General features: G+C 71.3%; 54 protein-coding genes and 1 pseudogene (2 of these 55 running past the window's edge). 22 read left to right on the top strand and 33 right to left on the bottom strand.

Annotated elements, in window-relative coordinates; all coding sequences use genetic code 11:
* Positions 1-1080: the 5' portion of an MFS transporter gene (locus tag AC6CKD_RS04445; protein ID WP_498325225.1), read on the bottom strand. Its footprint begins 288 nt before the window's first position; 1080 of the gene's 1368 nt are visible here — the first part of the coding sequence; it begins with the start codon at positions 1078-1080; the stop codon falls past the left edge of the window.
* A gap of 117 nt (positions 1081-1197) precedes the next feature.
* Here AC6CKD_RS04445 and AC6CKD_RS04440 point away from each other — a divergent pair, with 117 nt between their 5' ends.
* Positions 1198-2187, top strand: coding sequence for an ArsR/SmtB family transcription factor (locus AC6CKD_RS04440; protein ID WP_498325223.1), 990 nt, complete (start codon positions 1198-1200; stop codon positions 2185-2187).
* A gap of 225 nt (positions 2188-2412) precedes the next feature.
* Complete coding sequence (locus AC6CKD_RS04435) at positions 2413-3453, top strand: glycoside hydrolase family 6 protein (RefSeq protein WP_498325222.1); 1041 nt, start codon at positions 2413-2415, stop codon at positions 3451-3453.
* A gap of 16 nt (positions 3454-3469) precedes the next feature.
* Here the strand turns inward: AC6CKD_RS04435 and glxA are convergent, their stop codons facing one another.
* The 3 genes from glxA to AC6CKD_RS04420 all read right to left on the bottom strand — a co-directional run bounded on the left by glxA (position 3470) and on the right by AC6CKD_RS04420 (position 8051).
* Positions 3470-5488 carry a radical copper oxidase GlxA gene (glxA, locus tag AC6CKD_RS04430; protein WP_498325220.1) on the bottom strand — a complete coding sequence of 673 codons (2019 nt, stop codon included), beginning with the start codon at positions 5486-5488 and terminating at the stop codon, positions 3470-3472.
* A 3-nt stretch (positions 5489-5491) separates the two neighbouring features.
* The gene (locus AC6CKD_RS04425) at positions 5492-7255 is read right to left on the bottom strand and encodes a glycosyltransferase family 2 protein (RefSeq protein WP_498325219.1); all 1764 of its coding nucleotides are present in this window, start codon (positions 7253-7255) and stop codon (positions 5492-5494) included.
* A gap of 169 nt (positions 7256-7424) precedes the next feature.
* Positions 7425-8051, bottom strand: a complete 627-nt coding sequence (locus AC6CKD_RS04420) for a cysteine peptidase family C39 domain-containing protein (protein ID WP_498325218.1) — start codon at positions 8049-8051, stop codon at positions 7425-7427.
* Positions 8052-8107: 56 nt separating this feature from the next.
* On the opposite strand from AC6CKD_RS04420, the gene AC6CKD_RS04415 reads away from it, so the two are divergent.
* Positions 8108-8431 carry a hypothetical protein gene (locus AC6CKD_RS04415; RefSeq protein ID WP_498325217.1) on the top strand — a complete coding sequence of 108 codons (324 nt, stop codon included), beginning with the start codon at positions 8108-8110 and terminating at the stop codon, positions 8429-8431.
* A 32-nt stretch (positions 8432-8463) separates the two neighbouring features.
* Positions 8464-8916, top strand: a complete 453-nt coding sequence (locus tag AC6CKD_RS04410; protein WP_498325215.1) for a hypothetical protein — start codon at positions 8464-8466, stop codon at positions 8914-8916.
* Positions 8917-8955: 39 nt separating this feature from the next.
* Here the strand turns inward: AC6CKD_RS04410 and AC6CKD_RS04405 are convergent, their stop codons facing one another.
* Together AC6CKD_RS04405 and AC6CKD_RS04400 are read right to left on the bottom strand one after the other, a co-directional pair.
* Entirely contained in the window at positions 8956-9252 is a 297-nt protein-coding gene (locus AC6CKD_RS04405) for an MTH1187 family thiamine-binding protein (protein WP_498325214.1), read from the bottom strand.
* Entirely contained in the window at positions 9249-9593 is a 345-nt protein-coding gene (locus tag AC6CKD_RS04400; RefSeq protein WP_498325213.1) for a DUF3817 domain-containing protein, read from the bottom strand. The genes AC6CKD_RS04405 and AC6CKD_RS04400 overlap by 4 nt, the downstream gene beginning before the upstream one ends.
* A gap of 138 nt (positions 9594-9731) precedes the next feature.
* Here AC6CKD_RS04400 and AC6CKD_RS04395 point away from each other — a divergent pair, with 138 nt between their 5' ends.
* The 5 genes from AC6CKD_RS04395 (at position 9732) to AC6CKD_RS04375 (ending at position 13078) form a co-directional block, all read left to right on the top strand.
* On the top strand, positions 9732-10370 hold the full coding sequence (locus AC6CKD_RS04395) for an AIM24 family protein (protein ID WP_478688064.1): 639 nt from the start codon (positions 9732-9734) through the stop codon (positions 10368-10370).
* On the top strand, positions 10370-11020 hold the full coding sequence (locus tag AC6CKD_RS04390; RefSeq protein WP_498325211.1) for an AIM24 family protein: 651 nt from the start codon (positions 10370-10372) through the stop codon (positions 11018-11020). Before AC6CKD_RS04395 ends, AC6CKD_RS04390 begins: the two co-directional genes overlap by 1 nt.
* Positions 11017-11829, top strand: a complete 813-nt coding sequence (locus AC6CKD_RS04385) for an AIM24 family protein (RefSeq protein ID WP_498325210.1) — start codon at positions 11017-11019, stop codon at positions 11827-11829. The genes AC6CKD_RS04390 and AC6CKD_RS04385 overlap by 4 nt, the downstream gene beginning before the upstream one ends.
* Before the next feature lie 65 nt (positions 11830-11894).
* A complete protein-coding gene (locus AC6CKD_RS04380) occupies positions 11895-12371 on the top strand; it encodes a MarR family winged helix-turn-helix transcriptional regulator (protein ID WP_498325442.1) in 477 nt (158 codons plus the stop codon).
* Between the two features lie 119 nt (positions 12372-12490).
* Positions 12491-13078: a PepSY domain-containing protein gene (locus AC6CKD_RS04375; protein WP_498325208.1), complete on the top strand. Its 588-nt coding sequence runs from the start codon at positions 12491-12493 to the stop codon at positions 13076-13078.
* A gap of 88 nt (positions 13079-13166) precedes the next feature.
* Here the strand turns inward: AC6CKD_RS04375 and AC6CKD_RS04370 are convergent, their stop codons facing one another.
* From AC6CKD_RS04370 to AC6CKD_RS04360, 3 genes are all read right to left on the bottom strand, one after another.
* Positions 13167-13241, bottom strand: coding sequence for a 50S ribosomal protein bL37 (locus tag AC6CKD_RS04370; protein WP_383947182.1), 75 nt, complete (start codon positions 13239-13241; stop codon positions 13167-13169).
* Positions 13242-13281: 40 nt separating this feature from the next.
* Positions 13282-14277 carry a methylmalonyl Co-A mutase-associated GTPase MeaB gene (meaB, locus tag AC6CKD_RS04365; RefSeq protein ID WP_498325207.1) on the bottom strand — a complete coding sequence of 332 codons (996 nt, stop codon included), beginning with the start codon at positions 14275-14277 and terminating at the stop codon, positions 13282-13284.
* Between the two features lie 90 nt (positions 14278-14367).
* Entirely contained in the window at positions 14368-15564 is a 1197-nt protein-coding gene (locus tag AC6CKD_RS04360; RefSeq protein WP_478688067.1) for an acetyl-CoA C-acetyltransferase, read from the bottom strand.
* A gap of 136 nt (positions 15565-15700) precedes the next feature.
* On the opposite strand from AC6CKD_RS04360, the gene mce reads away from it, so the two are divergent.
* From mce to AC6CKD_RS04325, 7 genes are all read left to right on the top strand, one after another.
* Positions 15701-16144 (top strand): methylmalonyl-CoA epimerase, encoded by a 444-nt coding sequence (gene mce / locus AC6CKD_RS04355; RefSeq protein WP_498325205.1) that lies wholly within the window; start codon positions 15701-15703, stop codon positions 16142-16144.
* A gap of 421 nt (positions 16145-16565) precedes the next feature.
* Positions 16566-21155: a polarized growth protein Scy gene (gene scy / locus AC6CKD_RS04350; protein WP_498325204.1), complete on the top strand. Its 4590-nt coding sequence runs from the start codon at positions 16566-16568 to the stop codon at positions 21153-21155.
* Positions 21156-21357: 202 nt separating this feature from the next.
* Complete coding sequence (locus tag AC6CKD_RS04345; RefSeq protein WP_243336252.1) at positions 21358-22296, top strand: coiled-coil domain-containing protein; 939 nt, start codon at positions 21358-21360, stop codon at positions 22294-22296.
* A gap of 130 nt (positions 22297-22426) precedes the next feature.
* Positions 22427-23449 carry an ABC transporter ATP-binding protein gene (locus tag AC6CKD_RS04340; RefSeq protein WP_498325203.1) on the top strand — a complete coding sequence of 341 codons (1023 nt, stop codon included), beginning with the start codon at positions 22427-22429 and terminating at the stop codon, positions 23447-23449.
* A gap of 2 nt (positions 23450-23451) precedes the next feature.
* Complete coding sequence (locus AC6CKD_RS04335) at positions 23452-24225, top strand: ABC transporter permease (protein WP_498325202.1); 774 nt, start codon at positions 23452-23454, stop codon at positions 24223-24225.
* A 136-nt stretch (positions 24226-24361) separates the two neighbouring features.
* Complete coding sequence (locus AC6CKD_RS04330) at positions 24362-25552, top strand: ABC transporter ATP-binding protein (RefSeq protein ID WP_498325201.1); 1191 nt, start codon at positions 24362-24364, stop codon at positions 25550-25552.
* Positions 25549-26409: an ABC transporter permease gene (locus AC6CKD_RS04325; protein ID WP_498325200.1), complete on the top strand. Its 861-nt coding sequence runs from the start codon at positions 25549-25551 to the stop codon at positions 26407-26409. Before AC6CKD_RS04330 ends, AC6CKD_RS04325 begins: the two co-directional genes overlap by 4 nt.
* Positions 26410-26432: 23 nt before the next feature.
* On the opposite strand, the gene AC6CKD_RS04320 is transcribed toward AC6CKD_RS04325, so the two are convergent.
* Positions 26433-26774 (bottom strand): Rv1322 family protein, encoded by a 342-nt coding sequence (locus tag AC6CKD_RS04320; RefSeq protein WP_498325199.1) that lies wholly within the window; start codon positions 26772-26774, stop codon positions 26433-26435.
* Positions 26775-27015: 241 nt separating this feature from the next.
* Here AC6CKD_RS04320 and AC6CKD_RS04315 point away from each other — a divergent pair, with 241 nt between their 5' ends.
* Positions 27016-28056: an LLM class flavin-dependent oxidoreductase gene (locus AC6CKD_RS04315; protein ID WP_498325198.1), complete on the top strand. Its 1041-nt coding sequence runs from the start codon at positions 27016-27018 to the stop codon at positions 28054-28056.
* Between the two features lie 122 nt (positions 28057-28178).
* Here AC6CKD_RS04315 and AC6CKD_RS04310 read toward each other — a convergent pair whose 3' ends face one another.
* Positions 28179-28571 (bottom strand): SCO5389 family protein, encoded by a 393-nt coding sequence (locus AC6CKD_RS04310; RefSeq protein ID WP_243336246.1) that lies wholly within the window; start codon positions 28569-28571, stop codon positions 28179-28181.
* Positions 28572-28791: 220 nt separating this feature from the next.
* Here AC6CKD_RS04310 and nucS point away from each other — a divergent pair, with 220 nt between their 5' ends.
* The gene (gene nucS, locus AC6CKD_RS04305) at positions 28792-29463 is read left to right on the top strand and encodes an endonuclease NucS (protein WP_498325196.1); all 672 of its coding nucleotides are present in this window, start codon (positions 28792-28794) and stop codon (positions 29461-29463) included.
* Between the two features lie 1304 nt (positions 29464-30767).
* Here nucS and AC6CKD_RS04300 read toward each other — a convergent pair.
* The 3 genes and pseudogenes from AC6CKD_RS04300 to AC6CKD_RS04290 all read right to left on the bottom strand — a co-directional run.
* Positions 30768-32849 (bottom strand): annotated as a pseudogene (locus tag AC6CKD_RS04300) (P-loop NTPase family protein); the annotation flags it as partial.
* Between the two features lie 203 nt (positions 32850-33052).
* On the bottom strand, positions 33053-33376 hold the full coding sequence (locus AC6CKD_RS04295) for an STAS domain-containing protein (RefSeq protein WP_243336243.1): 324 nt from the start codon (positions 33374-33376) through the stop codon (positions 33053-33055).
* A gap of 159 nt (positions 33377-33535) precedes the next feature.
* Complete coding sequence (locus AC6CKD_RS04290; RefSeq protein ID WP_498325195.1) at positions 33536-34384, bottom strand: 3-hydroxyacyl-CoA dehydrogenase family protein; 849 nt, start codon at positions 34382-34384, stop codon at positions 33536-33538.
* A 241-nt stretch (positions 34385-34625) separates the two neighbouring features.
* On the opposite strand from AC6CKD_RS04290, the gene AC6CKD_RS04285 reads away from it, so the two are divergent.
* Positions 34626-35198 carry a cob(I)yrinic acid a,c-diamide adenosyltransferase gene (locus tag AC6CKD_RS04285; RefSeq protein WP_389691944.1) on the top strand — a complete coding sequence of 191 codons (573 nt, stop codon included), beginning with the start codon at positions 34626-34628 and terminating at the stop codon, positions 35196-35198.
* Between the two features lie 234 nt (positions 35199-35432).
* On the opposite strand, the gene AC6CKD_RS04280 is transcribed toward AC6CKD_RS04285, so the two are convergent.
* Positions 35433-36005, bottom strand: a complete 573-nt coding sequence (locus tag AC6CKD_RS04280; protein WP_498325194.1) for a hypothetical protein — start codon at positions 36003-36005, stop codon at positions 35433-35435.
* A gap of 166 nt (positions 36006-36171) precedes the next feature.
* On the opposite strand from AC6CKD_RS04280, the gene AC6CKD_RS04275 reads away from it, so the two are divergent.
* The 3 genes from AC6CKD_RS04275 to AC6CKD_RS04265 all read left to right on the top strand — a co-directional run bounded on the left by AC6CKD_RS04275 (position 36172) and on the right by AC6CKD_RS04265 (position 40112).
* A complete protein-coding gene (locus AC6CKD_RS04275) occupies positions 36172-37419 on the top strand; it encodes a sensor histidine kinase (protein ID WP_498325192.1) in 1248 nt (415 codons plus the stop codon).
* Complete coding sequence (locus AC6CKD_RS04270; protein ID WP_498325191.1) at positions 37416-38057, top strand: response regulator; 642 nt, start codon at positions 37416-37418, stop codon at positions 38055-38057. The genes AC6CKD_RS04275 and AC6CKD_RS04270 overlap by 4 nt, the downstream gene beginning before the upstream one ends.
* A gap of 159 nt (positions 38058-38216) precedes the next feature.
* Positions 38217-40112, top strand: coding sequence for a glycoside hydrolase family 18 chitinase (locus AC6CKD_RS04265; protein ID WP_498325190.1), 1896 nt, complete (start codon positions 38217-38219; stop codon positions 40110-40112).
* Between the two features lie 90 nt (positions 40113-40202).
* Here AC6CKD_RS04265 and AC6CKD_RS04260 read toward each other — a convergent pair whose 3' ends face one another.
* From AC6CKD_RS04260 to AC6CKD_RS04175, 18 genes are all read right to left on the bottom strand, one after another.
* Positions 40203-40652, bottom strand: coding sequence for a DUF2550 domain-containing protein (locus tag AC6CKD_RS04260; RefSeq protein ID WP_243336234.1), 450 nt, complete (start codon positions 40650-40652; stop codon positions 40203-40205).
* 155 nt (positions 40653-40807) lie between these two features.
* The gene (locus tag AC6CKD_RS04255; protein WP_478688083.1) at positions 40808-41182 is read right to left on the bottom strand and encodes a F0F1 ATP synthase subunit epsilon; all 375 of its coding nucleotides are present in this window, start codon (positions 41180-41182) and stop codon (positions 40808-40810) included.
* 129 nt (positions 41183-41311) lie between these two features.
* On the bottom strand, positions 41312-42754 hold the full coding sequence (gene atpD, locus AC6CKD_RS04250; protein ID WP_112448431.1) for a F0F1 ATP synthase subunit beta: 1443 nt from the start codon (positions 42752-42754) through the stop codon (positions 41312-41314).
* Positions 42754-43671: a F0F1 ATP synthase subunit gamma gene (locus AC6CKD_RS04245; protein ID WP_243336231.1), complete on the bottom strand. Its 918-nt coding sequence runs from the start codon at positions 43669-43671 to the stop codon at positions 42754-42756. The genes atpD and AC6CKD_RS04245 overlap by 1 nt, the downstream gene beginning before the upstream one ends.
* 20 nt (positions 43672-43691) lie before the next feature.
* Positions 43692-45287 carry a F0F1 ATP synthase subunit alpha gene (gene atpA / locus AC6CKD_RS04240; RefSeq protein WP_243336230.1) on the bottom strand — a complete coding sequence of 532 codons (1596 nt, stop codon included), beginning with the start codon at positions 45285-45287 and terminating at the stop codon, positions 43692-43694.
* A gap of 132 nt (positions 45288-45419) precedes the next feature.
* Entirely contained in the window at positions 45420-46235 is an 816-nt protein-coding gene (locus tag AC6CKD_RS04235) for a F0F1 ATP synthase subunit delta (protein WP_498325189.1), read from the bottom strand.
* Entirely contained in the window at positions 46232-46774 is a 543-nt protein-coding gene (locus tag AC6CKD_RS04230) for a F0F1 ATP synthase subunit B (RefSeq protein WP_498325188.1), read from the bottom strand. Before AC6CKD_RS04230 ends, AC6CKD_RS04235 begins: the two co-directional genes overlap by 4 nt.
* Before the next feature lie 42 nt (positions 46775-46816).
* Positions 46817-47053 carry an ATP synthase subunit C-like protein gene (locus tag AC6CKD_RS04225; RefSeq protein ID WP_266955157.1) on the bottom strand — a complete coding sequence of 79 codons (237 nt, stop codon included), beginning with the start codon at positions 47051-47053 and terminating at the stop codon, positions 46817-46819.
* Positions 47054-47134: 81 nt separating this feature from the next.
* Positions 47135-47944 (bottom strand): F0F1 ATP synthase subunit A, encoded by an 810-nt coding sequence (gene atpB / locus AC6CKD_RS04220; RefSeq protein ID WP_498325441.1) that lies wholly within the window; start codon positions 47942-47944, stop codon positions 47135-47137.
* Positions 47945-48185: 241 nt separating this feature from the next.
* The gene (locus AC6CKD_RS04215) at positions 48186-48623 is read right to left on the bottom strand and encodes a Cg1360 family ATP-synthase-associated protein (protein WP_498325187.1); all 438 of its coding nucleotides are present in this window, start codon (positions 48621-48623) and stop codon (positions 48186-48188) included.
* 274 nt (positions 48624-48897) lie between these two features.
* Positions 48898-50232 carry an MraY family glycosyltransferase gene (locus AC6CKD_RS04210; RefSeq protein ID WP_498325440.1) on the bottom strand — a complete coding sequence of 445 codons (1335 nt, stop codon included), beginning with the start codon at positions 50230-50232 and terminating at the stop codon, positions 48898-48900.
* Between the two features lie 104 nt (positions 50233-50336).
* Positions 50337-51569 carry a serine hydroxymethyltransferase gene (gene glyA, locus AC6CKD_RS04205; RefSeq protein WP_498325186.1) on the bottom strand — a complete coding sequence of 411 codons (1233 nt, stop codon included), beginning with the start codon at positions 51567-51569 and terminating at the stop codon, positions 50337-50339.
* Positions 51570-51776: 207 nt separating this feature from the next.
* Positions 51777-52409 (bottom strand): arsenate reductase/protein-tyrosine-phosphatase family protein, encoded by a 633-nt coding sequence (locus tag AC6CKD_RS04200; RefSeq protein ID WP_498325184.1) that lies wholly within the window; start codon positions 52407-52409, stop codon positions 51777-51779.
* Positions 52406-53053, bottom strand: a complete 648-nt coding sequence (locus AC6CKD_RS04195; protein ID WP_112448421.1) for an L-threonylcarbamoyladenylate synthase — start codon at positions 53051-53053, stop codon at positions 52406-52408. Before AC6CKD_RS04195 ends, AC6CKD_RS04200 begins: the two co-directional genes overlap by 4 nt.
* A 73-nt stretch (positions 53054-53126) precedes the next feature.
* Complete coding sequence (gene prmC / locus AC6CKD_RS04190) at positions 53127-53972, bottom strand: peptide chain release factor N(5)-glutamine methyltransferase (protein ID WP_243336222.1); 846 nt, start codon at positions 53970-53972, stop codon at positions 53127-53129.
* Between the two features lie 71 nt (positions 53973-54043).
* The gene (prfA, locus tag AC6CKD_RS04185) at positions 54044-55123 is read right to left on the bottom strand and encodes a peptide chain release factor 1 (protein WP_266881142.1); all 1080 of its coding nucleotides are present in this window, start codon (positions 55121-55123) and stop codon (positions 54044-54046) included.
* Positions 55124-55237: 114 nt separating this feature from the next.
* Positions 55238-55453 carry a 50S ribosomal protein L31 gene (rpmE, locus tag AC6CKD_RS04180; RefSeq protein ID WP_112448418.1) on the bottom strand — a complete coding sequence of 72 codons (216 nt, stop codon included), beginning with the start codon at positions 55451-55453 and terminating at the stop codon, positions 55238-55240.
* Positions 55454-55641: 188 nt separating this feature from the next.
* A protein-coding gene (locus AC6CKD_RS04175) for an LCP family protein (protein WP_498325183.1) crosses the window boundary here: on the bottom strand, positions 55642-56143 show its end. Its footprint extends 602 nt past the window's final position; only the last 502 of its 1104 coding nucleotides appear in the window; the start codon falls outside the window, past its right edge; it ends in the stop codon at positions 55642-55644.

Below are 56143 nucleotides of genomic sequence, written 5' to 3'. Positions count from 1 at the left end.
CGCGGCCAGGAGGAGCGGCAGGCCGGGCCGGACGGCGTACGCGAGCAGCGGCAGCAGCGAGAGCGCCGCGAGCGGGGCCGTGATCCGCGAACGCGTTCGGGCGGTGAGCGCCGAGCCCGCCCACACCTCCCCGGCGATGGCTCCGGCCGGCATCGCGCACATCAGCAGCCCGAGCCCGGCGGTGGAGATGCCGAGACCGGTGGCGTACGGGGTCAGCAGCGCCTCGGGCACCACCACGAAGAGCGGCGGCAGCCAGCACAGCAGGGTGAGGGCCCGCAGCCGGCGGTGGCCCAGGACGGCGCGCAGTCCGGCGAGCGGGGAGACCCGCGGGCCGGCGCCCGCGCTCCGGGCGGGCCGGGCCCGGGTGCCCAGGCGCAGCAGGGCCGCGGAGCCGAGGAAGCCGGCGGCCGTGAGGAGGACGGCCCCGCGCGGGGCCAGCACGGTGAGCAGCAGTCCGCCGAGCCCGAAGCCGATGAGCTGGGCGCTCTGGGCCACCATGCGCAGCAGCGAGCGGCCCAGGACGTACGCGTCGCCGGCGCCGAGGACGTCGGCGAGGGAGGCGCTGCGGGTGCCCTGGAACAGCGGCGCGACGAAGGCCATCGCGCAGCGCAGTACGAGGAGCAGCGCGACCGGGGTGCCGGGCGCGGCCATGGCCGCCGCGCAGGCCGCGCAGACGAGGTCGCAGCCGACGAGCACGCGGCGGGCGGGGAGCCGGTCGGCGAGCGGCGCGAGGAGGGTGCCGCCGAGGGCGTAGGGGAGGAAGCCGAGGGCGAAGGTGAGCGCGCTCATCAGGGGGGAGCCGGTGGCGCGGTAAACGAGGACGGTGAGGGAGATCTCGGCGATGACGACGCCGAGCACGGACAGCAGGTGCGCGGCGAAGACCGGCCTGAACTCCCGGACCCGGAAGACGGCCCGGTACCCGGCAGACTCCGGCACGGGGGTGCGCTCGGGCGGCCCGGGGACGGAATGCGGCTCGGCGGCGGGTGCGCCCTGCTCGGCGGGCGCGCCCTGGTCGGCGGGCGCGCCCTGGTCGGCGGGCGCGCCCTGGTCGGCGGGCGCGCCCTGGTCGGCGGTGGTCATACGCAGGACCCTGGCGCGCCCTAGGCTGGCAGGACAGAGATTCGTCTCCAGCCGAATCACCCGCCCCGGACCCGAACCCGCACCCCACCCGCACAGGGAACGCTCCCGGAAACGCCCATGCCCTTCCACTTCCGCTTCGGCCCCGCCGACCTGATGCGCTGCCGGTTCTCGATCTCGCCCCGCTGGGAGACCCAGGAGGCGGTACGGGTCCTGCTGGACCAGCGGCGCCACGCCTACCACCTGCCCTGGCTCCGCGGGATCCGCACGGCGGCCGCCGGGCTGGACCTGCGGCCGCTGTGGCTGCTGATGCCGCGCACGGGACACAACCCGGACTTCCTCAGCCCGCCTCCGACGGGCCCCTCGGTCACCTTCGAGGAGGAGCTCGCGCGGGTCCGGGCCGCCGATCCGCAGGCGGCGCGCGAGGACCTGCGGCGCTCCCTGGTCTGCACGCCGGGCGCCCTGGAGAGCGCGGCCGGGCAGCGGATGCTGGCGGATCCGGAGCGGGCGGTCCAGGAGCTGGCCGATCTTTACGAGCAGGCCTGGCGGGTGCTGGTCGCCCCGCACTGGCCCCGGCTGCGCGCACTGCTGGAGGCGGACGTCCTGTTCCACTCCCGGCGGCTGGCCGCGGGCGGGCTCGAGGCCCTGTTCGACGGCCTCCACCCGGATCTGCGCTGGTCGGGGAACACCCTCAGCATCGCCCGCCGGGGCCACCACGACCGCTCCCTCGACGGCCAGGGGCTCCTCCTCATGCCGAGCGCCTTCGTCTGGCCGGAGGTGGTGGGCGGCTACGACCCGCCGTGGCAGCCGACCCTCGTGTACCCGGCCCGGGGCATCGGCGCCCTGTGGACGGCCCCGGCCGGCCCGGCCCCGCGGGCGCTGGCCCGGCTGCTGGGCCGGGCCCGCGCCGACGTCCTGTGCGCACTGACCGAGCCGGCCTCGACCACCGCCCTGGCCCACCGCCTGTCCCTGGCCCCCTCCACCGTCTCCTCCCACCTGAAGACCCTCCAGGCGGCCGGCCTCCTCATCCCCTCCCGCCACGGCCACCAGATCCTCTACGAACGCACCCCGCTGGCCATCGCCCTGACCCATTCGGTCCCGCCGGGGTAAATCAGCCCCGCCGGCGTTTGAGGCGCGGGGGTCCGGGGGCGGAGCCCCCGAGGCGGGTCCGGGCGCAGCCCGGGGAACGGAGGAAGGGCGGGTAGGGGACGGCCCCGCGCAGCGCCACACCCACCCCCACCCGGCCGCACGCGGCGGTGTCACGCCCCGCCCTGACTGCCCGTTATGTCACGATGACCCGGTCCGCAGCCAGCCCCTTCGTCCCGAGGAAGCCGGATGCCAGGCCGCCGTCGCCCCCGCCGTCGCCCCCGTAGACGCCCCGTCACCCTCCTCACCCTGGCTCTCGCCCTCGCGGCGGCCGCCTGCACCACCACCCCCGCCGCGCAGCCCGAATCCGCACCGCCGGCCCAGCCCCCCGCGGGAGTGGGCCTCGTCGACGAGTCCCCCTTCTGGGTGGACCCGCGGAGCGACGCCGCCCGCCAGGTCACCACCTGGGAAGCGCAGGGCCGCAACAGCGACGCCCAGGTGCTGCGCCGCATCGCCGACCGGCCGATGGCCCTGTGGGGCCCGGCCGGAGACCCCGGCCCCGAGATCCGCCGGGCCCGGGCGGGCGCCCGCGCGGCCGGCCGCACCCTGGTGCTCGTCGCGTACAACATCCCGCACCGGGACTGCGGGCAGCACTCGGCGGGCGGCGCCCGGGACGCAGCCGCGTACCGGCGCTGGATCGGCGCCTTCGCCGACAACATCGCCGACGCGAAGGCCCTGGTCGTCCTGGAGCCGGACGCGGTCCCGCACCTCGTGGACGGCTGCACCGGGGCCGGCCGCCGCGAGGAGCGGCTGCGCCTGCTCTCCGAGGCCGTCGACCGGCTCAAGCGCAACAAGAACACCAAGGTTTACCTGGACGCCGGCAACCCGGCCTGGATCCCGGATCCGAAGGACCTGGTCGAACCCCTCCACGAGGCGGGGCTGGACCGCGCCGACGGCTTCTCCCTCAACGTCTCCAACTTCCAGCCCAGCGCGGCAGGCCGGGAGTACGGCGCCGCCCTCTCCAAGGCCACCAAGGGCAAACACTTCGTGATCGACACCAGCCGCAACGGCGACGGCCCCCTCACGGGCGACCGCGCCCAGGCCTGGTGCAACCCGCCGGGCCGGGCGCTGGGCACCCCGCCGACCGACGGGACGGGTGACCCGCTCGTGGACGCGTACCTCTGGGTCAAGCGGCCCGGCGAATCGGACGGCACCTGCCGCGGCGGCCCGCCGGCCGGCACCTGGTGGCCGGACTACGCCCTGGGCCTGGCCCGCCGCTCCACGGACTGACCGCGGCGCCTCCGGCCTAGCTCAGCCAGCCGTCCCGCGAGGCCGCCGACGGCGGCTGCGGCGGCGCCGGCTCCGGGGCGGGCCGCACCCGGACCCACTTCGCCACCGACGGGGTCCCGTCCGCGTCCGTCACGAACAGCATGTACCAGCCGGGCGGCACCAGCGTCGGGTCCGCCGGCACGGCGACCGTCACCGCGTCGGCCGTCTTCTCCAGCCCGAGCTCGATCGAGCGCTGCTCCACGTCGGTGGTGTGCGTGACCGCGCTCGGCCGCATCAGCCGGGCCCGCTCGATCCGCTCGGCCCCCGGCGCCCGGAAGGTGGCGGAGCCGCCGAGCTCCACCTGCTCGGGCCCCTCCCCGAGCACCGGCCGCAGCGCCGGGTCCCGGTGCAGGTACGGCGGGCTGTACACCTCCAGCCGGTGTTCGAACCTGCCCAGCCTGGTGTTGTCCTTGTCCGCGAAGAGCGGGTCGGAGCCGAACGTCGCCACCCGCCCGTCGGGCAGCAGCAGCGCCTCGGCGTGGTAGTTGCGCCCGACCCTCGGGGCCGCGGCGGCCACGAAGGTGTCGGTGCGCGGGTAGTAGAACTGCGCCTTCCGGATGTCGCTGGCACCCCGGCCGCGGTAGTCGGCGGAGCCGCCCGTGGTGAAGAGGGAGTCGTCGGGGAGCAGCACGCTGTTGAGGTAGCGCACGCCCTGCGGCAGCCGGGCCGTCGACCGGAAGACCGGCACCTCCGCCTTGAGGTCCACGACCGCCGTGCGGTCCGTGGACAGCCTGGACTCGCCGACTCCGCCGCCGCCGAGCACCATCACCTTCTGGTCCTGCGCCGGGGGGAGCAGTACGGACGAGGAGGTCTCCAGCTGGTCGGGGTCGGCCAGTCCGCCGATCTTCCGGTACTGGTTGGTGACCAGGTCCCAGACGCCCGGCTCGCGCCCCTTGCCCTTGGGCCCGTAGCCCGCGTTGGAGCCGGTGTAGAGCAGTTTTCCGCCCTGGGTGAGGAAGAGGGCGGGGTAGGTCGGGAAGTAGCGGAAGGGCCCCTTGGACCACTTCTTGGTCTTCGGGTCGTAGTACTCGTTGTCGCCGGGTAGGACGTCGCCGACGTCGTTGAGCCCGGACACGGCGAGGACCCGCCCGTCCTGGAGCGCCACCAGGGTCGGGTACCAGCGGGCGTCCTTCATCGGGTCGACCTTCACGTACTTCTCCGTCAGGGGGTCGAACTCGTAGGCGGACTTGATGCCCTGGAAGTCCTGCTTGTCGGCGCTGAGCCGCTCCGCGAGCCCGTAGACGTTGTCGGCGTCCTTGCCGGTGAGGCCGGCCACCGTGTACTGGGCGGCCTGGGTCGTCAGCCCCGCGGCGCCCTCCCGGACCGCCTCCACGAAGACCCGCGCCTCGGCCGCGACCACCTCGGTCTTCCACGGCATCATCTGTCCGCCGCTGCCGTCGGCGATCTCGAACCGCCGGGTGGCCTTGGGGACGGTGACGGCGAACTTCGACACGTACTCGACGCCGGAGGGGGACCGGAAGACGGTGCCCTTCGCCAGCCGGACCGCCTTGTCGGGGCTCTCGTTCTTGACCCGCATGGGGCCGCCGGCCCGGGTGACCTCCCCGTCGAGCACCTCGTAGCGCGCGGTCCCGCCGGCCACCAGGAGCTTGCCGTCGGGGAGTTGGCTGTGGCCCGCGCAGAAGAAGTCCTCCGGGGTCGGGATCTTCTTGAAGCTGTCGTCCTCCGGGTCCCACAGGACGGTGGAGAAGCTGCCTTTGTCGAAGTTGCGCTGGTCGTTGCCGGAGCCGGCGATCAGCAGCACCTTGCCGGTGTGCAGCAGCGCCGCGTGCATGGCGTTGATCCGGTGCTCCTCGGGGAGGCCGGTCAGCCCCCACGAGCCGTACTGGATGCGGTAGCTGGAGTGCCCGATCTTGTACGAGTGGTAGCGGTCCCCGGCGAAGGAGAGCGCGGCGGGCGCGTTGAGCGCGAGCAGCAGGGCGACTGCACCGGCGCCCAGGGCCGTCTTCTTGAACTGCTTCGAAGGGCGGTAGTCCATGGCTCAGTTCCCTCCCAGCGTGGTCGCGAGTGCCTGCTCCGGCTCCTCGCCCGGTTCGGGTCCCCCGCCGGGCGCGGCCCGGGCCGTACGGGCGCGCAGCTCCGTCACGGCCCATACGGCCGGCGGGGCGAGGGCGACGGCCAGGGCGAGGACCGCCCAGATGCGCATGGCCGCGTGGGTGTGCTCGTAGCGCACGGAGGCCGCGAGGGAGACGAGGAGGACGGCGGCCCAGAAGAAGTGGACGCGGAAGGTCGCGGGCCGGTCGGGGCTGGCGGTGCCGCCCTTGGGGGTGACGATGAAGCCTCCCCGTGTGCGCAGCACCGCCGAGCCGAGCGACATCAGGTAGATCGGTGCGCAGACGGCCGACATCGCCATGCCGGCGAGTCCGCCGGAGCCCTCCGGCTCGTGGGGCGAGACGTTGTGGCGGCGGTTCCACAGGTACAGGCCGACCTGGAGGGCGGCGGCGTCGGTGTAGAGCATGAGCCAGATCTCGGAGGAGACCTGGGTGCCGGAGGCGCCGAACCACAGGAACAGCACGCAGCTGAGGACTCCGAGGAGCCAGTTGACGGCGGTCATCGGGTAGTAGACGAGCATCAGGGTGTAGTTGAGCCAGCGGCCCGGGGGCATCCGGAAGCAGCCCCGCCAGTACTGCCGCAGGAGCGTCTCGTACGTCCCCCTCGACCAGCGCAGCTGCTGCGTGAAGAAGTCGGTCCAGGTGCTCGGCCCCTCCCCCACGGCGAGCACGTCGGGGGTGTAGACGGAACGCCAGAACCTGCCGGTGCCGGGGTTCCTGCTCCGGTGCAGCTCGAAGCCGGTGGCCATGTCCTCGGTGAGGGAGTCGTAGAGCCCGCCGACCTGGCGCAGGGCGCTGATCCGGACGGCGTTGTTGGTGCCGACGAACATGGGGGCGCCGTAGCGGTTGCCCGCGCGCTGGATCAGCGCGTGGAAGAGGTACTGCTGGGACTCGGCGGCCTTGGTGACCGAGGCGGTGTAGTTGCCGTAGACCTGCGGGCCGACGACGAAGGCGATGTCGGGGTCGCGGAAGAAGCCGAGCATCCGCTCCAGGTACTGCGGGAGCGGCACGTGGTCGGTGTCCACGGAGGCGAAGTAGTCGTAGTCCGCGCCGTGCCGGGCGAGCCAGGCGTTGTAGTTGCCGTGCTTGGTCCTCGCCCGGTGGGACCCCTCGGCCGTGTTCCATTCGGCGACGCCCTTGCGGGTGAAGTGGCGCACGCCGAGCTCCGCGCACAGCTCCCTGGCCCCGGAGTCGTCGCCCTCGTCGAGGAGCCAGACGTCGAGCGGCCCGTCGTGGCGGACGGCCACGGCACCGCGCAGGGTGGCGGCCGCCATGGACAGCGGTTCCTTGCCGGGGACGTAGGTGGTGAGGAAGGCGACGCGGGTGCCGGACTCGGCGGGGACGGGGACGGGGTCCCGGGCGACCAGCGTGGCGTGCGCGATCGAGATCACGTTGACCACCATGAAGAGCATGATCAGGGCGACGGATCCGAGCATCACGGCGTCGAGCCGCACCAGCCAGTCCTCGCCGCCCTCCCGGACGGTCCGGTGCGTGGGCCAGACGAGGTAGAGCATCAGCCCGGTGGCGGCGACGGGGGCGAGCGTCATGAGCGCGACGGCCCGTATTCGGGTCCTGAGGTCCTCGCGCGCCAGGAGGGAGCGGTACCTCACCCGGTAGGCGACGGCGGGATCCGGCTCCTCACAGGGACCGGCCAGCCGGCTGTGGGTCTCGTAGTCGAAGGTTTCCTGACGCACGGTTTCCTCCAGCGCTCGAAACCGAGGTACGTATCCCAACGAAAGGGGAGACGCCTCGGCCTGTCGAACGGGGTGCACCCACCCGGGCGATTCCGTTCCGTGCCCCGCCGGACAGGGCCGAACGGGTGATCGCACCGGGATGCGGCGACGAGGGGCCCCGGCGCGCCCCTCAGCCGGCCGGGCCGCCGAGCAGGATGCCGCGCCCGGCGTAGAAGCGGTCCAGGTCGGCCCAGGGGACGGGCGCGTACTGCTGGGAACCGTCGGGGAAGCCGGAGGGATTGTGCACCAGGACGGCGTCCTCGGTGGCCCCGACGGCGAGCACCAGGTGGCCGCCCCTGGCCTCCACGACGGGCGTCAGGGTGCGGATCGCCCAATGGACCGAGAGCATCGCCACCCCGCCCCCGGCGAGCGCGTCCCGGACGGTCCGGTGGTCCAGTACGGGCGCCGAGCGGGCCTCCAGGCCCCAGCGGGCGGTGACGTACTCGGCGAACGGCTGGTAGATCAGCCCCTTCACCGCGTCCCCGTCCCGCACGTACGCCCCGGCCCCGCAGAGCTCCTTCACCAGCTCCACCGAGGGCGGCACCGGGAGCCCCAGGCTCCCCAGCACCATGCGCAGGCAGGCCACTCCGCACATGCGGGGCGCCCAGAAGGCGTACTCCTCGGGGGAGTCGGCCCCCGACCCGGCCCACAGCGGATCCCGGGCCGCGTCGGCCCCCGCGACGAACTCCGGCACCAGCGCGGCGGACTCCCACTGGGAGTAGTAGGGGACGGCGTGTTTGATCATGGATTCGGTCATGCGCCCGAAGTCTGCCACGCCTGGCCTGGGCGTAATACGCGTAATACACTACGGCTGTGGCCAAAACCAGGATCAGCATCAGCCTCGAGCAGGACCAGGCCGAGCGCATCAGGCGGTACGCCGAGCACGCCGGCCTGGACGTCTCCGCGTACCTCGTGCACGCCGCGACACGACAGATGGCTGAGACCGAGGCCATAGAGGCGCAGTTCGCGGACGTGGACGCCTTGATCGCGGCGGCCGAAGCCGAGGCCGCTAACGCACCGCAGGCGGACGCGGCCGTCCCGGAACTGACGGAGCAGGAGCGGCGGGAGGTCGAAGCCGCCCTCGGTCTCGTCTACGGGGCGGACCGATCCGGGACGCGCCCCGGAAAAGCCGCGTGACCGCGGGGAGGGTCCCCGTATACGACACCGGGATGCTGATCGCTCTCGCCGACCGCAAGGCCAAGGCGGTCCACCTGCACGAAGCCCTGAAGGAGACCCCGCACCGGGCTCTCGTCCTCGGTCCGGTGCTGGCACAGGTGTGGCGCCCCCGCCCGGCACTGGTCCATGCGCTGGCCACGGTGCTCAGGGACTGCACCGTGCCACAGGCACGGACTTCGGCCCCGCCGATGCGCGAGACCAGGGCGGGCCGTCCGGAGTGCGTAGCCTGCGCGACGGCCTTCGACCTGGCGGACTGGCGGCGGGTCGGCACCGCCCTGGGGGAGGCCGAACTCCCCCCGAAGAAACGGCCGGACGCAGTGGACGCCGCCGTGGCCCTGGCCGCCGCGAAGCACGGCAGCGCCGTGATCTTCACCAGCGACCCCGAGGACATCACCGCGTACCTGTCGGTACTCAATCCGTCCGACGTCCACGTCCACGCCGTGTGAGCCGACGGGCCGTGTGAGCCGACGGGTCTCGCGGTCCGGTCAGCCTCCGGCGAGGTGGCGTTCCACCGTTTCCATCTTCGACGTCATGCCGTCCGTGACGCCGGGGCGGATGTCGGCCTTGAGGATGAAGGAGACCCGGGGCGCACGCGCCTCCACCGCGGCCACCGCGCGCTTGACCACGTCCATCAACTCGTCCCACTCCCCCTCGATGGTGGTGAACATGGCGTCCGTGTGGTTCGGCAGCCCCGATGCTCGGACGACGCGGACCGCGTCGGCCACGTACTCGCCGACCTCCTCGCCGACGCCCAGCGGGGTCACCGAGAACGCGATCATCATGCGCGGGCCGCCTCGCGGGCGCGGGCGGCGAGCACGCCGGCCGATTCGTCGCGCTTGAGCAGCCGGTCGCCGTAGAGCCCGCCGAAGGGGACCAGGGCCAGCAGGAAGAACAGCGCGACCTTCTTCAGGGGCCACTTCGCCTTGTGCCAGACGTCCAGCAGGAAGACGGCGTAGATGACGAACAGGATCCCGTGGATGATGCCGAGCGGCATCATCAGGTAGTCGATGTCCGAGATCCGGCTCAGCACCGAGCCGAAGATCAGCAGCGCCGGGAACGAGAGCGCCTCCGGTACGGAGATGAGGCGCAGCCGGTGCAGGGCGGAAGCGGTCTTGATGTCCACGTGGAACCTTCGGGGTGGATGCCGGGGGTCCGTCCCAGTGTCTCAGCCGCCCCGGGCGATCTTGGCGCGGGGCCCGGCCCGGCGGATATCGGCCAACGGGCCCTGTTCGGTGCCGCCCGCTGCGGATAACGTCTTCCCGTGGCTCAGTTCCGACTCCAAGGCAGCAAGGTGCTCGCCGTCGACCTGACCGGGGACGCCGTGAAAGCGAAGAACGGCGCCATGGTCGCGTACGACGGCCAGATGGCCTTCAAGAAGATGACCGGCGGCGGCGAAGGCCTCCGCGGAATGGTGACCCGGCGGCTCACCGGCGAGCAGATGACCGTGATGGAAGTGCAGGGGCACGGCACCTGCTTCTTCGCCGACCGCGCCAGTGAGATCAATCTGGTCAATCTGCGCGGCGAGAAGCTGTACGTCGAGTCCAGCAACCTGCTGTGCACCGATGCCGGCCTGCGCACCGGCACCACCTTCACCGGCCTGCGCGGCGCTTCGACGGGCAACGGCCTGTTCACCACGACCGTCGAGGGCAGCGGGCAGGCGGCGATCGTGTCCGACGGCCCGGCGGTGGTGCTGCGCGTCAGCGCCCAGTACCCGCTCTCCGTGGACCCGGGGGCGTACATCGCGCACACCGGCAACCTCCAGCAGTCCTTCCAGTCCGGTGTGAACTTCCGCACGCTGATCGGCGAGGGCTCCGGCGAGGCGTTCCAGATCCGCTTCGAGGGCGAGGGCCTGGTGTACGTGCAGCCCAGCGAGCGCAACACCATCGGGGGCGACGTCTGATGCCGTTCCGCGAGATCAACTCGAAGATGGTCGAGGCCCAGGTCGTACCGGGGCAGAAGATGTACAGCCAGCGCGGCGCCATGCTCGCCTACCGCGGTGACGTCTCCTTCACCCCGAGCCTGACCGGCGGCCAGGGCGGCGTGACGGGCATGATCGGGCGCCGGGTGGCGAACGAGCAGACCCCGCTGATGGAGGTCGAGGGCAGCGGCACCGTGATGTTCGGCCACGGCGGCCACCACATCCAGGTCATCAGCCTCACCGGCGAGACGCTCTACGTGGAGGCCGACCGGCTGCTCGCCTTCGACGGCACCCTGCAGCAGGGCACGATGTTCATGGGCGCGCAGGGCGGGGTCATGGGCATGGTCCGCGGCCAGGTGACCGGCCAGGGCCTGTTCACCACCACCCTCAAGGGCCACGGCTCGGTGGCCGTGATGGCCCACGGCGGGGTCATCGAGCTGCCGATCCACCCGAACCGCCCGATCCACGTCGACCCGCAGGCGTACGTCGCCCACCACGGCGAGGTCCGCAACAAGCTGTCCACGGCGCTGGGCTGGCGGGACATGGTCGGCCGCGGCTCGGGCGAGGCGTTCCAGCTGGAGCTGTCCGGTCAGGGCGCGGTGTACGTACAGGCCTCGGAGGAAAAACTGTGAACTTCGGTCCCGTGACCGGCGGACCGGGAGGTCCGACCGTCTTCGACCCGTACACCCTGCCGTCCGACGACAACGTCAACGCCTACACCTTCTGCGTGGAGCTCAAGGGGAGCCAGTGGTTCCTGCAGAAGGGCAAGATGATCGCCTACTACGGGCGCATCGAGTTCAACGGCATCGGTCACGGCCGGTTCGACCGGCTGCTGCGCACCAGCTTCCACTCGCCGCTGCACGCGAGCGACTGGGTGGTGGCGGAGGGCCAGGGCAAGATGCTGCTGGCCGACCGGGCCTTCGACGTGAACTCGTACGATCTGGACAACGGCAACCTGACCATCCGCTCGGGCAACCTGCTCGCCTACCAGCCCTCGCTCGCGCTGAAGCAGTCGATCGTCCCGGGCTTCCTCACCCTGATCGGGACCGGGAAGTTCGTGGCGGCCTCCAGCGGTCCGGTGGTGTTCATGGAGCCGCCGCTGCGCGTGGACCCGCAGGCGCTGGTGGGGTGGGCGGACTGCCCGTCCCCCTGCCACCACTACGACCACGGGTACATGGCGGGCGTGATCGGCGGCCTGCGCTCGCTGACGGGCGTCGGGGGCTCCTCGGGCGAGGAGCACCAGTTCGAGTTCGTGGGGGCGGGTACGGTACTGCTCCAGTCCTCGGAGCTGCTGATGCCGGAGCAGGCGGTCGGGACCGTGGGCGCCGGCGCGGCCACCGGCAACGCGCAGGGCGTGCCCGGACAGGGTGCGCAGGGGCAGAGCGGCGTACCGCGGATGCCGGGGCAGCTGGGTGATCTCCAGAGGCGCTTCGGACTGTAGGAAACCTCTCACTCCTCTTTTTGTACGCATTTCAACTTCTTAGGTAGAGTTCTTTCATGGAGACCATCGAGACCGAGACGGCCACCCCCTGGCTGAACGACGCCGAACAGTGCGCTTGGCGCACCCACCTGGACGTCAGCAGACTGCTGATGCACCAGCTGGAGAAGGACCTCCAGCCGTTCGGGCTCACCAACAACGACTACGAGATCCTCGTGAACCTCTCCGAAGCAGAGGAACACCGGATGCGGATGAGCGATCTCGCGACGTCGACGCTGCAGTCCAAGAGCCGGCTCTCCCACCAGATCACCCGCATGGAATCGGCGGGCCTCGTCCGCCGCGTGAACTGCGAGTCCGACCGCCGCGGGCTCTACGCCGTGCTCACGCCCGAGGGCATGGAGACGATGCGCAAGGTCGCCCCGCACCACGTGGCGTCCGTCCGCCGGCACTTCATCGACCTGCTCCCGCCGGACGCCATCGCCGCGCTGCGCGCCGCGCTCAATCCGGTCGCCGAGCACCTGCGCGCGGGCCGCGGCAAGGCCTGAGCCCCCGGTCGCTCGGCGTGCCCTTCGCGGCGGGTCACCGGACAATGGTGACTACGCACTCGCTGCCGGCCCCGCCGAGCGACCGTAGGCGCACGTGGCCGGCCTGAGGAGGTCCCGTCATGCAGCGCAACACGTACGTTTCCGCGGCCGCGGCCGTGGTCCTGGCACTGGGAGGCCCGGTGGCCGCCGCGGCCACCGCCACTGCCGCCACCCCGAGCATCCTGACCGCGGCCACGGCCGCACGCGTCGATGTGACCGCCGAGGCCGCGGCCGCGGCGGCCCTGAAGGCCAACCCCGGTGTCATCGAGTCCCTGGACCGTGACGGCGCGGTCTGGCACGTGGACGTCGTCAGCAAGGACGGCACCCACTCGGAGCTTGAGGTGGACGCCGCGAGCGGCAGCGTCACCAAGGAGAACCAGGACGACGAACAGCAGGCCGACGACTACGCCGCGCTGCTCGCCGCCAAGGTGACCGCCGCGCAGGCGATGAAGACGGCCGTGGCCGCCCACCCCGGCAAGGTCTGGTCCGTGGAGTGGGACGACGACAACGGTCGCGCCGCCACCTGGAACGTCGAGGTCAAGACGACCGACGGAAAGACCCAGAACGTCCACGTGGACACCGCCACGGCCAGGGTGGTCTCGTCCGACTCGGACGAGAACGACGACGGGGGCGGGGACGGGAACGGGAACGGGAACGGGAACAACTGAGCCCCGTCGTTCCCCGGACGGAAGACCACATACGGAAGCCGCACCCCGCGGACGGGGTGCGGCTTCCGTATGTGGTCAGTGCTCACGGTCAGGAGTTGGGACGCTTTCCGTGGTTGGCCTTCTTCTTCTTGCGGGCACGCTTCTTGTTGCCGCGCTTCGCCATGAAACCTCCCTGCGTTGGGGCATTCCGGGCGTTCGCCAGTCTATGACCGGCCCGCGGGCTCCGCATCCGGTTCCGTCGGTTCCGTCAGGGTCGCGAGCAGCGCGTCCGAAGCCGCGTACGGATCCAGCTCGCCCAGCGCGACCCGCGCGGCCAGCGCCTCCAGGTGGGCGTCGCCGTGCACGTCGGCCAGCCGGGCCCGCAGCGCGGTGATCGCGATGGTTTCCACCTCGCGCGCGGCCCGGGCCGTACGCCGCTGCGCCAGCACCCCGCGCTCGTCCATCCACGCCCGGTGCTTCTCCAGCGCCTCTACCAGCTCGTCGATGCCCGTACCGCGTGCCGCGACCGTCTTCACGATCGGCGGCCGCCAGTCGCCCTTGCCCCGGGACTCCCCCAGGCTCAGCATGTGGTTCAGCTCCCGGGCGGTGGCGTCCGCGCCGTCCCGGTCGGCCTTGTTCACGACGTAGACGTCGCCGATCTCCAGGATGCCCGCCTTCGCGGCCTGGATCCCGTCACCCATTCCGGGAGCCAGCAGCACCACCGAGGTGTCGGCCTGCGCCGCGATCTCCACCTCCGACTGCCCGACCCCGACGGTCTCGACCAGGATCACCTCGCAGCCGGCCGCGTCCAGCACCCGGATCGCCTGCGGGGCGGCCCAGGCGAGTCCGCCCAGGTGGCCGCGGGTGGCCATGGAGCGGATGTACACCCCCGGGTCGGACGCGTGGTCCGACATGCGCACCCGGTCCCCGAGCAGCGCGCCCCCGCTGAACGGCGAGGACGGGTCGACGGCCAGGACGCCGACCCGCTTGCCGGCCTGCCGGTAGGCGGAGACCAGCGCCGAGGTGGTCGTGGACTTGCCGACGCCCGGGGAGCCGGTGAGGCCCACCACGTACGCGTTGCCCGTGAGCGGCGCCAGCGCCGCCATCACCTCGCGCAGCTGCGGGGACGCCCCCTCGACCAGCGAGATCAGCCGGGCGACCGCTCGGGGCCTGCCCTCACGGGCCTGGGCCACCAGCTGGGGGACGTCCACCGCCGTCATTCTTGCTGCGCTCCTTCGTTCACGCGGGTCCCGCGGGTCCCGCGGGTCTCGTACGGGCAGGGGTGCGGGCGGCCGCCGGCCGCCCGCCCACTACGGGACGCGGACGATCAGGGCGTCGCCCTGGCCGCCGCCGCCGCACAGGGCGGCCGCGCCGACCCCGCCGCCGCGGCGCTTGAGCTCCAGTGCCAGGTGCAGCACCACGCGGGCGCCGGACATCCCGATCGGGTGGCCCAGGGCGATGGCGCCGCCGTTGACGTTCACCTTTTCCGGGGTCACGCCGAGGTCCTTCATCGACTGCACGGCGACCGCCGCGAAGGCCTCGTTGATCTCGATGAGGTCGAGGTCCTCGACGCCGAGGCCCTCCTTCTTCAGGGCGTGCAGGATCGCGTTGGAGGGCTGCGACTGGAGCGAGTTGTCCGGGCCCGCCACATTGCCGTGGGCGCCGATCTCGGCGAGCCACTCCAGGCCCAGCTCCTCGGCCTTGGCCTTGCTCATCACGACCACGGCGGCCGCACCGTCGCTGATCTGCGAGGAGGTGCCGGCGGTGATGGTGCCGTCCTTGGCGAAGGCCGGACGCAGCTTACCGAGGGACTCGACCGTGGTCTCCGCCCGGATGCCCTCGTCCTGCGAGAACACCACCGGCTCGCCCTTGCGCTGCGGGATCTCGACCGGGGTGATCTCGGCCTCGAAGACGCCGTTCTTCTGCGCGGCCGCGGCGCGCTGGTGGGAGGTGGCCGCGAACGCGTCCTGGGGGGCCCGCTCGATGCCGAGGCGGCCGTTGTGCGTCTCGGTGGACAGGCCCATCGGAATGTTCTCGAAGGCGTCGGTGAGACCGTCGTAGGCCATCGCGTCGAGCATCTCGATGGCGCCGTACTTGAATCCCTCGCGGGACTTCGGCAGCAGGTGCGGGGCGTTGGTCATGGACTCCTGACCGCCCGCCACCACGATGTCGAACTCCCCGGCGCGGATGAGCTGGTCGGCCAGCGCGATGGCGTCGAGACCCGACAGGCACACCTTGTTGATCGTGAGCGCGGGCACGTTCATGGGGATCCCGCCCTTGACGGCGGCCTGGCGGGCGGGAATCTGGCCCGCGCCGGCCTGGAGGACCTGGCCCATGATCACGTACTGGACCTGGTCGCCGGAGATGCCGGCCCGTTCCAGCGCGGACTTGATGGCGAAGCCGCCGAGGTCGGCACCCGAGAAGGACTTCAGCGAGCCGAGCAGTCGCCCCATGGGCGTGCGGGCCCCGGCGACGATCACTGACGTGGTGTTGTTCGTTCCGGACATGGAGCACAGCCCCTTGAGATGAGGAGTGAACGAGGGTTTACCCGAATGTACTGAGCGGTACCCGTGCCGTCACCGGCCCGCCAGTGTGATCGCGCGCACGTTGCGTAACCGGCTCCGGTAGCGCTGCACTGTGTCCATGCTGACAAGAATCGACCACATCGGGATCGCCTGCTTCGACCTGGACAAGACGGTTGAGTTCTACCGTGCCACGTACGGCTTCGAGGTGTTCCACTCCGAGGTCAACGAGGAACAGGGCGTCCGCGAGGCCATGCTGAAGATCAACGAGACCTCCGACGGCGGAGCCTCCTACCTCCAGCTCCTGGAGCCCACCCGCGAGGACTCCGCGGTCGGCAAGTGGCTCGCCAAGAACGGCGAGGGCGTCCACCACATCGCCTTCGGCACCGAGGACGTCCAGGGCGACTCGGAGGCCATCCGCGGCAAGGGCGTCCGGGTCCTCTACGACCAGCCCCGCACCGGCTCGATGGGCTCCTCGATCACCTTCCTGCACCCCAAGGACTGCCACGGCGTCCTCACCGAACTGGTCACGAGCAACCCCGACCAGTCGACCGCCGGGCACTGACGGGCTTGCGTTACGGCGCACCACCGGCCGTGGTGCGCCGTACGCGTCCAGCCACCCGCGATTGCGGAATGACAGGGGCCGGTGACGGGCCCCCGCTTCGCCGGGGCCGGTCCGTAGACGTCGACGACGGCAGTTCCAGCCCGGACACATGCATGCGAACACCGCAAATCAGCACTCCGCGGACCCGAAGAGAGAATCTCCGCAAGGCCAGATCGCCGGGGTTCCGGGACGAGGGCACTGATGTCCCGTTTCCCCGGCCGGTAGAGTGGCTTTGGCTCGGCCGGGGTTCGGTGCGGAGACGGGGTCGGGCCTGCATCGCCCGACCCGGGATCTGACACCATTCCCCGGGGGCGTCGTTCAGCGGGCGGACGGTGCTCATTCGGTAGTGAGCTTGCGACCAGGGGACGGATGGGACCGCGCTGTGCGGGGCTACGAAAGCCAGGAGAGCCATCAGGCCGAGGCCGACCATCTCTCGCGCTTCGAAGCCGAGATGGAGCGGCTGAAGAAGGAACGCGGGAAGGCCGTCCAGCACGCCGATGACCTGGGGTACCAGGTCGAGGTGCTGCGCGCCAAGCTCCACGAGGTACGCCGCAACCTGGCGTCCCGCCCCGCCTACGACGGCGCGGACATGGGGTACCAGGCGGAGCAGCTGCTCCGCAATGCCCAGATCCAGGCCGACCAGATGCGGTCCGACGCCGAGCGCGAACTGCGCGACGTACGGGCGCAGACGCAGCGCATCCTCCAGGAGCACGCCGAGCACCAGGCGCGCCTCCAGGCCGAACTGCACGCCGAGGCCGTCAACCGCCGCCAGCGCCTGGACCAGGAGCTGAGCGAGCGCCGCCAGACGGTGGAAGCCCACGTCAACGAGAACGTGGCCTGGGCCGAGCAGTTGCGCGCCCGCACCGAGGCGCAGGCCCGCCGGCTCATGGACGAGTCCCGCGTCGAGGCCGAGCAGACCCTGAACGCCGCGCGCGCCGAGGCCGCCCGGGTCGCCTCGGAGGCCACCCGCCGGCTCGCCTCCGAGAACGAATCCGCCCGCGCCGAGGCCGAGTCGACGCTGCTGCGCGCCCGCAAGGAGGCCGAGCGGCTGCTGACCGCCGCCTCCGCGCAGGCCCAGGAGGCCACCGAGCACGCGGAGCGGCTGCGCTCCACCACCTCCGCCGAAGCCGAGCAGACCCGCCGCCAGACGATGGACCTGGGCCGGGTCGCCGAGCAGCGCGCCCAGGAGGCGGAAGCGGCCCTGCGCGAGGCGCGCGCCGCGGCGGAGAAGCTGCTGGCGGAGGCCAAGGAGAGCGCCGCACGGCAGCTCGCCTCGGCGGAATCCGTCAACGAGCAGCGCACCCGTACGGCCAAGGAGCAGGTGGCCCGCCTGGTCGGCCAGGCCAACAAGGAGGCCGAGACCCTCAAGGCCGAGGCCGAGCAGGCGCTCGCCGACGCCCGCGCGCAGACCGAGCGGCTGCGCGCCGAGGCGGGCGAGCAGGCCCGTACCGCGGCGGCCGAGGACACGGCGGCCCAGCTCGCGAAGGCGGCCCGCACCGCCGAGGAAGTACTGAACAAGGCCTCGGAGGACGCCCGCGCCACCACCCGGGCGGCGTCCGAGGAGGCCGAGCGGATCCGCGGCGAGGCCGAGGCGGAGGCCGAGCGGCTGCGCGCCCAGGCCGCGACCACGGCCGATGAGCTCAAGGGTGCCGCGAAGGACGACACGGAGGAGTACCGGGCCCGTACGGTCGAGCTCCAGGAGGAGGCCCGCCGGCTGCGCGGCGAGGCCGAGCAGCTCCGCGCGGAGGCCGTCGCCGAGGGCGAGCGGATCCGCGGCGAGGCCCGCCGCGAGGCGGTCCAGCAGATCGAGGAGGCGGCCCGCACCGCCGAGGAACTGCTGGGCAAGTCCCGGGCCGACGCCGACGAGGTGCGCTCCGGAGCGAACGCCGAGAGCGAACGGGTCCGCGGCGAGGCCGTCGAGCGTGCCACCACCCTGCGCAAGCAGGCCGAGGAGACCCTGGAGCGGACCCGCGCCGAGGCCGAGCGGCTGCGCGCCGAGGCCGAGGAGCAGGCGGAGTCCGTACGGGCCGAGGCGGACGCCGCGGCGGCCGTGCGGCGCGAGGAGACCGAGCGGGCACTGGCGGCGAAGCGGGCCGAGGCCGACGAGGAGCTCGTCCGGCTGCACACCGACGCCGAGGGGCGCCTGGCGACCGCCGAGCAGACGCTGCGCGACGCCCGGGCGGCCGCCGAGAACATCCGCAAGGAGACCACCGAGGAGAGCGACCGGCTGCGCGCCGAGTCGGCGGAGCGGATCCGCGCGCTGCAGGCGCAGTCGGAGGCGGAGGCCGAGCAGCTCCGCACCGACGCCGCCGAGGACGCGGGCCGGGCCCGCGCGGAGGCCGAGCAGGCCGCGGTGCGGCTGACCGGCGAGGCGGAGGCCGAGGCCGAGCGGCTTCGCTCCGAGGCGCAGGAGACCGCGGACCGGCTGCGCGCGGAGGCCAAGGCCGCCGCCGAGCGGGTCGCGCAGGAGGCCGCCGAGGCGCTGGCCGCTGCCCAGGAGGAGGCCGCCCGGCGTCGCCGGGAGGCCGAGGAGACCCTGGCTTCGGCGCGCACGGACGCGGAGAGCGAGCGGGCGCAGGCCCGGGAGGAGAGCGAGGAGCTCCTCGCCCAGGCCCGCAAGCGTTCCGAGGAGGCCACGGCCGAGGCGGTCTGGCTGACCGAGGAGGCCGAGCGGCGCGCGTCCGAGGTGGTCGCGGCGGCCGAGGCCACCGCCCAGCAGGTGCGCGATGCCGTGGCCGGACTGCACGAGCAGGCCGAGGAAGAGGTCGCGGGGCTGCGCAGCGCGGCCGAACACGCGGCGGAGCGTACGAGGACGGAGGCCGAGGAGGAGTCCGGCCGGGTCCGCGCCGACGCGTACGCGGAGCGGGAGCGGGCCACCGAGGACGCCAACCGGATCCGCAGCGAGGCGCGCACCGAGACGGACGCGGCGAAGGAGCTTGCCGCGCGCACGGTCGGCGACGCGATCGCCGAGGCCGAACAACTGCGCACGGACACCGCCGAGTACGCGCAGCGGGTGCGCACGGAGGCCACCGACGCGCTGGCCGCCTCCGAGCGCGACGCGGCCCGTACGAAGGCCGACGCCCGGGACGACGCCAACCGGATCCGCGGCGAGGCGGCGGAGGCCCTGGAGGCCGCGCGCGCCGAGGGCGGCCGGATCGTCGCGGAGGCCACGGCCGAGGCTGAGCGCCTCAGCGAGGAGACCCGCGCGGCCAACGAGGCCACGATCGGCGAGGCGGCGGCGGAGGCGGCGCGGCTCACGGCCGAGGCCGAGGCCGCCGCCGAGGCGACCCGCACCGAGGCCGCGGGCACGCTGGACGAGGCGCGCTCCGAGGCGAACCGACTGCGCACGGAAGCGGCCGAGCAGGCGGACCGGCTGATCTCCGAGGCCACCACCGAGGCCGAGCGGCACACCGAGGAGACCCGTGCGGCCAATGCGCTGACGGTCGGTGAGGCCGCGGCCGCGGCCGAGGCGCTGCGGGCCGAGGCGGCCGCCGCCCTGGACGCGGCGAAGGCGAAGGCGGAGCGGCTCACGGCGCAGGCCGCGCAGACCCTGGCCGGGGCCGAGCGGGACGCGACGGGGATCCTCATCGACGCGCGCACCGAGGGCGACCGGCTCGTCGAGGAGACGCGCACGGCCAACGAGGCCACCGTCGGCGAGGCCGCGGCGGAGGCCGACCGGATGCGCGCCGAGGCGGCGCGGACCCTGGACGACGCCCGCGCGGAGGGCGGCCGGATCATCGGCGAGGCCACCGCGGAGGCGGACCGGGTCACGGTCGCGGCGAACGAGACCCTGGCGAGCGCCGAGCGGGAGTCCGAGCGGACCCTGGACGAGGCGCGCGCCGAGGCGGGCCGGATCCGTACGGAGGCCGCCGAGCAGGCGGACCACCTGGTCGGCGAGGCCGTCGCGGAGGCGGACCGGCTCACCGAGCAGACCCGCAAGGACACCGAGCGCGCGGTCGGCGAGGCGGCGAACGAGGCCGAGCGGCTGCGGGCCGAGGCCTCCGAGGCGCTGTCCTCGGCGCAGGAGCACGCGACCCGTACCCGGTCCGAGGCCGAGCGGGTCAAGGCCGAGGCCGCCACCGAGGCGGAGCGGATCCGGGCCGAGGCGCGCAGCGAGTCGGAGCGGGTGCTGGACGAGGCCCGCGAAGAGGCCAACAAGCGCCGCAGCGAAGCCGCGACCCAGGTCGACCGGCTCATCACGGAGGCCTCCTCGGAAGCCGAGAAGCTCACCGGGGACGCGCAGAAGCAGGCCCTGGCCGCCACGACGGCGGCCGAGGAGCAGGCGGACGCGATGGTCGACGCGGCGCGCAAGGAAGCCGCGCGGATCGCCTCGGAGGCGACCGTGGAGGGCAACTCCCTGGTGGAGAAGGCCCGTCAGGACGCGGACGAACTGCTGGTCGGGGCGCGCAGCGACGCGGCGGCCATAAGGGAACGGGCGGAGGAGCTGCGCGGCCGCGTCGAGGCGGAGGTCGAGGAGCTGCACCAGCGGGCCCGCCGGGAGTCGGCCGAGCAGATGAAGTCGGCCGGCGAGCGCGTGGACAAGCTGGTGCGGGCGGCGACCGAGCAGAGCATCGAGGCCGACGCGAAGGCCAAGGAGCTGGTGTCGGACGCGAGCAGCGAGGCGAGCAAGGTCCGCATCGCCGCGGTGCGCAAGGCGGAGGCGCTGCTCAAGGAGGCCGAGCAGAAGAAGGCCGAGCTGGTCCGGGCCGCCGAGGGGGCTCTCGCGGAGGCGACGGCGGAGGCCGCGCGGCTCGTCGAGGAGGGCCGGCGCGAGCTGGAGGTACTCGTGCGCAGGCGCGAGGACATTCAGGCGGAGATCTCCCGTGTCCAGGACGTTCTTGAGGCGTTGGAATCATTCGAGGCGCCTTCGGGTGGCGGAAAGCCCGGGGTCGGCGGCCAGGGCGCGGGGGGCGTGAAGGCCGGTGCGACAGCGGGTTCCACTCGTTCGGGTGGCAAGACGTCAGAGGGCTAGTCAGCACGCTCGACTCTGTGCCCCTGATGGAGGTTCAGGCGAACGAGTGACAAGCATTCTGTCGCCTTGCCACTCAAAAGGGGTGTCATTGTCCAGATCAAACGCGGATTGACTCGATGACACGCCGCCTTGGCGCCTAGGATTCCCCTTAACACCTAACACCTCGCGTAGCACCTCATCGGTCTCATTCGACAGGAACCCCATGAGCGACACATCCTCCCCCTTCGGCTTCGAGCTCGTGCGGCGTGGTTACGACCGCGGTCAGGTGGACGACCGCATCACCAAGCTGGTCTCCGACCGTGACAGCGCCCTCGGACGTATCAACTCTCTGGAAAAGCGGATCGAGGAGTTGCACCTCGAGACGCAGAACGCCCAGGCTCAGGTGAACGACGCCGAGCCGTCGTACGCCGGTCTCGGTGCCCGGGTCGAGAAGATCCTGCGCCTGGCCGAGGAGGAGGCGAAGGACCTCCGTGAGGAGGCCCGTCGCGCGGCCGAGCAGCACCGCGAGCTCGCCGAGTCGGCAGCCCAGCAGGTGCGCAACGACGCCGAGTCGTTCGCCGCCGACCGCAAGTCGACCGCCGAGGACGAGGGCGTTCGGATCGTCGAGAAGGCCAAGGGCGACGCCGCATCCCTGCGCACCGAGGCCCAGAAGGACGCGGCCTCCAAGCGCGAGGAGGCGGACGCGCTCTTCGAGGAGACCCGCGCCAAGGCCGCCCAGGCCGCCGCGGACTTCGAGACCAACCTGGCCAAGCGCCGCGAGCAGTCCGAGCGCGACCTGGCCGGCCGTCAGGCCAAGGCCGAGAAGCGTCTCGCGGAGATCGAGCACCGCGCCGAGCAGCTCCGTCTGGAGGCCGAGAAGCTCCGTACGGACGCCGAGCGCCGCGCCCGCCAGACCGTGGAGACCGCGCAGCGCCAGGCCGAGGACATCGTGGCCGACGCCAACGCCAAGGCCGACCGGATCCGCAGCGAGTCCGAGCGCGAGCTGGCGGCGCTCACCAACCGCCGCGACTCGATCAACGCGCAGCTCACCAACGTCCGCGAGATGCTGGCGACGCTGACGGGCGCCGCGGTCGCCGCCGCGTCCGCGCCGATCGACGACGAGCCGGTCACCCGCGGCGTTCCGGCGCAGCAGAGCCGCTAGTCGACAGTCGCGAGTCGCCGGAAGGCTTCCAACACCGGCTGGCGGAAGGCGACAATCCGCTTCGACACCGAGGGCCCTTCGTCACCCGTGAGAGGTGGCGTGGGGCCCTCGGGCGTTCTAGCGTGGCCGAATGATCGAGCTTGAGGGCCTTACGAAACGATTCGGCGCGAAGACCGCCGTGGACCACCTCAGCTTCCAGGTCAGACCGGGGGTGGTCACCGGCTTCCTCGGCCCCAACGGGGCGGGCAAGTCCACGACCATGCGCATGATGCTCGACCTCGACAACCCGACCAGCGGTACGGTCCGGATCGACGGGAAGCACTACCGGGACCTGCCGGAGCCGCTGAAGTACATCGGTGCGCTGCTGGACGCGAAGGCGATGCACGGCGGCCGCAGCGCGTACAACAACCTGCTCTGCCTCGCGCAGTCGAACCGGATCCCCGAGAGCCGGGTCGCGGAGGTGCTGGACCTGGTGGGCCTGACGCCCGTCGCCAAGAAGAAGTCGAAAGGATTTTCGCTGGGTATGGGCCAGCGGCTCGGCATCGCCGCCGCGCTGCTCGGCGACCCGGAGATCCTCATGTTCGACGAGCCCGTCAATGGTCTGGACCCGGAGGGAATTCTCTGGATCCGCAATCTGATGAAGGGGCTCGCGGCGGAGGGAAGGACGATCTTCGTTTCTTCCCATCTGATGAGCGAAATGGCCCTGACCGCAGAGCATTTGGTCGTCATCGGACAGGGAAAACTGCTGGCCGACCTGTCCATGGCCGATTTCATCCAGCAGAACTCCCGCAGTTACGTGCGCGTCCGCACGCCGCAGCAGGAACGGCTGAAGGACGTCCTGCACGACGCCGGGATCGGCGCGATCAGCGTCCCGGCCACCGGCGCCCTGGAGATCGACGGCGTGGAGTCGGAGCGGCTCGGCGAGCTGGCCGCCCAGCACCAGATCGTGCTGCACGAACTCAGCCCGCAGCGGGCTTCACTGGAGGAAGCGTTCATGCGCATGACGGCGGATTCCGTCGAGTACCACGCCCACGCACCGGGGGCGGCCGGGTTCCCGGCAGGACCCGGCATGGCGGCGGACAACCCGACCCGGCCGGCCGACGTACCCGCCTGGGGCGCCGGCTTCGAGACGCAGCGCAAGGGCGGTAAGTGACCATGTCCGCCTTCCCCGCCGTCCTCCGGTCCGAGTGGACCAAGATCCGCACGGTTGCCTCCACCAGCTGGACGCTCGCCCTCGTCTTCCTCGTCACCGTCGGGTTCGCCGTGCTGTTCAGCGCCACGTTCGACCCGAACGACCTGGACGCGGCCCAGCGGGCCGCCTTCGACCCCACCCAGACGAGCCTCAGTTCCATGCAGCTCGGGCAGCTGGCCATGATCGTCTTCGGTGTGCTGGTCGTGAGCACCGAGTACAGCACGGGCATGATCCGCACCTCGCTGGCCGCCGTACCCCGCCGGGGGCACTTCCTGCTCGGCAAGATGGCGGTCGCGACTGCGCTGGCCCTGGTTGTGGGGCTGCTGACCAGTTTCGTGTCGTTCTTCCTCACCCAGGCGCTCCTCGGCGACCTCGGCATCGGGATCGGCGAGGAGGGCGTACTGCGCGCCGTGACCGGCGCCGGCCTGTACCTGGCACTGCTGGCCCTCTTCTGCATGGGCGTGGCGGCCATGCTGCGCAGTTCGGTCGCTGCCATCAGCGTGCTGATCCCGTTCTTCCTGATCGTCTCGAACCTCCTCGTGGGTTTCGAGGCGACCCGTACGGTCGGCCAGTACCTGCCGAGCATCGCCGGGGGGAGGATCATGCAGGTCGTGCCCGACGCCCTCGGGTCCTTCGAGACCCCGTACGGCCCGTGGGGCGGCTTCGGGATCATGGTGCTGTGGGTGCTCGCCGCGGTGGCCGGAGGCCTGCTGGTCCTCAAGAAGAGGGACGCCTGAGGTACTACGGGGGATCCCCGGGTCGGTTCTCAGGGGTAGCTCAGGGTCCGGGACGACATGGAACCGCAAGGGACTGGATATCCTCTTAACCCTTACGCGGGCGAAAGTCGTCCCGGCCTGGCAAGGGGCAGCAAAGATGATCGAGGCAGTCGGCCTGACCAAGCGCTTCGGCGCGAAGACCGCTGTCGACGACCTTTCCTTCCAGGTCAAGCCCGGTCACGTGACGGGATTCCTGGGGCCCAACGGCTCCGGGAAGTCCACCACCATGCGCATGATCGTCGGCCTGGACCGGCCCACCGCCGGCCAGGTCACGATCAACGGCCTGCCCTTCCGCGAGCTCCCGAACGCCCAGCGGCACGTCGGTGCCCTGCTCGACGCCAAGGCCGTCCACGGCGGCCGCCGGGCCCGCACCCATCTGCTGTCGATCGCCCAGCTCTCCGGGATCCCCGAGAAGCGGGTGGACGAGGTGCTGGGCGTCGTGGGCCTGCAGGACGTGGCCCGGCAGCGTGCCAAGGGCTTCTCGCTCGGCATGGGCCAGCGGCTCGGCATCGCGACCGCCCTGCTCGGCGACCCCCAGGTGCTGCTCTTCGACGAGCCGGTCAACGGCCTCGACCCCGAGGGCATCCTCTGGGTCCGCAATCTGATGCGCCGGCTCGCCTCCGAGGGCCGCACCGTCTTCGTCTCCTCCCACCTCATGAGCGAGATGGCGCTGACCGCCGACCACCTGATCGTGATCGGCCGGGGCCGGCTTCTCGCCGACATGGGCACCCAGGACTTCATCACCCACAATTCGGCCGGATTCGCCCGGGTCCGCACGGCCGACACCGACCCGGGCGGCTGGGACACCCTCGGCTCCGTCCTCACCAAGGCCGGCGGCCGGGTCCTGCGGGAGCCCGACGGGGCGCTGCGGGTGACCGGGCTGGAGCTGCCGCAGATCTCCGACCTCGCGCACGCGGTCGGCGTACGGCTGTGGGAGCTGTCGCCGCACCGGGCCTCGCTGGAGGAGGCCTACATGCGGATGACCCAGTCCTCCGTCGAGTACACGTCCACCGAGGACCCGCGCGCGGAGCTCTGGGAGCCCGAACCGCTGAGCGTCCCGAAGTGGGAGGAAGAGCAGGCGGCCGAGGCCCTCCAGGTCCCGCAGGCGGGCTTCTTCGCGCCCCCGCCGCCCGGGACCGGCGGCCGGCCGTTCCTGATGCCCGGGAGCCCCGGTGAGCTCGCCGGCCCCGAGAGCGAGCGCCCGCCCGGTACCGGGCACTCCGCCGGAGCCCCGCACTCCCCCGACCCCGTACGCACCCCCGCGCAGAAGCCCGAGGACACCCGATGACCGCCCCGACGACCGCGACCGCCGGGGACCAGGGCCCGGCGGGCTACACCTCGCCGCTGCCGGCCCCCCGGCCGCACCTGGGGCACGCGCTGGCCTCGGAGTGGACGAAGCTGACCTCGGTGCGCTCCACGATGTGGACGCTCGGCTCGCTGGTGCTGCTCGTCGTCGGCATCGGCGGCACGGTCATCGTGCAGACCCGGTCCCTGGACTACGAGCAGATGCCGTTCATCGCCCCCGCCCTCTTCGGACTCCTGGTCGGGCAGCTCGCGGTGATGGTGCTCGGAGTCCTGACGATCACGTCCGAGTACGGCACCGGCCTGGTCCGCACCACCTTCACGGCGGCGCCCGACCGGTACCGGGTGCTCACCGCGAAGTACCTCGTCTTCGGCCTCACCGCGTTCCTCACCACCGCCGGGTCGGTCTGCCTGGTGGGGCTTTCCGCATCGATCCTGCGCGACGGCCCCGACGCCGGGCCGCACCCGGCTTCCGAGTGGGCCTCCGGACTCGTGGGCAGTTCGTACGTCACCCTTCTCGGGGTACTGGCCCTGGCGGTCGGGGCGCTGGTGCGGCACTCGGCGGGGGCGATCGCCGTGATGCTCGGCGTCGTCACGCTGCCGCCGGTGATAGGGGCGGTGCTCAGCATCTGGGAGGCCGTCGCCCCGGTCGGCCGGATCCTGCTCCAGTACAACGCGCCGATGGCGATGATCGAGCTGTTCGGCATGCCCACCAACGCCTCCGACCCGGCGGCCGGCGGCATGGTGATCCCGGGCAGCCTGAGCCACATGGCGCTGATCCTGCTGGTGACGGGCGCCGCGGTCGCCGCCTCGTACGTGGTGGTCGGCCGCCGGGACGTGTAAGGGGTTCGCCCGGCCGGCGCCGGCTAGTACTTGGGAGCGTTGCGGGACCGCTGCACCTTGGAGGTGCGGCGGTCCTTCGCGTTCCAGCAGGCCTTGTGCCAGTGCCTGCGGTCGTCGACCCCGCCGTACTCGGGCCAGGCCACCAGGTGCGGGGTACCGGAGGGGATCTCCTGGTCGCAGCCGGGGCAGCGGTAGCGCTTGCCCTGGGCACTCGCGCCCGCGACGTGCCGGACCTTCCAGTCCTCGCCCTGGTACTCCTCCGTGCGCTCCAGGCCGTACCGGTCCAGACTGCCCGGGCCCGAGCCCTGGTCCGAACGATCGGCTGGATTCTCGCCGCCCCTGGGGCGGTTGTGGCGCGGGGACACGTATACCTCACGGATGGGCGGACGGCAGTGACTTTCTCCCAGACTACGCGCAGCGAGACGGGGTACCCGCAGGGTGGCCGAAGACGACCGTAGTGCTGGACAGCCGGTTGGCGCGACTGGCCTGACAATCCCAATAACTTTCCGGTCAGGCCGTGCCTTTGGCACGTGTCAGACGTTGTTGCCGATGAGGAAAACGGTCCGCCTGGGGGAGGCCGCGTCAGCCGCGAGGAGGCTAAAGGCGATGCGCGTAGGAGCATTTGTACTGGCCGCCCAGTTCCCGGGCCAGGGACAGGGCGAGGCACTGCACCGGGCGGTGCGGACCGCCGAGGTGGCCGAGGAGGCCGGACTCGACTCCGTCTGGCTCGCCGAGCACCACTTCGTCCCGTACGGGGTCTGCCCGTCCGCGGTGACGCTGGCGGCCCTGATGCTGGGACGCACCCGGCGGCTGCGGGTGGGCACGGCGGTGAGCGTGCTGCCGAGCACCCACCCGGTGGCCCTGGGCGAGCAGGCGGCCCTGCTGCACCTGACCTCGGAGGGGCGGTTCACCCTCGGGGTCGGCCGGGGCGGTCCCTGGGTGGACCTGGAGGTCTTCGGCGGGGGGCTCGACGCGTACGAGAACCGCTTCCCGGAAGACCTGGACCTGCTGCGCCGCTGGTTGACCGAGCCGCGCGTGGGGGTACCACGGGTACCGGGGGCGACGGCCGGCGGCCGGTACGGCTTCCGCGAAGTGGCCGTCGTACCGCGGGCGTCGGAGTCGCTGGACGGGGACGGGACTGGGCCGGAACTGATCGTCGCCTGCACCTCTCCCTCCTCGGTACGGCTGGCCGCGGAGCGCGGACTGCCGATGCTGCTGGGCATGCACTGCGGGGACGAGGACAAGGCCGCCATGGTCGAGCTGTGGCGGCGTACGGCGCGGGCCGCGGGTCATTCGCCCGAGGCCGGACACGTGTCGGCCGGGGTCTGTCAGCTGGCGGACCGGACGGCGGACGCCCGGGAAACGCTGCTGAAGGCGATGCCGGGCTGGCTCAAGCAGGGCCTGGACGCACACGTCACGGTGGACGGACGGCAGCGGGCGATGCGCGACCCGGTCGCGTACACCGAGCTGCTGTGTGATCTGCACCCCGTGGGCACGCCCGAACTGGCGGCCGACCGGCTGGCGGCCACGTCGGAGCGCACGGGCATCACGCGGTTCGCCCTGCTGACGGAGGGATCGGGCGACCTCGCCGCGACGGAGGAGAACCTCCGGCGCCTCGGCGCCGAGGTGGTCCCCCGGCTCGGGTGAGACCAGGGCTGCCGCTCCGTGGGCACCGGAGCGGCAGCGAGGTACCGGTCGTGCGGCGATACGGTCGTACGGCGGTGCGGACGTGCGGGTGGTGCGGACGTGCCGGTGGTGCGGTCTTCCTGCTAACAGTCGCGCATTTCGGGCGACTGGTTGAGCAGCTGACCACGGATCGAAGTGAACTTGGCCAGCCGGTCGTCCACCGAGGAGTCCAGCGGGAACACCGCTACCCGGTGGCAGTTCTGGAATGCCAGGCGCACTCCGAAGTGGCGCTGCAGCGCACCCCGTATCGCGTCACTCGCGAGGGCGCGCAGCAGCTGGCCACGCGCCTGCTCGTCCGGCGGCGGCGTCTGGTTGTCGGCGAACTGTCCGCCGTCCACCTTGAGCTGGGCCACCAGCGAACTGATCATCTCCCATGCGTAGGGCAGGGAGGTCCGGACGCAGTCGACGAAAGCCGCTTCGTCGACCTCGCCTCGCTCGGCCTGTTCGAGTAGGGCCGGTGAGACGTCGAGCGACATGGGTTCTCCTCTCGCGACTCCGGCCGATTGGGTTGCCGGAGCCTTACGGGCAGGGAGGGAGATCGCGACGCAGCGTGCACGTGTCGCAACCTCCCGCTCACCACGGTAGGCGCCCGGTGGGTACCGCACCAGGAGAATGCGCATACAACGCGCCATCCTCGAACGGGGCTTTCGGGGGCGAATCGCGTGCAGGCCCGTCGGTCGAGTAGCGTTGCCGACCATGCGTCTCGTCATTGCCCGCTGCTCCGTCGATTACGCGGGCCGGCTCACCGCCCATCTGCCCTCGGCACCCCGTCTGATCCTCGTGAAGGCCGACGGCAGTGTCTCGATCCACGCGGACGACCGAGCGTACAAACCGCTCAACTGGATGTCGCCGCCGTGCACCCTCAAGGAGGGGACCGGTGACGACGCCGGCGTCTGGACCGTCGTCAACAAGGCTGGCGAGAAGCTCATCATCACCATGGAGGAAGTCCTCCACGACTCCTCGCACGAGCTGGGGATCGACCCGGGTCTGATCAAGGACGGGGTCGAGGCCCACCTGCAGGAGCTCCTGGCCGACCGGATCGACACCCTCGGCGAGGGCTACACGCTGATCCGCCGCGAGTACATGACCGCGATCGGACCGGTCGACATCCTGTGCCGGGACGCCGCCGGCGCGACGGTGGCGGTGGAGATCAAGCGCCGCGGCGAGATCGACGGCGTCGAGCAGCTCACCCGCTACCTGGAACTCCTGAACCGCGACCCGCACCTGGCGCCGGTCAAGGGCGTCTTCGCGGCCCAGGAGATCAAGCCCCAGGCCCGGGTCCTGGCGAACGACCGCGGCATGGACTGCGTCGTCCTCGACTACAACGCGATGCGCGGCATCGAGGACGACAAGCTCCGCCTGTTCTAGGCGGCGGAGCGGGGGGAGCGGGGCGGCGGCGACTGGCCGACCGCCCCGGCGGCGTGAACGGGCCCTCAGGGGGCCGTGTTCTCCGTCCCGCCCGGGCCGCCCGTGGTGGTCTCCGGTTCCTCGGTCGGCTCCGTGTGCGTGGCGCTCGGCGAGACGGAGACGGACGCGGAGGGGCTCGAGGAGGCCGGCGGGGTGCTCTCCGACGGGGCCGAGCTCGTCGATGACGACGGCGGCGGGTTCGCCGGGCTCGACGTCTGCGGGGTCGACGTCGGCTTGGCCGAGGGGGACTTGCGCGGCGACGGGGTCGTGCCCGGCGCCTGCGTGGTGGGGGACGAGGCTGCCGGCTCCGCCGAGGGACCGTCTCCGCTCGGATCGGGCGTACTCGGCTGCGACTGCGCGTCCTCCGAGCTCGGGGCCGTGGAGACCGCCGGCGCCTGCGCCGGCGGCGCCTCGTCCTCGGTGGTCATCGCCAGGGCGACCACCGTGCCCAGCACTACGACGGTCACCGCCCCGGCCGCGGCCAGCAGCAGCGGCTTGCGGCCGGCCTTCGGCTTCGGCTTCGGCTTCGGCTCGGGCAGCGCCCGGGGCCCGGGGGCCGGCTCGGGGCTGAGGGGGAAGGCGTCCTCGAACACCTCGGCCAGGGTCGAGGGCGCGACGGAGCCCGCCGGCGCCACCGCGGGCACCACCGTCGTGAAAGCGTCCTGAGCCGGCGTCGCCGCCCGCTCGGACGCCGGGGTGGCGAGGGGCTTCGACAGGGTCGCCCGCGTCACGGGGGGCGAGGGGACCACCGGAGCACTGAGAGCCCCGGGAGCGGACGGAGTCCCCGGGCCGACAGGAGCACCGGGCGCCCCGGCAGCCGGCAGAGCACCGGCAGCACCGGCAGCACCGGCAGCACCGGCAGCACCGGCAGCACCGGCAGCACCGGCAGCCAACGGATTCCCGGCAGCAGCGGAAACACCGGGAGCGCCCGGAACCCGGCGCCCCCCAGGAAGCAGCGGAGCCCCGGCCGGCCCAGGAACGCCGGGAGCAAGCGGAGTCCCGGGAGCCCCAGGTGCCAGCGGAGTGCCAGGAGCCCCGATGACCCCAGGACCGCCAAGAACCCCTGGAGCAAGCGGAGTCCCGGCAGCCCCGGGAACACCGGGTGCCATCGGAGTCCCAGCAGCCCCGATGGTCCCAGGACCGCCAAGAACCCCCGGAACAAGCGGAGTCCCGGCAGCCCCGGGAACACCGGGTGCCACTCCAGGACTGCCAACCCCGGGACCGCCGAGAACCCCAGGAGCAAGCGGAGCCCCGGGAGCAAGCGGGGTCCCAGCAGCCCCGACGGCCCCAAGACCGCCGGGAATCCCAGGAGCAAGCGGAGTCCCGGGAGCCCCGGCAGCGCCAGGAACACCAGGTGCCAGCGGGGTTCCAGGAGCCCCGACGGCCCCAGGACCGCCCGGAATCCCGGGAAACAGCGGGGCCTCGGCAGCCGCAGGAGGCAGCGGAGTCCCGGCTGCGCTAAGAAGCCCCGCAGCACCGGCAGCACTGGCAGCACCGGCAGCACCCGCAGCCCCAGGAATCCCGGGAAGGCCAGGAGCCGCCGGAGTCCCGGCACCGCCCGGAGCCGGCGGCTTGCCCGGAGCACCGGGACCCGACGGGAGGGCAGGAGCACCAGGGGCGGCACCCGCGACCGGCTGACCCGGCCCCGTCAGCCTCGCGACTCCCCCACCCCCGCCCGCGGCCGCAGCCACGGCCGGCGGAGCAAGTCGCAGCGGCGGCGATACCTGGACCTCCGCCGCCTCCCGGTCGGTGACCAGGGCCAGTGCCCGCCGTCCGGCCACGGTCCCCCGCTTGTCGGCCAGCGCGCCGCGCAGCCCGATCGAGGCCTCCAGTTCGGCCCGGGCCCGGTCGAGCCGGCCCTCGCACAGGGCCAGTACGCCCAGCTCGTGGTGGAAGTACGCCTGCTCCGCGACCTCGCCGGCCTTCCGCGCGGCCTCCGCGCCCGCGCGCAGCACCCGCTCCCAGGCCTCCCAGTGCAGCGAGGCCGCGAATGCCGGGGCCGCCGTCCGGGCCAGCAGTACCGCAGCGACCACATCGGCCCCGGCCAGCGCCGCGAGCACCGCGTCGGCCTCCGCCGCGACCCGCTCGGGGCTGACCGAGGTGTGCCCGGTCCACCAGGCGTAGTGCCGGGCGGCCGTACGGGCCTCCTCGGCCGCGGTGTCCCCGTAGCCGGTCTCCTCCAGTTGCCGTACGACCCCCGCGGCCAGCCGGTAGCGCGTCCCGACGGGGCTCAGCAGCCCGCAGTCGAGGAGTTCCGAGACGGCCGTGTCGGCGTGGGTGTCGCCGACCAGCGCGGGCAGGTGGGCGTGGTGCGGCAGCTCCCCGCCCAGGGCGCAGGCGATCCGCAGCGCGGCCCGCGCCGACTCGCTGACCCGCGAGGCGAGCAGCTCCGCCGGAGCGGCGCCCTCGGCCAGCGTCGGCAGCGGCACGAAGACGGTGTCGCGCGGCTTCTCCTCGAAGACGCCGGGCTCCTCGTCCTCGTCGTCCTCGTCGAACAGGCCGGTCCGGTTGAGCTCGTCGCGCTGCCGCAGCAGCGCGGCGGCCTGCACGAAGCGCAGCGGCAGCCCCTCGGAGGCGAAGCTCAGGTCTCCGGCCCAGGCGGTTTCCTCGTCCGTCAGCGCCCGTCCGGCGCCCGCTTCGAGCAGGGCCGTGCAGTCGGCGCGGGCCAGCCCGCCGAGGAAGACCTCTTCGAGGTGCGAGTCGTCGGAGGGGGACCGGGTGTCGGGGGTGGCGGCCAGCAGGTACGCGCACTCCGGCGTGGCCCGCAGCAGTTCGTCGAGGGCGGTGCCGCCCATGTCGAGGTCGTCGACGAGGACGACGGCGCCTATCTCCGCCACCCGGGCGAGGAGTCCGGCCCGGTCGGGGCGTTCGGCCGGAGCCTCGTACACGGTGGCGTACAGCGCCTGGAGCAGCTCGCCGGGCTGCTGGTGTCCGTGCCCGCAGAGCCGTACGACCCCGTCGGGCGCGAGGTCCGCGCAGGCCTCGGCGACCGCGTCGAGGAGAGCGGTGCGCCCGGATCCGGACGGGCCGGTCAGCCGTACGGAGCGGCCGCGCGCGAGGAGGCGTACGAGGCGCTCGCGCTCCTCCTCGCGGCCCAGCAGCGGCCGCGCACCGTCCGGGGCGCCCGGCGGTACGGGCGGCCGCGCGGCGGCGGCGCGGGAGGCGCGGGCGGCGGCGGTGCGCTTGACGGGGACGGGGGCGGGTTCGCCGCCCGGGCGGTGCGTCTTGACGATCTCGCTGCCGTCGACGGGGTTCACGGTGAGGGTGAGGTCCCCGGAGATCAGTGTCACCACGCGCGCCGGCTGATCCACCGGATCGGCCTGCCCCTGTGTGCTGCTGCGGTCCATGACCAAGTCCCCCGATCGCGCCGTGCGCCGTCGTCCCGCCCGGCCTTCGCACACGCCGCTGTCGCTACTGGTCCGGTTTCCGCCCGAACCCTAGACCGTGCCCGGCGGGGCGGGAACCGCAGGGGTGCCTTCACCACCGGACCGTTACGTTTGCGCAGGCCCCGTGAATCAGGCCTGGTCGACACGTGAACGGCCCGGGGACGTCACGCGCGCGGCAGTGACTCCGCTTCCAGTCCGCCCTCGATCGCGAGGATCCGGTGCAGCCGGGTGGCCACGAGCAGCCGCTGCATCTGGGGCGGGACCCCGCGCAGGACGAGGCGCCGGCCGGTCCGGCCGGCCCGGCGGTGGGCTCCCATGATCACGCCGAGGCCCGTCGCGTCCCAGGAGTCGAGCCCGGTGAGGTCCAGCACGAGGTCGCCGTGGCCGTCGTCCAGGGCGGTGTGCAGGACCGTACGGGCGTCCGCCGCGCTGCGCACGTCGAGGCGACCCCCGACAGCGAGTTCGGCGTGGTCGCCCCTGATGTGCATGTGTACTCCCGGCAGCGCGGTACTGATTGCGTATGGTCCGACTGGTCCGTGGTCGGCAACTCTCACTGCAACTGACTGCTTCAGGGGCAGGGAAGTTGCCGACCGTGAGCGAACCGATACCTAATTCACCCTGTCGGGTGCGGGCATTCGAACTGGCGCTCAGTGCTTGTAGAAGCCCTGACCGCTCTTCCGGCCGATGTCGCCCGCGTCCACCATGCGGCGCATCAGCTCCGGCGGCGCGAACTTCTCGTCCTGCGATTCCGTGTAGATGTTGCTGGTGGCGTGCAGCAGGATGTCGACGCCCGTGAGGTCCGCGGTGGCCAGCGGGCCCATCGCGTGCCCGAAACCGAGCTTGCAGGCGATGTCGATGTCCTCGGCCGACGCGACGCCCGATTCGTACAGCTTCGCGGCTTCGACGACGAGCGCGGAGATGAGACGGGTCGTCACGAAGCCGGCGACGTCGCGGTTGACGACGATGCAGGTCTTGCCGACGGACTCGGCGAACGCCCGGGTGGTGGCGAGGGTCTCGTCGCTCGTCTTGTAGCCGCGCACCAGCTCGCACAGCTGCATCATCGGGACGGGCGAGAAGAAGTGCGCGCCGACGACCCGCTCCGGGCGCTCCGTGACGGCCGCGATCTTGGTGATCGGGATGGCGGAGGTGTTCGAGGCGAGGATGGCGTCCTCGCGCACGAGCTTGTCGAGCGCGCGGAAGATCTCGTGCTTGACCTCAAGCTTCTCGAAGACGGCCTCGACGACGATGTCGGCGTCGGAGACGGCTTCCAGCTCGGTGGTCGTGGTGATGCGGGCGAGCGCGGCTTCGGCGTCCTCGGCCGTCAGCTTGCCCTTGGCGACGAACCTGTCGTACGAGGCCTTGATCCCGTCCGTACCGCGCGTCAGAGCGGCATCGGTCACGTCGCGCAGCACGACGTCCCAACCCGCCTGAGCGGAGACCTGCGCGATTCCGGAACCCATCAGTCCGGCACCGATGACGGCGAGCTTCCCAGCCACTGCACACCCCACGTTCTTCCCTAGGACACGGCCTCGGATACGGCACAGCCTCGTTCGTTCTCCGGCGGAGACTAGCGTCCGCGAGGGGCGGAGTGACCGCGAAGTAACACGCGTCACGTCTCAGATGACGGACATCACACCGGGACGGCCCAGCAGTGCGGCGGGGGGCCGCAGTTGGCCCGCATCAGGACGTACCACTCCGATCCGGCCTGATCCGAGAGGCACGCCCTAAGCTGGCGGCATGGTGAACCTCACGCGCATCTACACCCGCACCGGCGACAAGGGCACGACCGCGCTCGGCGACATGAGCCGCACGGCCAAGACCGATCTGCGGATCTCGGCGTACGCCGACGCCAACGAGGCCAACGCGGCCATCGGGACGGCGATCGCGCTCGGCTCGCTGCCCGCCGATGTCGTGAAGGTCCTGGTCCGTGTGCAGAACGACCTGTTCGACGTGGGCGCCGACCTCTGCACCCCGGTGGTCGAGAACCCCGAGTACCCGCCGCTGCGCGTCGAGCAGTTCTACGTGGACAAGCTGGAGGCCGACTGCGACCTCTTCAACGGCGAGCTGGAGAAGCTCCGCAGCTTCATCCTCCCCGGCGGCACCCCCGGCGCGGCCCTCCTTCACCAGGCCTGCACGGTGGTCCGGCGCGCCGAGCGCTCCACGTGGGCGGCCCTGGAGGCGCACGGCGAGGTCATGAACCCGCTGACGGCCACGTACCTCAACCGCCTCTCCGACCTCCTCTTCATCCTGGCCCGAACGGCCAACAAGGAGGTCGGCGACGTCCTGTGGGTCCCGGGCGGCGACCGCTAGAACGCCCCGCCGGGAACTCGGTGACCTCCCCGTCGGGGTGGTCCGCCCGATCCGGTCGGCGCCGAGCGCGATGCCCGTGGGGAAGCTGCCCGCTACGGGCAGGGGGAACTCCGTGAGCGACGGGCGAGTGACAGGTGATGGCCCATCAGCTCCCGCACCGGGGCCGTCCGGCCCGCGCCACCGGGTCGGCCGCGAACCAGCCGACTGCCGCAGCGCTGTACGTCCGCTCGCACCCTAGGGCGCGTCCGCGTCCGCGGAGCCCCGCAGGCCGGCCCCGGCCGGTGCCCGCTTCGGCCACACCGTGTAGGCGAGGGCGATCAGGGCGTGGATGCCGACCACCCGCAGGGACGCGAGCTGCCATCCGCGCAGCACGGTGGTGTCGCCCGAACCGCCGACGTACCAGATCGCGGCCTGCAGCAGGCCGGCGGCGACGGCCGCCGCGAGGACGGTCCGCGCGACCAGCTTCCACTCGTGGACGGCCCGCGCCCCGCCGTAGCCGGCGCCGGCCGGCTTCGGCCCCCCGGCCAGCCGGTACGCGGCGTGGCCGTCGAGCCAGCGCACGGTGTAGTGCCCGTAGGCGACGGTGTAGCCGAGGTACAGCGCGGCGAGGCCGTGCTTCCAGTCCGGCTCCGCGCCGCCGCGAAGGTCCGCCGCGGTGGCCGCCAGCAGCACCAGTTCCAGGAGCGGCTCGCACAGCAGGACGGCCGCGCCGGTCTTCGGCATCTTCGCGAGGTAGCGCAGGGCCAGGCCGCCGGCCAGCAGGACCCAGAAGCCGACTTCACAGGCGATGATCAGGGTGACGAGCACGGGAGTCTCCGTTCCTGCGGTGGGGGATGCCTCCAGCTTCCCGCCCGCTGCGCACCGATTCCTCGTCGCCGATGACGAATGCCGCGGGGCCGCCCTGCATCCTTCGATGTACGGACCCGTCCAAAAAGGCGGCCGCGATGGCGACGCCCGCCGCGGACGCACCCTGTTGGATGGGTCCGTGACCCTCCAGATCCCGCCACCGCACCGCGACGACGTCCTGCTCGCCGTGGTCAGCGTGGCCGCCGGCCTGCTCCTGTGGTCGCTCGGGGTGTACAGCTCCCCCACCCGGGACCTGTTCCCGGCCTGGGCGGCCCTGGTCCCGCTCCTCGCCCTCGGCGCGATGGAGCTGCTGCGCCGCAGCATGCCCCGGGTGACCCTGGCGGTCGGCACCGCGGGGCTGATCGCCGACCAGTTCACCGTGGGGAGCCTGGCCACCGTCCTGATCTTCACCGACCTGATGTACGCGGCCGTCGTCTACGGAAAACCGGCCATGGCCCGCCACCTCCCGGTGACCACCGGCCTGATCACCGTCGCCGTGACCATCGCCTCCGTGGCCTGGCTGCGCACCCCGCAGGCGCTGCTGATCGGCGTGGTCACCGGCATCGTGAGCTTCGGCCCGGCACTGACCGGTGCCACCCTGCGCAACCACCGGGAGGCCGCCGTGGCCGCCCGGCTGCGCGCCGAGCAGACCGCGCTGCTGGCCGAAATGGACCGGTCGCAGGCGGTGGTCGCCGAGCGGGCCCGGATGGCCCGGGAACTGCACGACATGGTGGCCAACCACCTCTCCGCCATCGCCATCCACTCCACGGCCGCGCTCTCCATCGACTCCCCCGCCACCAGCCGGGAGGCGCTCGGGGTGATCCGGCAGAACAGCGTCCAGGGCCTCGCCGAGATGCGCCGTCTGATCGGACTGCTGCGGGACGCGGGCGCCGGACAGGAGGCCGTCGCCACGCCTTCGCTGGACGGGCTGGACGCCCTGCTGGAACAGGCGCGTACGAACGGGGCCGCGAGCGGGCTGGACTTCGTGCTCCTCGACGACCGGCCCGCAGGATCCGCGGAGGCCGGACGGATCCGCGAGCCGCTGCCCGCCCCGGTGGAGCTGGCGGCGTACCGGATCGTCCAGGAGTCGCTGACCAACGCCCTCAAGCACGCCGTCCCCGGCACGGTCACCGTCCGCCTGGCCCGCGACCGCCCCGCGGGCGGGGTCAGGGGGCGGGGCGGCGCGCTGCACGTCGTGGTCGACTCCCCCTACGGGGAACGCACCGGCCCCCGCGCACCCGGCTCCGGCGCCGGCCTGATCGGCATGCGCGAGCGGACGGAACTGCTCGGCGGAGCATTCGAAGCGGGCCGCGCGGACGCGGTCTGGCGGGTCCGGGCGACGCTGCCCGTGGAAGAAGAGGCGGTACGGACGTGACGATCAGGGTCGTGGTGGCGGAGGACCAGAGCGCGGTACGGGCCGGGCTGGTCCTGATCCTGCACAGCGCCGGCGACATCGAGGTGGCGGGCGAGGCCGCGGACGGGGAGGAGGCCGTGCGCCTGGCCCGCGAGCTGCGGCCCGACGTGGTGCTGATGGACGTGCAGATGCCGATCCTGGACGGGGTCTCGGCGACCCGCCGGGTGGTCGCGGAGGGCTGGGCCGACGTCCTCGTCCTCACCACCTTCGACCTGGACGAGTACGTCTTCGGCGCGCTGCGCGCGGGCGCGTCGGGCTTCCTGCTGAAGGACGCGGACGCGGCGGAGCTGATCGGTGCGGTACGGACCGTCGCGCGCGGGGAGGGCCTGATCGCCCCGGCGGTGACCCGGCGGCTGATCGCGGAGTTCGCGGACCCGCGGCCCGTACGGGTGCCCGTGCCGGCCACGGTGGAATCCCTGACCCCGCGCGAGCGGGAGGTGCTGGGGTGCCTGGGCGAGGGTCTGTCGAACGCGGAGATCGCGGTGCGCCTGGAGATGGCGGAGGCGACGGCGAAGACCCACGTCAGCCGGGTGCTGGGCAAGCTGGAGCTGCGCAGCCGGGTCCAAGCGGCGGTGCTGGCGCAGGAGTTGGGGATCTAGGGGGGAATCCGGCTGGAAATGTGCCCGAGGTGCTCAGGGAGGTCTGGACCTCTTGACGGTTGGTCCAGACCTTTCTACTCTCACGCACAACTGTGGTGAGCGTGCCATGACAAGAAGACGTCATACGGCAGGCTCACGGGCGGCGCAGGTCCCACCCCCATGCAGCGGACGTCCCCACGTCCCCTGCGGACCTCGGAGGAGCAACCCTTGAGCACAGCACCCCCACGACGCGCATCGCTGTTTCGAAGAGTCGCGGCCGCACTGGCCGTCCTCACCCTGCCCGTCGCCGGACTCGTGGCCATCGCCGGTCCCGCCGAGGCAGCCGCCTCCGCCACCGCGACGTACACCAAGGTCTCCGACTGGGGCTCCGGCTTCGAGGGCAAGTGGACGGTGAAGAACACCGGCACGACCACCCTCAGCAGCTGGACCGTGGAGTGGGACTACCCGGCCGGCACCGCCGTCACCTCCGCCTGGGACGCCACCGTCACCAGCTCGGGCACCCACTGGACCGGCAAGAACGTCGGCTGGAACGGCACCCTCGCCCCGGGTGCCACCGTCAGCTTCGGCTTCAACGGCACGGGCTCCGGCGCTCCCAGCGGCTGCAAGATCAACGGCGGCAGCTGCGACGGCGGCACCAACCCCACCGACAACCCGCCCAGCGCTCCCGGCACCCCCACGGCCAGCGGCGTCACCGACACCGGGCTGACCCTCGGCTGGGCCGCGGCCACCGACGACAAGGGCGTCAAGAACTACGACGTCTTCCGCGGCGGCACGAAGATCGCCACCGTCACCACCCCGTCGTACACCGACTCGGGCCTGACCAAGGGCACGGCCTACACCTACACGGTCACCGCCCGCGACACCATCGACCAGACCGGACCCTCCTCCGGCGTCCTCTCGGTGACCACCACCGGCGGAGTCGTCGATCCCCCGCCGCCGGGCGGCCCGGTCAAGCTCGGCTACTTCACGAACTGGGGCGTCTACGGCCGCAACTACCACGTGAAGAACCTGGTCACCTCGGGCAGCGCCGCGAAGATCACCCACATCAACTACGCCTTCGGCAACGTCCAGGGCGGCAAGTGCACCATCGGTGACTCCTACGCCGACTACGAGAAGGCCTACACCGCCGACCAGAGCGTCGACGGCGTCGCCGACACCTGGGACCAGCCGCTGCGCGGCAACTTCAACCAGCTGCGCGAGCTGAAGAAGAAGTACCCCAACATCAAGGTGCTGTGGTCCTTCGGCGGCTGGACCTGGTCCGGCGGCTTCGGCCAGGCCGTACAGAACCCGGCCGCCTTCGCCCAGTCCTGCTACGACCTGGTCGAGGACCCGCGCTGGGCCGACGTCTTCGACGGCATCGACCTGGACTGGGAGTACCCGAACGCCTGCGGCCTGACCTGCGACACCAGCGGAGCGGCCTCCATCAAGAACATGATGCAGGCCATGCGCACCAAGTTCGGCGCGAGCAACCTGGTCACCGCCGCCATCTCCGCCGACGGCTCCAACGGAGGCAAGCTGGACGCGGCCGACTACGCGGGCGCGGCGCAGTACGTCGACTTCTACAACGTGATGACCTACGACTTCTTCGGCGCCTGGGCGGCGCAGGGCCCGACGGCCCCGCACTCCCCGCTCACGTCGTACAGCGGCATCCCGACCGCCGGGTTCAACTCCGAGGCCGCCATCACCAAGCTCAAGGGCAAGGGCATCGGCGGCTCCAAGCTCAACCTCGGCATCGGCTTCTACGGCCGCGGCTGGACCGGCGTCACCCAGGCCGCCCCCGGCGGCACCGCCACGGGCCCGGCCGCCGGCACGTACGAGCAGGGCATCGAGGACTACAAGGTGCTCAAGAGCAGCTGCCCGGCGACCGGCACCGTCGCCGGCACCGCCTACGCCAAGTGCGGCAGCAACTGGTGGAGCTACGACACCCCCGCCACCATCGCCGGGAAGATGACCTGGGCCAAGCAGCAGGGCCTCAAGGGCGCCTTCTTCTGGGAGTTCAGCGGCGACACCACGAACGGTGAGCTCGCCTCCGCGATCCACAGCGGACTGCAGTAGACAGACCGAAGCCGGGGAAACGGGTCCGCCCCCGTCTCCCCGGCTTCTCCGTCTGCACGCGCCGCTCGCACGGCTCGGCCCCGGGGGGCCTCAGGCCACGTTCACCCTCTGGCCGGGCGGAGCCGCCTCCAGCCAGGCCAGGAAACCGGTCAGCGCGTCATCGCTCATCGCCAGCTCCAGACGGGTACCGCGATGCGCGCAGCAGAGTACGACGGCGTCGGAGAGCAGGGCCAGCTCCTCCTCGCCCTCGGGCGCACGGCGGGCGATGACCTCGATGGAGGACCGCTCCAGCAGCCGGCGCGGCCGCGGGGAGTAGCTGAAGACGCGGAACCAGTCGATGCGGTCGCCGCTGTAGCGCGCGACCCCGTACACCCAGCCCTTGCCGGAGACGTCGGGTTCCTCGGACACGCCCCAGCGCATGCTGCAGTCGAAGGTGCCGCCGGAGCGCTGGATCAGCCTGCGGCGCAGACCGAACACAAACAGCCCGATCACCACCAGGGCTACGACGACCAGGCCGCTCACAAGCAGAGCGAGGAGCATCTTTCACCGACCTCCTCGCTCATCGAATAGACCCAAACGACAGCGTTCCTGCCAGACGGAGTCTGGGGGACCCGTATCGCCTCAGCCGCGACCCGGTCCGGAAAATTCCGGAACAGGCCGCGGCTGAGGTTTGAAACTCTTACCAGTACCGGGGCTCAGCGCCCCGAAACCGCGCGCAGCCGGACATCGGCGCGACGCTCGGAGACCGAATCGGTCTCCGCCTTCGCGCGCTCCAGTGCCCGCTCCGCCCGCTCGACATCGATCTCGTCGGCAAGCTCGGCGATCTCGGCCAGCAGCGACAACTTGTTGTCCGCGAACGAGATGAATCCGCCGTGCACCGCGGCGACAACAGTGTTGCCCCCGCTGGTACGGATGGTCACCGGGCCCGATTCCAGCACACCGAGAAGCGGCTGGTGACCGGGCATGACGCCGATGTCGCCGGACGTGGTGCGGGCGACAACCAGGGTGGCCTCGCCGGACCAGACATTCCGGTCCGCCGCGACCAGCTCGACGTGCAGCTCAGCAGCCATGGTGGCTCCTCGGGTCACCACCCGGCGGTATGGCCGGGTGTTGGGTCAAATTCTAATGGGCGTGAGGAGAGGGACGGGACACACCCGCCCCTCTCCGTCAGTCAGCTGTGCTCACGGATGAGCGCGGCTTCAGGAGACGCCCAGCTCCTTGGCGTTGGCCTTGAGGTCCTCAATGCCACCGCACAGGAAGAACGCCTGCTCGGGGAAGTGGTCGTAGTCTCCGTCGCAGATCGCGTTGAAGGCGACGATGGACTCCTCGAGCGGAACGTCCGAACCGTCGACGCCGGTGAACTGCTTGGCGACGTGGGTGTTCTGCGACAGGAAGCGCTCGACGCGACGGGCACGGTGGACAACGAGCTTGTCCTCCTCGCCCAGCTCGTCGATACCGAGGATCGCGATGATGTCCTGGAGGTCCTTGTACTTCTGCAGGATCCCCTTGACGCGCATCGCCGTGGCGTAGTGGTCCGCCGCGATGTACCGCGGGTCGAGGATGCGGGACGTCGAGTCCAGCGGGTCCACGGCCGGGTAGATGCCCTTCTCGGAGATCGGACGGGAAAGAACCGTCGTCGCGTCGAGGTGGGCGAAGGTGGTGGCCGGCGCCGGGTCGGTCAGGTCGTCCGCGGGGACGTAGATCGCCTGCATCGAGGTGATCGAGTGACCGCGGGTCGAGGTGATGCGCTCCTGCAGCAGACCCATCTCGTCAGCCAGGTTCGGCTGGTAACCCACGGCGGACGGCATGCGGCCCAGAAGGGTCGACACCTCCGAACCGGCCTGGGTGTAACGGAAGATGTTGTCGATGAAGAAGAGCACGTCCTGCTTCTGCACATCGCGGAAGTACTCCGCCATGGTCAGACCGGCGAGGGCGACGCGCAGACGGGTGCCCGGGGGCTCGTCCATCTGGCCGAAGACGAGCGCCGTCTTGTCGATGACGCCCGACTCGGCCATTTCCTCGATGAGGTCGTTGCCCTCACGGGTACGCTCACCGACGCCCGCGAAGACCGACACACCGTCGTGGTTGTTGGCGACGCGGTAGATCATTTCCTGGATCAGAACGGTCTTGCCGACACCGGCACCACCGAACAGACCGATCTTTCCACCCTTGACGTACGGGGTGAGAAGGTCGATGACCTTGACGCCGGTCTCGAACATCTCGGTCTTCGACTCGAGCTCGTCGAAGCGGGGCGCCTTGCGGTGGATCGGCCAGCGCTCGGTGACGTTGGCGTTCTCCTCCGGGTAGTTCAGCACCTCACCGAGGGTGTTGAACACCTTGCCCTTGGTGAAGTCACCGACGGGGACGGTGATGCCCTCGCCCGTGTTGATCACCGTGGCCTGGCGGACCAGACCGTCGGTGGGCTGCATGGAGATGGTGCGGACCAGGCCGTCACCCAGGTGCTGGGCGACTTCCAGGGTCAGCGTCTTCAGCTCGCCGTCCTGGGCCGGGTCGGCAACCTGGACCTTCAGCGCGTTGTAGATCTCGGGCATCGCGTCGACGGGGAACTCCACGTCGACGACCGGGCCGATGACCCGGGCGACGCGGCCCGTGGCGGCGGCCGTCTCAACAGTGGTCGTCATTACTTGTCACTCCCCGCGGTCGCGTCTGCCATGGCGCTGGCGCCACCGACGATCTCGCTGATTTCCTGGGTGATTTCGGCCTGGCGGGCCGCGTTGGCAAGCCGGGAGAGGCTCTTGATGAGATCCCCGGCGTTGTCGGTGGCCGACTTCATCGCGCGGCGGCGGGCGGCGTGCTCGGAAGCGGCCGACTGCAGCAGTGCGTTGTAGATGCGGCTCTCGACGTAGCGCGGCAGAAGGGCGTCGAGGACGTCCTCCGCCGACGGCTCGAAGTCGAACAGCGGAAGGATCTCGCCCTTCGCACCGCCCTCTTCTTCGACCTTGTCGAGGCTGAGCGGCAGCATCCGGCCGTCCACCGCGTTCTGCGTCATCATCGACACGAATTCCGTGTAGACGATGTGCAGCTCGTCGACGCCGCCCTCGGCCGTAACCGTCTGGATGGCCTCGATCAGCGGCGCCGCGACGCGCTTGGCGTCGGCGTAGGCCGGGCTGTCGGTGAAGCCGGTCCACGACTCCGCGACCTTGCGCTCGCGGAAGCCGTAGTAGGCGACACCCTTACGGCCGACGATGTACGTGTCGACCTCCTTGCCCTCGCCGCGCAGCCGCTCGGTGAGCCGCTCCGCCTGCTTGATGGCGTTCGAGGAGTAGCCGCCGGCCAGACCGCGGTCGCTCGTGATGAGCAGGACCGCGGCACGCACCGGTGCCTCGACCTCGGTCGTCAGGGCGTGCTTGGTGTTCGAACCGGTCGCCACCGCGGTCACCGCACGGGTGAGCTCGGTCGCGTACGGCATCGATGCCGCCACCTTGCGCTGCGCCTTGACGATGCGCGAGGCGGCGATCATTTCCATCGCCTTGGTGATCTTCTTGGTCGCCGTGACGGCACGGATACGACGCTTGTAGACCCGGAGCTGCGCTCCCATGAGTCAGCTTCCTTCCGTCGTCACTTGGAGACGTTGACGGCCGGCGCGTCCTCGCCGAGGAGCTTGCCGTCCGAGGTCTCGAACTGCCGCTTGAAGGCGGCAATGGCGTCCGCGATGGAGGACAGGGTGTCGTCCGACATCTTGCCGCCGTCCGCGATGGAGGTGAGGAGCTCCTTGCGCTCGAGGCGCAGGTGGTCCAGCAGCTCCGACTCGAAGCGACGGATGTCGTTGACCGGGACGTCGTCCATCTTGCCGGTGGTGCCGGCCCAGACGGAGACGACCTGCTCCTCGACGGGCATCGGCTGGTACTGGCCCTGCTTCAGCAGTTCCACCAGACGCTTGCCGCGCTCCAGCGAGGCCTTCGACGCGGCGTCCAGGTCGGAACCGAAGGCGGCGAACGCCTCCAGCTCGCGGTACTGGGCCAGGTCCAGGCGCAGACGGCCGGAAACCTGCTTCATGGCCTTGTGCTGGGCCGAGCCACCGACGCGGGAGACCGAGATACCGACGTTCAGCGCCGGGCGCTGGCCCGCGTTGAACAGGTCGGACTCGAGGAAGCACTGGCCGTCGGTGATGGAGATGACGTTGGTCGGGATGAACGCCGACACGTCGTTCGCCTTGGTCTCGACGATCGGCAGACCGGTCATCGAACCGGCACCCATGTCGTCGGAGAGCTTGGCGCAACGCTCCAGCAGACGGGAGTGCAAGTAGAAGACGTCGCCCGGGTAGGCCTCGCGGCCCGGCGGACGGCGCAGCAGCAGCGACACGGCGCGGTAGGCGTCGGCCTGCTTCGACAGGTCGTCGAAGATGATCAGGACGTGCTTGCCGGCGTACATCCAGTGCTGGCCGATGGCCGAACCGGTGTACGGCGCCAGGTACTTGAAGCCGGCCGGGTCGGACGCCGGGGCGGCGACGATCGTCGTGTACTCGAGCGCACCGGCGTCTTCCAGGGCGCCGCGAACGGACGCGATGGTCGAGCCCTTCTGGCCGATGGCGACGTAGATGCAGCGAACCTGCTTGTTCACGTCGCCGGAGCGCCAGTTGTCGCGCTGGTTGATGATCGTGTCGACGGCCAGAGCGGTCTTGCCGGTCTGACGGTCACCGATGATCAGCTGACGCTGACCACGGCCGACCGGCACCATCGCGTCGATCGCCTTGTAGCCGGTCTGCATCGGCTCGTGGACCGACTTGCGGACCATGACGCCGGGGGCCTGCAGCTCGAGGGCGCGGCGGCCCTCGGTCGCGATCTCGCCGAGGCCGTCGATCGGGTTGCCGAGCGGGTCGACAACGCGGCCGAGGTAACCCTCGCCGACGCCGACGGAGAGCACCTCACCGGTGCGCTGCACCGGCTGGCCCTCCTCGATACCGCTGAACTCGCCGAGGACGACCGCACCGATCTCGCGCTCGTCGAGGTTCAGGGCGAGACCGAGGGTTCCGTCCTCGAACTTCAGCAGTTCGTTCGCCATGGCGGAGGGCAGGCCCTCCACCTTCGCGATGCCGTCGCCGGCAACGCTGACCGTTCCGACCTCCTCGCGCGAGGCCGCGTCCGGCTGGTACGACTGGACGAAGTTCTCCAGTGCGTCCCGGATCTCCTCCGGCCGGATCGTGAGCTCCGCCATCTGGGTTCCCTGCTCTCCTTGTTGGGCCTGAAGCTTCTTAGGGGTCTGGGGGCGACCCCCAGGAATCTTCTGCAAGTTCTGCACGGCCCAACCGGGCCGCTAGGAATGCTTCTTTTCTAAAGGTGTGGCTGGTCAGCCGGCCATGCGTCGGGACGCCTCTGCGATGCGGTCCGAGATGGTGCCGTCGATGACCTCATCGCCGACCCGCACCGAGATCCCGCCGAGGACCGTGGGGTCCACGTCGAGGTTCAGGTGCATCGGGCGGCCGTACAGCTTGGCCAGCACCGCGCCGAGACGCTGCTTCTGGACGTCGCTGAGCGGAACCGCGGTGGTCACGGTGGCGACCATGCGGCCACGACGCTCGGCGGCGACCTTCGAAAGGGACTCGAGGCCCGCTTCCAGGCTACGTCCACGCGGGTGCGTGACGAGACGCGTGACCAGCCGCTCGGTGACGGCGTTCGCCTTGCCGCCGAGCAGGCTGCGGAGCAGCTGGCTCTTGGCGGCGGCGGTGGCCGACCGGTCGGTCAGTGCTGCGCGCAGCTCGGTGCTCGAAGTGACGATCCGGCCGAACCGGAACAGCTCGTCCTCGACGTCGTCGAGGTCTCCGCCGCTCTGGGCCGCCGTGAGGTCGGCGGTGGCCGCCAGGACCTCGAGCGAGTCCACCAGGTCACGGGACTGCGACCAGCGGGACCGGACCATGCCGGACACCAGGTCGAGGGTTTCCCCGCCCACCTGGCCGCCGAGCAGACGACCGGCCAGCTCGGCCTTGGCCTCGCCGGACTGCGCCGGGTCCGTGATGACCCGACGCAGCGAGACCTCACGGTCGAGCAGCGCGGTGACGGCCGCCAGCTCGCCGGCGAGCTTCGCCGCGTCGACGGACGTGTTGTCCGTCAGCGCGTCGAGACGCTCGCGGGCGGTGGCCAGCGCGTCGCGGCTCGCTCCGTTCATCGGGCGGCCTCGGCCTTCTCCTCAAGCTCGCTGAGGAAACGGTCGATCGTGCGGCTCTGCCGGGCGTGGTCCTCGAGGGACTCGCCGACAAGCTTTCCGGCCAGGTCGGTCGCCAGCTTGCCGACGTCCTGACGGAGCGCCGAAGAGGCGGCCTTGCGGTCAGCCGCGATCTGGGCGTGACCGGCAGCGATGATCTCCTCACGCTGCCGCTGGCCCTCTGCGCGCAGTTCTTCCTTGAGCGCAGTGCCCTGCTCCAGAGCGTCCTGGCGCAGGCGAGCGGCCTCGTGCCGGGCTTCGGCGAGCTGGGCCTTGTACTGCTCCAGCACGCTCTGAGCCTCGGTCTGAGCGGCCTCAGCCTTTTCGATACCGCCTTCGATGGCATCGCGGCGCTCGTCCAGAACCTTGTTGATGTTCGGGAGGAGCTTCTTCGCGAGGAAACCGAAGACGATGACGAAGGCGATCAGACCGATGACAAGCTCGGGGATCGGCGGGACGAGGGGGTTACCCGGCTCCTCGGCCGCGAGAACCAGGAGGTTCACATCAGTGCCTTTCGTCGATTCGGACTAGTCGTTGAGTTCGTCTTAGTAGACGAACGGCATGACCAGGCCGATGAGGGCGAGCGCCTCACAGAAGGCGAAGCCGAGGATCTGGTTGGCGCGGATCAGACCGGCAGCCTCAGGCTGACGGGCAAGAGCCTGCGTGCCGTTACCGAAGATGATGCCGACGCCGACGCCCGGGCCGATGGCCGCGAGACCGTAGCCGACAGAGCTGAGGGAGCCGGTGACGCCTTCGGTGGCAGCAGCGAGGATCTGGGACATGCCAGTTCTTCCTTCTCTTTCATGGACCGGTGGGGGTTGGCCACCGGACGATTCGGGGGGATTGCAGGAGCGGGCTGTGACTCAGTGGTGCTCGGCGAGCGCGCCCTGCAGGAAGCTGCAGGCCAGGAGGACGAAGACGTACGCCTGGACAGCCTGGATGAAGAGCTCGAACGCGGTCATCACGATGACCATGACGAACGAGACGCCCGCGTACGCGATGCCGATCCCGTTCAGCAGGTACCAGCTCGCGACAGTGAACAGCAGCAGCAGCGTGTGGCCGGCGAACATGTTCGCGAACAGTCGGACCGCGTGGGTGAAGGGTCGGACGATGACGTTCGAGAAGAACTCGATCACCATGACCATCGGCAGGATCGGGCCGAGGGACTTGTCGTAGCCGGTGATGTTCTTGAAGCCGCCCACGAAACCGTGGCGCTTGAAGGTCACCGACATCCACATCACGTAGATGACGAGGGCGAGGCCGGCCGGGTACGCGATGACGGCAGTCACCGGGAACTGGGCGAGCGGCACGATCGACCACAGGTTCATGATCCAGACGAAGAAGAACGTCGCGACCATGAAGGGGACGTACTTCTCGCCTTCCTTCTTACCGAGCGTCTCGTAGACGATGCCGCGGCGTACGAAGTCGTAGCCCGCCTCGGCGACCATCTGAAGCTTGCCCGGGACGACCTTCGGCTTCCGGAACGCTGCCCAGAAGAAGCCGACGATGATGACCGAGCCCAGCAGGGCCAGGAGCATCGTCTTGTTGAAGTACAGGTTGCTGTCCGCGTCACCGAAGATCGGCTCGAACAGGAACGAGTACAGGGTCGGGCCCGGGAAGCCGCAGCCAGTGCCGTCTTCGAAATGACAATTGATATCGAAGGCGAGCGTCATGTCAGCAGCACTCACCGCAGGGCTCCTTCAGCGTGGCGCATAGGTACGGCAACCTCGTTGTGTCGGCGCGGCGTGCAGCCGCGGTTCGGCACTGGACTGGTGTTACGGATGGTGGGGCGACAGTCAGGCATCGAGCCTCGCGATGGAACAGGCGTCAGCTCAGATGCCCGCGCCCGCAATGCCGCAGTTGAAACCGGACGATAGCAGCATCCCGAACGCGCACTTATTCCGCCCCTACCCCTCACGACTTCTGACCCGAATTTCCGGGCTTGTCGCCCTTCATCGAATCCGGTTCGACGTAGAGGATCTTGGCCTTCATGTGAGCACGCGCCTGTGCGCCGATCCACACCAGGGTGGTGACGACGAGCGTGATCGCGAAGGCCTTGGGGTTGAACAGTGTCGTGTTCTTGAACACGGCGAGAAAGACGAAGAGCAGCAGGATCTGGGCCGTGTAGAGCATCAGCCCCATGGCCTGGAACAGGTGCGGCAGTGATTTCGCCGTGCGCTGCAGTACGAGGAATCCGATGCCCATGAACAGCATCACCACCACCGTCGCGACGACGGCGCCCACGGCCCCCTTGCCACCGGCGACGATCCCACTGATGACGGCGGCGAGAGCGCCGGCGACAGCCGTGGGAACGGCGGATTGCAGGAGGGATCGGACGTCATCTGACCGCATGGCGGTTTGCTCCGCGTGATGGTGGGGGCACGGGACTCGTACAGGACGAGCGTAAGCCCGGTCCGAGAGGGAACCTCGGGCCAATGGACCGTCGCACTACGGTCCTTCGGCTCTGTCGCCGGGTTTAGTGAACGGTATCACAAAGTATTTGATGAGAGCTTTACTCAGAGGGTGTGCGGACTGTCACACATGAGAGTGACCCTGCGCGTGTGTGCGCGACAACCAAGTGGCTTGTCTGGTAAAGGGGGTTCATGTCCGACATGCGCGCCGGAGGTCAGTGCGAGGACCCGGCCTTACGCCGGTCGGGGAAGCGCGAACGGGGGCCGATGGCGGTCGCCCCGTTGACGCCGGACACGCCTGCCACGATCGGCCGGGCGGGCTCCGGCTCGGCCGCGGAGTCGTCCTGCAGGGCCGCCTCCGCGGCCCGTTCCGCGTGCCGGTAGCGCGGCGGGACCAGCCGCTCCGCCCACAGCGGGGCCCGCGGGGTGAAGCGCGGCAGCAGGAGCAGGATCAGACCCACGGCGCTCAGGGCCGCGATCGCCAGCACGATCCACATCGAGGCGGAATGCACCGAGTACGCCACGGTGCCGAAGGCGATCAGTCCTGACCAGAAGTACATGATGAGCACCGCCCGGCTGTGCGAATGCCCGAGCTCCAGCAGCCGGTGGTGGAGGTGCCCGCGGTCCGCCGCGAACGGCGACTGACCCTTCCAGGTGCGCCGCACGATGGCCAGGATCAGGTCCGCCATCGGGATCGCGATGATCGTGAGCGGCAGGATCAGCGGGATGAAGACCGGGAGCATCGCGTAGGTCGCGTTGCGCTCGCCGCCCGCGAAGAGCGCCATCGCGTCCGGGTCCACCTGTCCGGTGATGGAGATGGCGGCGGCCGCCAGCACGAGGCCGATGAGCATCGAGCCGGAGTCGCCCATGAAGATCCGGGCGGGATGCATGTTGTGCGGCAGGAAGCCGAGGCACATGCCCATCAGGATCGCGGCGAAGAGCGTCGCGGGCGCGGCCGCCTCGATCCCGTAGCCGAACCAGATCCGGTACGCGTAGAGGAAGAAGGCGCAGGCCGCGATGCAGACCATGCCGGCGGCGAGGCCGTCGAGGCCGTCCACGAAGTTCACCGCGTTGATGGTGATCACGACGAGGGCCACGGTGAGCAGGTTGCCCTGCCACGGGGTGAGCAGGACCGTTCCGATGCCCGGGACCGGGATCCACAGGATGGTCAGGCCCTGCATGACCATCACGCCGGCGGAGATCATCTGTGCGCCGAGCTTGATCAGGGCGTCGAGCTCGAACTTGTCGTCGAGCACGCCGACCAGCCAGATCAGGGCCGCCCCGGAGAGCAGGGCCCGCGGCTCGTTCGACAGCTCGAAGACCCCGTTGAGGTTCTGCAGGTGGTCCGCGACGAGCAGACCGGCGCACAGTCCGCCGAACATCGCGATGCCGCCGAGCCGCGGAGTGGGCTCCCGGTGCACGTCGCGGGCACGGATCTCCGGCATCGCGCCCACGGCGATCGCGAACTTCCGCACGGGCCCGGTGAGTAGATAAGTCACCGCGACCGTGACGCAAAGCGTCAGCAGATATTCACGCACGGGCTGCCCCAGATGTATCGCCGGCCATCTCAGCCCCACACACTAGCTGCGAAGTACTCACTGTCGTGGACGCGCAGGGGCGGCATCCCGGTTGCGGTACGTCGCTCTTGCCCGGTTTAAACCCCATACGGCGGAAAACTGACCACGAACTCGTTGACGTCCCTACGGATCTTCGTGGGCTCCCCGCCGTTCAGCGCGGCCGTGAACAGCGCGGCGATCCGGCCCATCTCCGGCTCCCCCATGCCCTGCGTCGTCACCGCCGCGGTGCCGAGGCGGATGCCGCGCTGGTCACCGTAGGGAAGGGCGCAGGTGTCCAGCACGATGCCGGCCGCGGCCAGCCGGCCCCGGGCGCCCGCGCCGTCGAGGCCGAGCGGTGCGGGGTCCGCGGTGATCAGGTGGGTGTCGGTCCCCCCGGTCGTGATCGCGAACCCGCGGGCGGCGAGCGCGTCGGCCAGGGCGCGGCCGTTGGCGACCACCCGGTGCGCGTACGAGGTGAAGGCGGGCCCGGCGGCCTCGCCGAAGGCCACGGCCTTGGCCGCGATGGTGTGCATCTGCGGGCCGCCCTGGGTGAAGGGGAACACCGCCCGGTCGATCCGCTCCGCGAACTCGGCCCCGCACAGGATCATCCCGCCGCGCGGGCCCCGGAGCACCTTGTGGGTGGTGGCGACGACGATGTCGGCGTAGGGCACGGGGCTGGGCGCGGCCCCGCCGGCCACGAGTCCGATGGGGTGCGCGGCATCCGCGATCAGGTAGGCCCCGACCTCGTCGGCGATCTCCCGGAAGACGGAGTACTCGGGGTGCCTCGGGTAGGAGATGGACCCGCACACGATGGCCTTGGGCCGGTGCTCGTGCGCGAGGCGCTGCACCCGCGCGTAGTCGATGAGCCCGGTCGCGGCGTCCACGCCGTAGCCGACGAAGTCGAACCAGCGCCCGGAGAAGTTGGCGGGAGAACCGTGGGTGAGGTGTCCCCCGGACGGAAGCCCCATGGCCAGCACGGTGTCCCCGGGCCGCAGCAGCGCGGCGTACGCGGCGAGGACGGCGGCGGATCCGGAGTGCGGCTGCACGTTCGCGTGCTCGGCGCCGAAGAGGGCGCGGGCCCGCTCGACGGCGATCCGCTCGGCGAGGTCGGCGTACTCGCAGCCGCCGTGGTGGCGGGCGCCGGGGTACCCCTCGGCGTACTTGTTGGCGAGGGCCGATCCGAGGGCGGCGAGCACGGCGGCCGAGGTGAAGTTCTCGGCGGCGATCAGCTGCAGCCCCGCCGCCTGTCGCTGCCGCTCCCCGTCGAGGACGTCGGCCATCTGCGGATCCTGCTGCCGCAGCAGGTCCAGGGGCTGGGTGATGACGCTCATGGCGCGACTCCAGGGGGGTACCGCGTACCGGGTACCAGCCACTGTAGGCCGAGGCCGCGCATCGCGCTCTGCGACGGGCGGGGCTCGGTACTCCCTGCGGAGGCATCAGCCGAATCCAGCCCCGCCCGGGGGCCCCTCCCAGCGGTAGCTGGGGGAGTTTGAGGCGCAAGGGTTCGGGGGCAGCGCCCCCGACAACGGCGCCGCAGGTCAGCGGGAGGTCCTGACCCCGGTCAGCGCGGTGACCACCGGCTCCAGCGCCTGGTTGATCTCGTCGCCGATCGAGCGGAAGAAGGTGATCGGCGCCCCGTACGGGTCGTACACCTCGTCCGCGTCGGGGGACGGTGCCAGGAGCCACCCGCGTAGAGCGGCGGCGGCCCGGACCAGCGCACGGGCCCGCTCCACCATCCCGTCCTCCAGCGGCGGCAGCGTCGCCGGGTCTATCGCCCGCACCAGCCGGGTGAACTCCTTCAGGGTGAAGGTGCGCAGCCCCGCCGAATGCCCCATCGAGATCACCTGGGCGCGGTGGTCACGGGTGGCCGTCAGGACCAGGTCGGCGCGTATGACGTGCTCGTCCAGCAGCTCCCGGCCCGTGAAGCCGGAGGCGTCGGCCCCGAAGTCGGCCAGCACGGCGGCCGCGTTGGCCTCCATGGGCGCGCCCTCGTGACCCCAGGTGCCCGCGCTCTCCACGATCAGGTCGCCGGTGACGGGGCCGCCGAGCCGGTGGGACAGCGCGTGCCGCGTCAGCCGCTCGGTGATGGGCGAGCGGCACACGTTGCCGGTGCTGACGTGGAGTATGCGGAAGGTGTTGTCCCCGGCTATGCCACGCCCCTCAGGGCTCACGGGGCCACCTCGAGGTCGGGTACGACCTCGCGCAGCTGCTCGGCGGTCAGGGCCCCCTCGCGCAGCAGGACGGGAACCTTCCCGGTGACGTCGACGATCGACGAGGGCTGGATGCCCGGGGTCGGGCCGCCGTCCAGGTACACGGACACGGAGTCGCCGAGCATCTCGCGCGCCGCGTCGCAGTCCTCCGGCGCCGGGTGCCCGGTCAGGTTCGCCGAGGACACCGCCATCGGACCGACCTCGGTCAGCAGCTCGATCGCGACGGGGTGCAGGGGCATGCGTACGGCCACGGTCCCGCCGGTTTCGCCCAGGTCCCACGCCAGCGAGGGCTGGTGCTTGGCGACCAGCGTCAGCGCACCCGGCCAGAAGGCGTCGACGAGCTCCCACGCCTGCTCGGAGAAGTCGGTGACCAGCCCGTGCAGGGTGTTCGGGGAGCCGATGAGGACGGGGGTGGGCATGTTGCGGCCGCGCCCCTTGGCGGCGAGCAGGTCGCCGACGGCCTCCGCGCTGAAGGCGTCCGCGCCGATCCCGTACAGCGTGTCGGTGGGCAGCACGACGAGCTCGCCGCGGCGTACGGCGGAGGCGGCTTCACGCAGGCCCGTCTTGCGGTCCGTCGCGTCGTTGCAGTCGTATCGCCGGGCCATCAGCGGGCCTCCTCGTGCAGCAGGGTCGTGGCGGGAATGCGCGCGGTGACTGCGCCGCTCGAGGCAGCGCCGGTCACGGCAGGGCCTTGCGGGCGGTCGCGAAGCGCGGGCGGTTGTTGAGGTCGGGGTGGTCGGCGGCGTCGGCCCAGCCCCGCTCCTCGGCGAAGATCCACGGGACCTGTCCGCCCTGGGTGTCTGCGTGCTCGACGACGACGATGCCGCCGGGCCGCAGCAGCCGGTGCGCGGTGCGCTCGATGCCGCGGATGGTGTCCAGGCCGTCCTCGCCGGAGAACAGCGCCATCTCGGGGTCGTGGTCGCGGGCCTCGGGGGCCACGTACTCCCACTCGGTGAGCGGGATGTACGGCGGGTTCGAGATGACCAGGTCGACCTGTCCGTCCAGCTCGGGCAGGGCGCTCAGCGCGTTGCCCTGGTGGACGGTGACCCGGGAGCCCTCGGCGTTCTTACGGGTCCACCGCAGGGCGTCCTCGGACAGCTCGACGGCGTGCACGCGCGAGCGCGGCACCTCCTGCGCCATGGCGAGCGCGATGGCTCCTGACCCGGTGCACAGGTCCACGATCAGCGGTTCGACCACGTCCATCGCCCGGACGGCCTGTATGGCCCAGTCCACGACCGACTCGGTCTCGGGCCGGGGCACGAAGACGCCGGGACCGACCTGGAGCTCCAGGTACCGGAAGAAGGCACGGCCGGTGATGTGCTGGAGCGGCTCGCGCGCCTCGCGGCGGGCGACGGCCTCCCAGTAACGGGCGTCGAAGTCTGCGTCCTTGACGTGGTGGAGTTCCCCCCGCTTGACGCCGTGCACGAAGGCCGCGAGCTCCTCCGCGTCGAAACGCGGTGAGGGCACGCCGGCGGCGGCCAGCCGCTGGGTGGCCTGGGCCACCTCGGCAAGCAGCAAGTTCACGCTGGTCCTCCGGGCTGCTGTCGTACGGGGGGTGGTGCGGGGTCCTGCGGGGTGGTGCGGTCCTGCCGGACTCAGTGCGCGGACGCGAGCTTGGCGGCGGAGTCCGTGTCCACACAGGCCTGGATGACCGGGTCGAGGTCTCCGTCGAGCACCTGGTCCAAGTTGTACGCCTTGAAGCCCGTCCGGTGGTCCGAGATCCGGTTTTCCGGGTAGTTGTACGTACGGATCTTCTCGGAGCGGTCCACGGAGCGCACCTGGCTGCGGCGCACGTCGGAGGCCTCCTGCTCGGCGGCTTCCTGGGCGGCGGCCAGCAGGCGCGAGCGCAGGATGCGCATCGCCTGCTCCTTGTTCTGGAGCTGGCTCTTCTCGTTCTGGCAGGAGGCGACCACACCGGTCGGGATGTGCGTGATGCGCACGGCCGAGTCGGTGGTGTTGACGGACTGGCCGCCGGGGCCCGAGGAGCGGTACACGTCGATGCGGAGGTCGTTCATGTTGACCTCGACCTCCACCTCCTCGGCTTCCGGGGTGACGAGCACGCCGGCGGCGGAGGTGTGGATGCGGCCCTGGGACTCGGTGGCCGGCACGCGCTGGACGCGGTGCACGCCGCCCTCGTACTTCAGGCGGGCCCAGACGCCCTGGCCGGGCTCGGTGGCGCCGTTGCCGCCCTTGGTGCGGACGGAGACCTGGACGTCCTTGTAGCCGCCGAGCTCGGACTCGGTGGCGTCGATGATCTCGGTCTTCCAGCCCACGCGCTCGGCGTAGCGCAGGTACATGCGCAGCAGGTCGCCGGCGAACAGGGCCGACTCGTCGCCGCCCGCACCCGCCTTGACCTCCAGGAGCACGTCCTTGTCGTCGCTGGGGTCGCGCGGAACGAGCAGCAGGCGGAGCTTCTCGGTGAGCTCTTCGCGCTGTGCGGTCAGTTCCTTGACCTCTGCCACGAAGTCCGGGTCGTCGGCCGCGAACTCCTTCGCCGTCTCGATGTCCTCGGCGGACTGCTTCCAGGCACGGAAGGTCGCGACGATCGGGGTCAGCTCCGCGTAGCGCTTGTTGAGCTTGCGCGCGTTGGCCTGATCCGAGTGGACCGAAGGGTCGGCGAGCTTCTTCTCAAGATCGGCGTGCTCGCCGATCAGTTCCTCGACCGCCTCGAACATCGGGGGCTCCTGAAGATGGTGAATGTGAAGAAAAGGGCTGCGGGACGAGAAAGGCGCCGGTCCGGCTGCCCCCGTGCGTACCGGGTGCAGCCGGGATCCGGCGCCTGAGGCTCGCTACTTCTGTGCAGCCTTGCCGAAGCGGGCCTCGAAGCGGGCCACGCGGCCACCGGTGTCGAGGATCTTCTGCTTGCCCGTGTAGAACGGGTGGCACTCGGAGCAGACCTCGGCTCGGATGGAGCCTTCGGTCAGGGTGCTACGAGTGGTGAACGACGCGCCACAGGTGCAGCTGACCTGGGTCTCGACGTACTGGGGGTGAACATCGCGCTTCAAGGTGTCTCCTAGATTCGGGAGGGCACCGGGTCGCAGGAGCCGAATTGCGCGCTGCGTGAACCGGGGCCGACAGACCAGTCTGCCAGGACCGGGCTGCCTGTCAAAATTCTGAGGACGCCTCCCTCAACGGAGGGGGGCCCGCATCTATTCCGCGGCCCGGCGGAACCCGTCCGACCGGGCGTTTCGGACTACTCGACGACCGTGCCGGCCGTGCCCTTGTCGCCGGCCGAGTTCGCGGTGGCCTCGGCGGGGACCTGCTGGTCGGCCAGCAGGGCGTCCCAGACCATCTTGGACTCCTTGGTGAGCGGGACGACCCGGTTGGGGTCACGGGTGTCCCCGGTCACCGGCAGGGTGATCATCTGCATGTTCTCGGGGCCGATGCCCTCCAGGCCCTGGGCGAACCCCATGAGGGACTTCACGTCGCCGAGCGCCTTGTCCGTGGTGATGGCCTTGGTGGCGGTGTCGGCCACGTCGAGCAGCTTCTTCGGGTTGTCGAAGACCCCGATGCTCTTGACCTGCTTGATCAGCGCCTTGATGAAGGCCTGCTGGAGCTGTATTCGGCCCAGGTCTCCGCCGTCGCCGACGCCGTGCCGGGTGCGGACGAGGCCGAGGGCCTGCTCGCCGTTCAGCCTGTTGGTCCCGGCGGGCAGGTTCAGGTGGCTGTAGTCGTCCTTGATCGGCTTGGTGGTC

This window comes from Streptomyces sp. GQ60 (assembly GCF_059758875.1).
Note: the sequence above shows the minus strand (reverse complement) of the source record. Positions and strands in the feature narration are given on the sequence as shown.

Bases quoted from the DNA above. Each gene is read 5' to 3' on its own strand.
- AC6CKD_RS04440 (WP_498325223.1), top strand. From the start codon at position 1,198: ATGCCCTTCCACTTCCGCTTCGGCCCCGCCGACCTGATGCGCTGCCGG.
- AC6CKD_RS04435 (WP_498325222.1), top strand. From the start codon at position 2,413: ATGCCAGGCCGCCGTCGCCCCCGCCGTCGCCCCCGTAGACGCCCCGTC.
- glxA (WP_498325220.1), bottom strand. From the start codon at position 5,488: ATGGACTACCGCCCTTCGAAGCAGTTCAAGAAGACGGCCCTGGGCGCC.
- AC6CKD_RS04420 (WP_498325218.1), bottom strand. From the start codon at position 8,051: ATGACCGAATCCATGATCAAACACGCCGTCCCCTACTACTCCCAGTGG.
- AC6CKD_RS04410 (WP_498325215.1), top strand. From the start codon at position 8,464: ATGCTGATCGCTCTCGCCGACCGCAAGGCCAAGGCGGTCCACCTGCAC.
- AC6CKD_RS04405 (WP_498325214.1), bottom strand. From the start codon at position 9,252: ATGATGATCGCGTTCTCGGTGACCCCGCTGGGCGTCGGCGAGGAGGTC.
- AC6CKD_RS04390 (WP_498325211.1), top strand. From the start codon at position 10,370: ATGCCGTTCCGCGAGATCAACTCGAAGATGGTCGAGGCCCAGGTCGTA.
- AC6CKD_RS04375 (WP_498325208.1), top strand. From the start codon at position 12,491: ATGCAGCGCAACACGTACGTTTCCGCGGCCGCGGCCGTGGTCCTGGCA.
- meaB (WP_498325207.1), bottom strand. From the start codon at position 14,277: ATGACGGCGGTGGACGTCCCCCAGCTGGTGGCCCAGGCCCGTGAGGGC.
- AC6CKD_RS04360 (WP_478688067.1), bottom strand. From the start codon at position 15,564: ATGTCCGGAACGAACAACACCACGTCAGTGATCGTCGCCGGGGCCCGC.
- mce (WP_498325205.1), top strand. From the start codon at position 15,701: ATGCTGACAAGAATCGACCACATCGGGATCGCCTGCTTCGACCTGGAC.
- AC6CKD_RS04345 (WP_243336252.1), top strand. From the start codon at position 21,358: ATGAGCGACACATCCTCCCCCTTCGGCTTCGAGCTCGTGCGGCGTGGT.
- AC6CKD_RS04340 (WP_498325203.1), top strand. From the start codon at position 22,427: ATGATCGAGCTTGAGGGCCTTACGAAACGATTCGGCGCGAAGACCGCC.
- AC6CKD_RS04335 (WP_498325202.1), top strand. From the start codon at position 23,452: ATGTCCGCCTTCCCCGCCGTCCTCCGGTCCGAGTGGACCAAGATCCGC.
- AC6CKD_RS04330 (WP_498325201.1), top strand. From the start codon at position 24,362: ATGATCGAGGCAGTCGGCCTGACCAAGCGCTTCGGCGCGAAGACCGCT.
- AC6CKD_RS04325 (WP_498325200.1), top strand. From the start codon at position 25,549: ATGACCGCCCCGACGACCGCGACCGCCGGGGACCAGGGCCCGGCGGGC.
- AC6CKD_RS04315 (WP_498325198.1), top strand. From the start codon at position 27,016: ATGCGCGTAGGAGCATTTGTACTGGCCGCCCAGTTCCCGGGCCAGGGA.
- AC6CKD_RS04310 (WP_243336246.1), bottom strand. From the start codon at position 28,571: ATGTCGCTCGACGTCTCACCGGCCCTACTCGAACAGGCCGAGCGAGGC.
- nucS (WP_498325196.1), top strand. From the start codon at position 28,792: ATGCGTCTCGTCATTGCCCGCTGCTCCGTCGATTACGCGGGCCGGCTC.
- AC6CKD_RS04295 (WP_243336243.1), bottom strand. From the start codon at position 33,376: ATGCACATCAGGGGCGACCACGCCGAACTCGCTGTCGGGGGTCGCCTC.
- AC6CKD_RS04285 (WP_389691944.1), top strand. From the start codon at position 34,626: ATGGTGAACCTCACGCGCATCTACACCCGCACCGGCGACAAGGGCACG.
- AC6CKD_RS04265 (WP_498325190.1), top strand. From the start codon at position 38,217: ATGCAGCGGACGTCCCCACGTCCCCTGCGGACCTCGGAGGAGCAACCC.
- AC6CKD_RS04260 (WP_243336234.1), bottom strand. From the start codon at position 40,652: ATGCTCCTCGCTCTGCTTGTGAGCGGCCTGGTCGTCGTAGCCCTGGTG.
- AC6CKD_RS04255 (WP_478688083.1), bottom strand. From the start codon at position 41,182: ATGGCTGCTGAGCTGCACGTCGAGCTGGTCGCGGCGGACCGGAATGTC.
- atpD (WP_112448431.1), bottom strand. From the start codon at position 42,754: ATGACGACCACTGTTGAGACGGCCGCCGCCACGGGCCGCGTCGCCCGG.
- AC6CKD_RS04245 (WP_243336231.1), bottom strand. From the start codon at position 43,671: ATGGGAGCGCAGCTCCGGGTCTACAAGCGTCGTATCCGTGCCGTCACG.
- atpA (WP_243336230.1), bottom strand. From the start codon at position 45,287: ATGGCGGAGCTCACGATCCGGCCGGAGGAGATCCGGGACGCACTGGAG.
- AC6CKD_RS04235 (WP_498325189.1), bottom strand. From the start codon at position 46,235: ATGAACGGAGCGAGCCGCGACGCGCTGGCCACCGCCCGCGAGCGTCTC.
- AC6CKD_RS04225 (WP_266955157.1), bottom strand. From the start codon at position 47,053: ATGTCCCAGATCCTCGCTGCTGCCACCGAAGGCGTCACCGGCTCCCTC.
- atpB (WP_498325441.1), bottom strand. From the start codon at position 47,944: ATGACGCTCGCCTTCGATATCAATTGTCATTTCGAAGACGGCACTGGC.
- AC6CKD_RS04215 (WP_498325187.1), bottom strand. From the start codon at position 48,623: ATGCGGTCAGATGACGTCCGATCCCTCCTGCAATCCGCCGTTCCCACG.
- glyA (WP_498325186.1), bottom strand. From the start codon at position 51,569: ATGAGCGTCATCACCCAGCCCCTGGACCTGCTGCGGCAGCAGGATCCG.
- AC6CKD_RS04195 (WP_112448421.1), bottom strand. From the start codon at position 53,053: ATGGCCCGGCGATACGACTGCAACGACGCGACGGACCGCAAGACGGGC.
- prfA (WP_266881142.1), bottom strand. From the start codon at position 55,123: ATGTTCGAGGCGGTCGAGGAACTGATCGGCGAGCACGCCGATCTTGAG.